General features: G+C 54.4%; 47 protein-coding genes, 1 tRNA gene, 1 rRNA gene and 1 riboswitch (1 of these 50 cut by a window edge). Of the genes, 17 read left to right on the top strand and 32 right to left on the bottom strand.

The annotated features are described in order from the left end of the window. Positions 1-666: the 5' portion of an NCS2 family permease gene (locus tag BMI79_RS08655; protein WP_076941749.1), read on the bottom strand. 696 nt of this gene lie to the left of the window's left edge; 666 of the gene's 1,362 nt are visible here — the first part of the coding sequence; the start codon lies at positions 664-666; its stop codon lies beyond the left edge, outside the window. A gap of 328 nt (positions 667-994) precedes the next feature. Then, positions 995-1,663, bottom strand: coding sequence for a glutathione S-transferase family protein (locus BMI79_RS08650; RefSeq protein WP_076941748.1), 669 nt, complete (start codon positions 1,661-1,663; stop codon positions 995-997). A 206-nt stretch (positions 1,664-1,869) separates the two neighbouring features. On the opposite strand from BMI79_RS08650, the gene bhsA reads away from it, so the two are divergent. Further along, positions 1,870-2,130: a multiple stress resistance protein BhsA gene (gene bhsA / locus BMI79_RS08645; RefSeq protein WP_076941747.1), complete on the top strand. Its 261-nt coding sequence runs from the start codon at positions 1,870-1,872 to the stop codon at positions 2,128-2,130. 75 nt (positions 2,131-2,205) lie between these two features. Here the strand turns inward: bhsA and ssb1 are convergent, their stop codons facing one another. Beyond that, positions 2,206-2,748, bottom strand: coding sequence for a single-stranded DNA-binding protein SSB1 (gene ssb1, locus BMI79_RS08640; RefSeq protein WP_076941746.1), 543 nt, complete (start codon positions 2,746-2,748; stop codon positions 2,206-2,208). Between the two features lie 346 nt (positions 2,749-3,094). Between ssb1 and uvrA the strand changes: the two genes are divergently transcribed. Further along, on the top strand, positions 3,095-5,926 hold the full coding sequence (gene uvrA / locus BMI79_RS08635) for an excinuclease ABC subunit UvrA (protein ID WP_076941745.1): 2,832 nt from the start codon (positions 3,095-3,097) through the stop codon (positions 5,924-5,926). 41 nt (positions 5,927-5,967) lie between these two features. Here uvrA and BMI79_RS08630 read toward each other — a convergent pair whose 3' ends face one another. The 3 genes from BMI79_RS08630 to BMI79_RS08620 all read right to left on the bottom strand — a co-directional run bounded on the left by BMI79_RS08630 (position 5,968) and on the right by BMI79_RS08620 (position 8,103). Further along, entirely contained in the window at positions 5,968-6,321 is a 354-nt protein-coding gene (locus BMI79_RS08630; protein WP_076941744.1) for an MmcQ/YjbR family DNA-binding protein, read from the bottom strand. Between the two features lie 33 nt (positions 6,322-6,354). Beyond that, the gene (locus BMI79_RS08625; RefSeq protein ID WP_076941743.1) at positions 6,355-7,548 is read right to left on the bottom strand and encodes an amino acid aminotransferase; all 1,194 of its coding nucleotides are present in this window, start codon (positions 7,546-7,548) and stop codon (positions 6,355-6,357) included. Between the two features lie 87 nt (positions 7,549-7,635). After that, positions 7,636-8,103, bottom strand: coding sequence for an Lrp/AsnC family transcriptional regulator (locus BMI79_RS08620; protein WP_076941742.1), 468 nt, complete (start codon positions 8,101-8,103; stop codon positions 7,636-7,638). Positions 8,104-8,311: 208 nt separating this feature from the next. Here BMI79_RS08620 and BMI79_RS08615 point away from each other — a divergent pair, with 208 nt between their 5' ends. After that, on the top strand, positions 8,312-9,079 hold the full coding sequence (locus BMI79_RS08615; protein WP_076941741.1) for a transporter substrate-binding domain-containing protein: 768 nt from the start codon (positions 8,312-8,314) through the stop codon (positions 9,077-9,079). Between the two features lie 266 nt (positions 9,080-9,345). Here the strand turns inward: BMI79_RS08615 and alr are convergent, their stop codons facing one another. Together alr and dnaB are read right to left on the bottom strand one after the other, a co-directional pair. After that, positions 9,346-10,425 (bottom strand): alanine racemase, encoded by a 1,080-nt coding sequence (gene alr / locus BMI79_RS08610; protein WP_076941740.1) that lies wholly within the window; start codon positions 10,423-10,425, stop codon positions 9,346-9,348. A 17-nt stretch (positions 10,426-10,442) separates the two neighbouring features. After that, positions 10,443-11,855 carry a replicative DNA helicase gene (gene dnaB / locus BMI79_RS08605; protein ID WP_076941739.1) on the bottom strand — a complete coding sequence of 471 codons (1,413 nt, stop codon included), beginning with the start codon at positions 11,853-11,855 and terminating at the stop codon, positions 10,443-10,445. A 178-nt stretch (positions 11,856-12,033) separates the two neighbouring features. Here dnaB and BMI79_RS08600 point away from each other — a divergent pair, with 178 nt between their 5' ends. Further along, the gene (locus tag BMI79_RS08600) at positions 12,034-13,023 is read left to right on the top strand and encodes a quinone oxidoreductase (protein ID WP_076941738.1); all 990 of its coding nucleotides are present in this window, start codon (positions 12,034-12,036) and stop codon (positions 13,021-13,023) included. Between the two features lie 293 nt (positions 13,024-13,316). On the opposite strand, the gene pspG is transcribed toward BMI79_RS08600, so the two are convergent. Both pspG and dusA read right to left on the bottom strand, forming a co-directional pair. Next, the gene (pspG, locus tag BMI79_RS08595) at positions 13,317-13,535 is read right to left on the bottom strand and encodes an envelope stress response protein PspG (RefSeq protein ID WP_037403994.1); all 219 of its coding nucleotides are present in this window, start codon (positions 13,533-13,535) and stop codon (positions 13,317-13,319) included. 283 nt (positions 13,536-13,818) lie between these two features. Beyond that, the gene (gene dusA, locus BMI79_RS08585; protein WP_076941736.1) at positions 13,819-14,829 is read right to left on the bottom strand and encodes a tRNA dihydrouridine(20/20a) synthase DusA; all 1,011 of its coding nucleotides are present in this window, start codon (positions 14,827-14,829) and stop codon (positions 13,819-13,821) included. 194 nt (positions 14,830-15,023) lie between these two features. Here dusA and BMI79_RS08580 point away from each other — a divergent pair, with 194 nt between their 5' ends. The 3 genes from BMI79_RS08580 to BMI79_RS08570 are packed head-to-tail and all read left to right on the top strand — an operon-like array spanning position 15,024 to position 16,840. Then, entirely contained in the window at positions 15,024-15,551 is a 528-nt protein-coding gene (locus BMI79_RS08580) for a tetratricopeptide repeat protein (protein WP_076941735.1), read from the top strand. Between the two features lie 36 nt (positions 15,552-15,587). Further along, complete coding sequence (locus BMI79_RS08575; protein ID WP_279626663.1) at positions 15,588-16,088, top strand: RNA polymerase sigma factor; 501 nt, start codon at positions 15,588-15,590, stop codon at positions 16,086-16,088. Then, a complete protein-coding gene (locus BMI79_RS08570; protein WP_076941733.1) occupies positions 16,085-16,840 on the top strand; it encodes an anti-sigma factor family protein in 756 nt (251 codons plus the stop codon). Before BMI79_RS08575 ends, BMI79_RS08570 begins: the two co-directional genes overlap by 4 nt. Positions 16,841-16,845: 5 nt before the next feature. On the opposite strand, the gene BMI79_RS08565 is transcribed toward BMI79_RS08570, so the two are convergent. Continuing rightward, complete coding sequence (locus tag BMI79_RS08565; protein WP_076941732.1) at positions 16,846-17,418, bottom strand: sugar O-acetyltransferase; 573 nt, start codon at positions 17,416-17,418, stop codon at positions 16,846-16,848. 243 nt (positions 17,419-17,661) lie between these two features. On the opposite strand from BMI79_RS08565, the gene zur reads away from it, so the two are divergent. Next, the gene (gene zur, locus BMI79_RS08560) at positions 17,662-18,171 is read left to right on the top strand and encodes a zinc uptake transcriptional repressor Zur (RefSeq protein ID WP_076942054.1); all 510 of its coding nucleotides are present in this window, start codon (positions 17,662-17,664) and stop codon (positions 18,169-18,171) included. A gap of 43 nt (positions 18,172-18,214) precedes the next feature. On the opposite strand, the gene dinF is transcribed toward zur, so the two are convergent. The 3 genes from dinF to BMI79_RS08540 all read right to left on the bottom strand — a co-directional run bounded on the left by dinF (position 18,215) and on the right by BMI79_RS08540 (position 20,887). Beyond that, positions 18,215-19,561, bottom strand: coding sequence for an MATE family efflux transporter DinF (dinF, locus tag BMI79_RS08555; protein WP_076941731.1), 1,347 nt, complete (start codon positions 19,559-19,561; stop codon positions 18,215-18,217). Between the two features lie 227 nt (positions 19,562-19,788). Then, positions 19,789-20,397: a transcriptional repressor LexA gene (gene lexA / locus BMI79_RS08545; protein WP_076941730.1), complete on the bottom strand. Its 609-nt coding sequence runs from the start codon at positions 20,395-20,397 to the stop codon at positions 19,789-19,791. A 121-nt stretch (positions 20,398-20,518) separates the two neighbouring features. Then, positions 20,519-20,887, bottom strand: a complete 369-nt coding sequence (locus BMI79_RS08540; RefSeq protein WP_076942053.1) for a diacylglycerol kinase — start codon at positions 20,885-20,887, stop codon at positions 20,519-20,521. Positions 20,888-21,086: 199 nt separating this feature from the next. On the opposite strand from BMI79_RS08540, the gene plsB reads away from it, so the two are divergent. Continuing rightward, entirely contained in the window at positions 21,087-23,552 is a 2,466-nt protein-coding gene (plsB, locus tag BMI79_RS08535) for a glycerol-3-phosphate 1-O-acyltransferase PlsB (RefSeq protein ID WP_076941729.1), read from the top strand. Between the two features lie 64 nt (positions 23,553-23,616). On the opposite strand, the gene ubiA is transcribed toward plsB, so the two are convergent. The 6 genes from ubiA to BMI79_RS08505 all read right to left on the bottom strand — a co-directional run bounded on the left by ubiA (position 23,617) and on the right by BMI79_RS08505 (position 29,889). Next, positions 23,617-24,483 (bottom strand): 4-hydroxybenzoate octaprenyltransferase, encoded by an 867-nt coding sequence (gene ubiA, locus BMI79_RS08530; RefSeq protein WP_076941728.1) that lies wholly within the window; start codon positions 24,481-24,483, stop codon positions 23,617-23,619. 15 nt (positions 24,484-24,498) lie between these two features. Further along, on the bottom strand, positions 24,499-25,020 hold the full coding sequence (ubiC, locus tag BMI79_RS08525) for a chorismate lyase (protein ID WP_076941727.1): 522 nt from the start codon (positions 25,018-25,020) through the stop codon (positions 24,499-24,501). A gap of 319 nt (positions 25,021-25,339) precedes the next feature. Then, positions 25,340-26,260 (bottom strand): maltose operon protein MalM, encoded by a 921-nt coding sequence (gene malM, locus BMI79_RS08520; protein ID WP_076941726.1) that lies wholly within the window; start codon positions 26,258-26,260, stop codon positions 25,340-25,342. A gap of 126 nt (positions 26,261-26,386) precedes the next feature. Continuing rightward, a complete protein-coding gene (locus BMI79_RS08515; protein WP_076941725.1) occupies positions 26,387-27,640 on the bottom strand; it encodes a maltoporin in 1,254 nt (417 codons plus the stop codon). 166 nt (positions 27,641-27,806) lie between these two features. Then, on the bottom strand, positions 27,807-28,922 hold the full coding sequence (malK, locus tag BMI79_RS08510) for a maltose/maltodextrin ABC transporter ATP-binding protein MalK (RefSeq protein WP_076941724.1): 1,116 nt from the start codon (positions 28,920-28,922) through the stop codon (positions 27,807-27,809). Further along, entirely contained in the window at positions 28,915-29,889 is a 975-nt protein-coding gene (locus BMI79_RS08505; RefSeq protein ID WP_076941723.1) for an alpha-amylase family glycosyl hydrolase, read from the bottom strand. The genes malK and BMI79_RS08505 overlap by 8 nt, the downstream gene beginning before the upstream one ends. 352 nt (positions 29,890-30,241) lie before the next feature. Here BMI79_RS08505 and malE point away from each other — a divergent pair, with 352 nt between their 5' ends. From malE to malG, 3 genes are all read left to right on the top strand, one after another. Then, the gene (malE, locus tag BMI79_RS08500) at positions 30,242-31,438 is read left to right on the top strand and encodes a maltose/maltodextrin ABC transporter substrate-binding protein MalE (protein WP_076941722.1); all 1,197 of its coding nucleotides are present in this window, start codon (positions 30,242-30,244) and stop codon (positions 31,436-31,438) included. 95 nt (positions 31,439-31,533) lie between these two features. Beyond that, complete coding sequence (gene malF, locus BMI79_RS08495) at positions 31,534-33,111, top strand: maltose ABC transporter permease MalF (protein WP_076941721.1); 1,578 nt, start codon at positions 31,534-31,536, stop codon at positions 33,109-33,111. A 12-nt stretch (positions 33,112-33,123) separates the two neighbouring features. Continuing rightward, a complete protein-coding gene (gene malG, locus BMI79_RS08490) occupies positions 33,124-34,014 on the top strand; it encodes a maltose ABC transporter permease MalG (RefSeq protein WP_076941720.1) in 891 nt (296 codons plus the stop codon). 261 nt (positions 34,015-34,275) lie between these two features. On the opposite strand, the gene BMI79_RS08485 is transcribed toward malG, so the two are convergent. The 5 genes from BMI79_RS08485 to pgi form a co-directional block, all read right to left on the bottom strand. Further along, a complete protein-coding gene (locus tag BMI79_RS08485) occupies positions 34,276-36,366 on the bottom strand; it encodes a YjbH domain-containing protein (RefSeq protein ID WP_076941719.1) in 2,091 nt (696 codons plus the stop codon). After that, positions 36,366-37,121 carry a capsule biosynthesis GfcC D2 domain-containing protein gene (locus tag BMI79_RS08480; protein ID WP_076941718.1) on the bottom strand — a complete coding sequence of 252 codons (756 nt, stop codon included), beginning with the start codon at positions 37,119-37,121 and terminating at the stop codon, positions 36,366-36,368. The genes BMI79_RS08485 and BMI79_RS08480 overlap by 1 nt, the downstream gene beginning before the upstream one ends. Continuing rightward, entirely contained in the window at positions 37,108-37,854 is a 747-nt protein-coding gene (locus BMI79_RS08475; RefSeq protein WP_125828759.1) for a YjbF family lipoprotein, read from the bottom strand. Before BMI79_RS08475 ends, BMI79_RS08480 begins: the two co-directional genes overlap by 14 nt. A gap of 73 nt (positions 37,855-37,927) precedes the next feature. Next, positions 37,928-38,143, bottom strand: a complete 216-nt coding sequence (locus BMI79_RS08470; RefSeq protein WP_076941717.1) for a hypothetical protein — start codon at positions 38,141-38,143, stop codon at positions 37,928-37,930. A 499-nt stretch (positions 38,144-38,642) separates the two neighbouring features. Further along, positions 38,643-40,289: a glucose-6-phosphate isomerase gene (pgi, locus tag BMI79_RS08465; RefSeq protein ID WP_076941716.1), complete on the bottom strand. Its 1,647-nt coding sequence runs from the start codon at positions 40,287-40,289 to the stop codon at positions 38,643-38,645. Between the two features lie 326 nt (positions 40,290-40,615). Next, a riboswitch (Lysine riboswitch) is annotated at positions 40,616-40,809 on the top strand. A gap of 109 nt (positions 40,810-40,918) precedes the next feature. On the opposite strand from pgi, the gene lysC reads away from it, so the two are divergent. Beyond that, on the top strand, positions 40,919-42,286 hold the full coding sequence (lysC, locus tag BMI79_RS08460; protein WP_076941715.1) for a lysine-sensitive aspartokinase 3: 1,368 nt from the start codon (positions 40,919-40,921) through the stop codon (positions 42,284-42,286). Positions 42,287-42,530: 244 nt separating this feature from the next. Beyond that, positions 42,531-43,448, top strand: a complete 918-nt coding sequence (gene panS / locus BMI79_RS08450) for a ketopantoate/pantoate/pantothenate transporter PanS (protein WP_076941713.1) — start codon at positions 42,531-42,533, stop codon at positions 43,446-43,448. 111 nt (positions 43,449-43,559) lie between these two features. Here the strand turns inward: panS and metH are convergent, their stop codons facing one another. Beyond that, positions 43,560-47,240 carry a methionine synthase gene (gene metH, locus BMI79_RS08445; RefSeq protein ID WP_076941712.1) on the bottom strand — a complete coding sequence of 1,227 codons (3,681 nt, stop codon included), beginning with the start codon at positions 47,238-47,240 and terminating at the stop codon, positions 43,560-43,562. A gap of 373 nt (positions 47,241-47,613) precedes the next feature. On the opposite strand from metH, the gene iclR reads away from it, so the two are divergent. The 3 genes from iclR (at position 47,614) to edd (ending at position 51,115) form a co-directional block, all read left to right on the top strand. Beyond that, entirely contained in the window at positions 47,614-48,444 is an 831-nt protein-coding gene (iclR, locus tag BMI79_RS08440) for a glyoxylate bypass operon transcriptional repressor IclR (protein ID WP_076941711.1), read from the top strand. Positions 48,445-48,740: 296 nt separating this feature from the next. Continuing rightward, complete coding sequence (gene gntK / locus BMI79_RS08435; protein ID WP_076941710.1) at positions 48,741-49,304, top strand: gluconokinase; 564 nt, start codon at positions 48,741-48,743, stop codon at positions 49,302-49,304. Then, complete coding sequence (gene edd, locus BMI79_RS08430; RefSeq protein ID WP_076941709.1) at positions 49,301-51,115, top strand: phosphogluconate dehydratase; 1,815 nt, start codon at positions 49,301-49,303, stop codon at positions 51,113-51,115. Before gntK ends, edd begins: the two co-directional genes overlap by 4 nt. A 14-nt stretch (positions 51,116-51,129) precedes the next feature. On the opposite strand, the gene aceK is transcribed toward edd, so the two are convergent. From aceK to BMI79_RS08400, 6 genes are all read right to left on the bottom strand, one after another. Further along, positions 51,130-52,881, bottom strand: a complete 1,752-nt coding sequence (gene aceK / locus BMI79_RS08425) for a bifunctional isocitrate dehydrogenase kinase/phosphatase (protein WP_076941708.1) — start codon at positions 52,879-52,881, stop codon at positions 51,130-51,132. A gap of 72 nt (positions 52,882-52,953) precedes the next feature. Next, on the bottom strand, positions 52,954-54,261 hold the full coding sequence (aceA, locus tag BMI79_RS08420; protein ID WP_037403953.1) for an isocitrate lyase: 1,308 nt from the start codon (positions 54,259-54,261) through the stop codon (positions 52,954-52,956). A 49-nt stretch (positions 54,262-54,310) separates the two neighbouring features. Then, the gene (gene aceB, locus BMI79_RS08415; protein WP_076941707.1) at positions 54,311-55,909 is read right to left on the bottom strand and encodes a malate synthase A; all 1,599 of its coding nucleotides are present in this window, start codon (positions 55,907-55,909) and stop codon (positions 54,311-54,313) included. Positions 55,910-56,295: 386 nt separating this feature from the next. Beyond that, positions 56,296-57,225, bottom strand: coding sequence for a homoserine O-acetyltransferase MetA (metA, locus tag BMI79_RS08410; RefSeq protein WP_076941706.1), 930 nt, complete (start codon positions 57,223-57,225; stop codon positions 56,296-56,298). 198 nt (positions 57,226-57,423) lie between these two features. Then, a 5S ribosomal RNA gene (rrf, locus tag BMI79_RS08405) occupies positions 57,424-57,539 on the bottom strand. Between the two features lie 50 nt (positions 57,540-57,589). Then, a tRNA-Thr gene (locus BMI79_RS08400) sits at positions 57,590-57,665 on the bottom strand. Between the last annotated feature and the right edge of the window lie 6 nt (positions 57,666-57,671).

Genomic DNA, 57,671 nt, shown 5'->3' with positions numbered 1-57,671 from the left:
CAGGCCGATCACGGAAATAGCGATAATCACCAGCAGGATGCCACCCGGCACACGCAGTTTTTCCAGGCCGAAAATCACCGCCAACCCCAGCAACGTCATCACCACCGGGAAAGAGGTGAATGCCCCCAGCGCCACCGGCAGGCCATCCAGCGGGTTTTTCACCACCAGGCCGACACCGTTAGCCGCGATCAGCAGCAGGAACAGACCAATACCAATGCCGGTGCCATGCGCAACGCCCATCGGCAGATTACGCAGGATCCAGGAACGAATGCCGGTCACGGAGATAATAGTGAACAGCACCCCCATCAGGAATACCGCGCCTAACGCGACAGGAATGCTGATGTGCTGGCCCAGTACCAGGCTAAAGGCGGTAAACGCCGTCAGGGAGATCGCACAACCAATCGCCATCGGCAGGTTGGCCCACAGCCCCATCAGCAGAGAACCCAACCCCGCCACCAAGCAAGTGGCCACAAACACGGCGGTTGGCGGAAAGCCCGCTTTGCCCAACATGCTGGGCACCACAATCACCGAATAGACCATCGCCAGAAAAGTGGTTAACCCCGCTACCACTTCCTGACGCACGTTGGTACCCCGTGCAGAAAGTTTAAAATACGCATCAAACCCGCCTTTAGGTTTCGTGGCGTGGTTCGCTTGAAAATTCGACATGTTGCTATCCCCTGTGTTTCATTGCCATCTGATATAAATATGGCTTGTTATTCCACTCATGCATGGTCATTACGAAATCGTTTCCGTCACGTTCGCTGTCATACCCTTGTTGAACGCCACAAAAGCGCCGTGTAAAAAAGCAAACGTTTAACTCTTCTTGCATAAAGTGGGTGATTGATGATGCTTTTTGCCTAACCGATCCCAAGCAAAGCCAACGGGGCTAAGGCTTGAAATGTGCAGGCACGATTTGAGGCAAACGATTATCTAGTCTTCTACGCTGTCTGATCAACTAAAGATCGCGACAATCGGCACGAAAAGGCATCGGGGTTCACCCAAGTATCTTCAACGGCCCACCCTGTTGCAGCGCCTGCTGATAGGCTGGCCGAACGTGAATGCGCTGCAGATAGCCCTGCAAGTTTGGGCAACCCTCCAGCCCACCGCGTGCCGCCATGGCCTCCAGCGGGAAACTCATCTGAATATCTGCAGCGCTGAAACGATCGCCAGCAAACCAGAGATTGTGGTTTAGATGCTGCTCCAGATAAACGCGGTGGGTGGCAATCTGTTTATCCAGATATTCCTTTTGCACCCCTTTGCCGATCGCTCCCGCCACCGGGCGAATCAGCCACGGGATCGGCGGGTGCCCCAAGCGGCTGAACACTAACTTCATCACCAGCAGCGGCATCAGCGAACCTTCGGCATAATGCAGCCAGTAACGATACTCCTGGCGGGCATGAAAATCGCTGGGCTTGAAGTGCCCCTGCACATCATAGACTTCCTGCAAATATTCAATAATTGCACCAGATTCCGCCAGCGCTAGATCGCCGTCGACAAGCACCGGTGATTTCCCCAGTGGGTGGATCTTTTTCAGTTCCGGCGGTGCCAGCATGGTAGTTTTATCACGCGCGTAGCGCTGTACCCGATAGGGGACACCTAGCTCTTCAAGGAACCACAGAATGCGCTGCGAGCGCGAACTTTCCAGGTGATGGACAACGATCATACGCTTTCTCCGCTAAATAGTTCCGTTAAAGGTAGCGGTAATCTCAACACCCCGCCAATCAGCTCCACGCACACCCCAATTAAATTCAGTTAATTTGATTAAAATAATCAAAACCCTCCGATTTTCCATCTCAGAAAGATCGCATATTATTCAACCCATCGAGAGGAACCCTCCTCTTCCCTAATAGAAAATCTGAGGACCACACCATGAAAAACATCAAAAATTTTGCTCTTATTCCGCTATTAATTGCGACTTCTTTCGCTAGCGTTGCCGCTGATCAAGTCTCCAGCCAATCGGCAGCCGATGCACAAAAAATCGGTGTCGTTTCCGCCAGTGGTGCAAGCAGTCTGAGCGCTCTGGAAGCTGAACTGGCGAGCAAAGCTGAAGCAACTGGTGCCAACTCTTATCGCATCATTTCCGCCGGTGGCCAGAACAAACTGTACGGCACCGCAGAAATCTTCAACTGATCGTCAGGCAGATAACAGACAGAAAAAAAGCCTCTCGCGAGGCTTTCTATTGGTTTGAATTGAATCGGACAAATATCAGAACGGAATATCGTCATCAAAATCCATTGGGGGTTCATTGCTGCTGGCTGGCGCACTGCTCTGTGCAGGGCGAGCCGGAGCCTGCTGGCCACCGCTGAACTGATTGCTACCCTGTGGCTGCTGAGGCTGCCCCCAACCGCCCTGCTGGCCGCCTGCTGGCTGGCCACCACCTGCCGGAGCACCGCCGCCCTGACGGCCACCCAGCATCTGCATGGTGCCACCCACGTTAACCACGATTTCGGTGGTGTATTTTTCTACGCCAGCCTGATCGGTCCATTTACGGGTCTGCAAGGAACCTTCGATATACACCTGAGAACCTTTACGCAGGTATTCACCCGCCACTTCCGCCAGCTTGCCGAACAACACCACGCGGTGCCATTCCGTTTTTTCTTTCTGCTCGCCAGTAGCCTTGTCACGCCAGCTCTCGGAGGTCGCCAGGGTAATGTTGGCAACCGCGCCACCGTTAGGCATGTAACGGACCTCTGGGTCTTGGCCCAGATTCCCGACCAGAATTACTTTGTTTACGCCTCTGCTGGCCATGTTAGATCTCCTGATGAATCATTAGGTGGATATCCCCTTATCACTTGAAGCCGCAGCCAACAACGCCGCAACTCCAACTACATCGGGTCTACAAACCACAATTTTGCATAGTCTAAACCACAAATTGTAGCATGCCACCTGCTTAGATTATACCTGCGAAGCGCCTTGCAGAATTGTCTCCGCACTCGACCTTGTTGCATACATATACTGGATATTCATTCAGGTTATTTTGTGTCATAATTATGCGTTTCGACCTGGCTGTGCCGGTTTTTTGCGCGTTACGTCACAAAATTTCCTGCAAAAGAACCCAGACAAGCACGGTGTATCATCCTGACGGGAAGTGTAAATGGACAATATTGAAGTTCGCGGTGCTCGAACCCATAATCTCAAAAACATTAACCTGATTATCCCGCGCGACAAGCTGATTGTCGTCACCGGTCTGTCGGGTTCCGGCAAGTCTTCACTGGCCTTTGATACGCTGTATGCCGAAGGGCAACGGCGTTATGTCGAATCGCTCTCTGCCTACGCACGCCAGTTTCTTTCGCTGATGGAAAAACCGGACGTCGACCATATCGAAGGCCTGTCACCGGCGATCTCGATTGAGCAGAAATCTACCTCACATAACCCGCGTTCCACCGTCGGGACCATTACTGAGATCCACGATTACCTGCGCCTGCTGTTTGCCCGCGTCGGCGAACCGCGCTGCCCGGATCATCACGTTCCGCTAGCGGCGCAGACGGTCAGCCAGATGGTGGATAACGTGCTCAACCAGCCCGAAGGTAAGCGCCTGATGCTGCTGGCACCGGTGGTGAAAGATCGTAAGGGCGAGCACACCAAGACGCTGGAAAACCTGGCGACTCAAGGTTACATCCGCGCGCGTATCGACGGCGAAGTGTGCGATCTCTCCGATCCACCGAAGCTGGAACTGCAAAAAAAGCACACCATTGAAGTGGTGGTGGATCGCTTCAAGGTGCGTGACGATCTGGCGCAGCGCCTGGCGGAGTCATTTGAAACCGCGCTGGAGCTTTCTGGTGGTACGGCAGTGGTGGCCGATATGGACGACGAACAGGCCGAAGAGCTGCTGTTCTCCGCCAACTTCGCCTGCCCGATCTGCGGTTACAGCATGCGCGAGTTGGAACCGCGCCTGTTCTCGTTCAACAACCCGGCGGGGGCCTGCCCCACCTGTGACGGGCTGGGCGTACAACAGTTCTTCGATCAGGAACGCGTGGTACAAAACCCCGAGCTTTCGCTGGCGGGTGGCGCGATCCGTGGCTGGGATCGGCGCAACTTCTATTACTTCCAGATGCTGCGCTCGCTGGCGGAGCACTATGACTTTGATGTGGAAGCACCGTTCAACAGCCTGTCTGCCAGCGTGCAAAAAGCGGTGCTCAATGGTTCTGGCAAAGAAACCATTGAATTCAAATACATTAACGATCGCGGTGACACCACCGTGCGCCGCCATCCGTTTGAAGGCGTGCTGCACAATATGGAACGCCGCTATAAAGAAACCGAATCCAGCGCGGTGCGCGAAGAGCTGGCGAAGTTTATCAGCAACCGCCCTTGTGCTTCGTGCAGCGGCACCCGCCTGCGCGAAGAAGCGCGTAACGTATTTGTGGAAGACACCACCCTGCCGCAGATCTCCGATCTCAGCATCGGCCATGCCATGACGTTCTTCCAGAATATGAAGCTGAGCGGCCAGCGTGCCAAGATCGCCGAGAAAATCTTGAAAGAGATTGGCGATCGCCTGAAGTTCCTGGTTAACGTCGGGCTGAACTACCTGTCACTTTCCCGCTCGGCAGAAACGCTGTCCGGCGGCGAAGCGCAGCGTATCCGCCTGGCCAGCCAGATCGGCGCGGGCTTGGTGGGTGTAATGTACGTGCTGGATGAGCCTTCCATCGGCCTGCATCAGCGCGATAACGAACGCCTGCTGGAAACCCTGATCCACCTGCGCAACCTGGGTAACACGGTGATTGTGGTTGAGCACGACGAAGATGCGATCCGCGCCGCCGATCACGTGATCGATATCGGCCCAGGTGCCGGTGTGCACGGCGGCCATGTGGTGGCAGAAGGCACCGTTGACGACATCATGGCCCAGCCAGAATCCCTGACCGGCCAGTTCCTCAGCGGCAAGCGCGAGATTGCGATCCCGGCGGCACGCGTACCGGCGGATCCGACCAAGGTGCTGAAGCTGAGCGGTGCGCGCGGCAACAACCTGAAAGACGTGACGCTAACGCTGCCTGTTGGGCTGTTTACCTGCATCACCGGGGTTTCCGGCTCTGGTAAATCCACGCTGATCAACGATACCCTGTTCCCGATCGCCCAGCGCCAGCTGAATGGTGCCACCATTGCCGAACCGGCCCCTTACCGCGAAGTCACCGGGCTGGAGCATTTCGACAAGGTGATCGACATCGATCAGAGCCCGATTGGCCGCACGCCGCGTTCCAACCCTGCCACCTATACCGGCATCTTTACACCGGTGCGTGAGCTGTTTGCAGGCGTGCCGGAATCGCGCACCCGTGGCTATACGCCAGGCCGCTTCAGCTTTAACGTCAAAGGCGGCCGCTGCGAAGCCTGCCAGGGCGATGGCGTGATCAAAGTTGAAATGCACTTCCTGCCGGATATCTACGTGCCTTGCGATCAATGCAGAGGCAAGCGCTACAACCGCGAAACGCTGGAAGTAAAGTACAAAGGCAAAAGCATTCACGAAGTGCTGGAAATGACCATTGAAGAAGCCCGTGATTTCTTCGATGCGGTGCCAGCGCTGGCGCGCAAGCTGCAAACGTTGATGGATGTGGGGCTGTCTTACATTCGTCTCGGCCAGTCGGCCACCACCCTTTCCGGTGGGGAAGCGCAGCGCGTGAAGCTGGCGCGTGAACTGTCGAAACGTGGCACCGGCCAGACGCTGTATATCCTCGATGAGCCCACCACCGGCCTGCACTTTGCCGACATCCAGCAGTTGCTGGCGGTGCTGCATCAGTTACGCGATCAGGGCAACACCATCGTGGTGATTGAACACAACCTGGACGTGATTAAAACGGCGGATTGGATTGTCGATCTGGGGCCGGAAGGCGGCAGCGGCGGCGGTGAGATCCTGGTTTCCGGCACACCAGAAACCGTGGCGAACTGCAAAGAATCGCACACCGCCCGCTTCCTTAAGCCCATGCTGAGTAAAAAGTGATATGAAACCGCTCCTGCATCAAGCAGGAGCGGTTTTTACTCTCAGATACCCAGCTCCTGGCGTTTCTTCTTCGATAATCCGGCCACCACCAGTTGATAGGAAATGTCGATCAACTGATAAAACTGTGAGTCCGGTAAAGCGCCGTCCAAATAAACACTGTTCCAATGCGCTTTATTCAGATAGTAACCGGGGATAATTTCCGCATGCTGCTCGCGCAACTGTTCCGCCAGCTCTATGCCACACTTTAATGAAATCACGGGCCGACCATAGGCTTCACCGATGAGCGCAAACATCTTGTCAGCAACTTTGACCCGATCGGCCTGCCAGTCACTCTGATAATCCTGTTCACTGCCCGGTTTAGTCAGGCAGTAATCCAGCAGTTGCTGTTGGTTCACGGTGATCTCCTCTGATAAAGCCCCAGTTCGCCTTCACTGCACGGCGGCAAATGCCTCAGCCACTTGGCGAACGTTATGGTGATTCAGCCCGGCTACGCACATGCGGCCGCTGTGGATCAGATAAACGCCGAACTCTTCACGCAGGCGATCGACCTGTTCCGCGCTGAAACCGGTATAGCTGAACATACCACGTTGCTCCAGCAGATAGTCAAAGTTACGCTGCGGCAACGCACTCTTCAGGGTTTCCACCAAAGCTTGACGCATCTCGAGAATACGGGTACGCATGGTTTCCACTTCCGCCAGCCACTGCGCTTTCAACTGCGCATCGTTCAGCACCTTGGCCACCACTTGCGCACCAAAGTTCGGCGGGCTGGAATAGTTGCGGCGCACGGTGGCTTTCAGTTGGCCCAGCACGCGCTCGGCGGCTTCGCTGCTTTCACACACCACCGAAAGCCCGCCGACGCGCTCACCATACAGCGAGAAGATCTTCGAGAACGAGTTGCTCACCAGGCATGGCAAGCCCGCCGACGCGATGGCGCGAATGGCGTAAGCATCCTGATCGATACCCCCACCGAACCCCTGATAGGCGATATCCAGGAACGGGATCAAATCGCGTTCGGCGATCGCTTTCACGACGTCATCCCACTGCGCAGGTGTGAGATCGGAACCGGTCGGGTTATGGCAACAAGGGTGCAGCAGCACGATGCTCTTGGCGGGCAGCTTTTTCAATGCACTCAGCATGGCATCAAATTTCACGCCGAGGCTCTCGCCGTCAAAATAGGGGTAGGTATTCACGGTGAAACCGGCACCGCTAAAGATGGCGACGTGGTTTTCCCAGGTCGGATCGCTGACCCATACCTGCGAATCGGGGAAATAGCGCTTCAGGAAATCGGCACCCACTTTCAGCGCACCGGAACCGCCCACGGTCTGAATGGTAGCAATGCGCCCTTGCTGCAGCATCGGGTGTTCAGCACCGAACAGCAGGTGCTGGATCGCGCTGCGGTAGGGTTGTAGGCCTTCCATCGGCAAATAGACCGATGCACCCTGCTCAACGCTGTTCAACTGCGCCTCTGCGGCGGCCACAGCCTGCATCTGTGGTATGATGCCCTGCTCGTTATAATAAAGGCCGATACTCAGGTTCACCTTGTGCGCACGGGGGTCTTTCTTGAATTTTTCCATCAGCGACAGGATCGGGTCACCGGCATAGGCATCAACATTCTGGAACACGGGTTGGTTCTCCTGGTTTTAGGGGGCGAGTTACAATATATACTCTTCGTCTTGCAAACTGCAGTGCAGCGCTCAGAAGCCAGCGCTTTATTTCGCCAACGGCAGTAAGCCGTTCTCTTTGATGCGATTGAGCACCACCGCCGTTTTAATCCGCGCCACGCTTTTATGCCGCGACAGCGTCTGGCTGATGAAGTCACTGAGTGCTGGCAAATCTGCCACCGCCACTTTTAATAAATAATCGGCGTCACCGGTGGTTTTATACGCGTCTAGAATCGCGTCAACGTCTTCCAGCATCTGGTGAAAGCTGTCGATCTGCTCCTGAGTGTGGGTTAGCAGGCTCACCTCAATTAGGCCCACCAGCCCAAGCCCGACCGCCTCCGGGGCCAGCCGCGCGTGATACCCTCTGATCAGCTGTTCCTGCTCCAGGCTGATACGGCGGCGCGAACATTGGGAGGCCGAAAGCCCGACCAACTCGCTCAGTTCCTGATTGGTCAAACGGCCATTGGCCTGTAACAGCGTCAGGATTTTCATATCAAAATCGTCAATGTTGTACATAACCACCTGTAAACTGTGTTAAGAAATGTTGACGTTACAGCCTATCAGTTTTTTTGGCGTTGAAACCATCGCCCCTGTCGGGTTGTGAGATACGCAGCAGCAAAGCTGACATCTTCGCTCATCAGTGGCATAAAGAACGGGTAAATTACGCAAATCAACCACAACTAACGGCTAAATAGCGCATAAAACCATTAATATAAGGATGTTTATGAAGAGAATTTTCCCCTTCGCTTTGCTGGTTGCCACCGGCTGCGCCAGCGCTCAATCGCACCTGGACAAAGTACTACAGCAAAAAACGCTCGACGTTTGCACTACCGGTGACTACAAGCCTTATACCTTCCTGAAAGAAGATGGCAGCTACGAAGGTATCGATATCGCCATGGCGGAGTCGCTGGCCAAAAGCCTGGACGCCAAAGTGAAGTGGGTGAAAACCAGTTGGAAAACCCTGATGCCTGACTTTGTTGCGGGAAAATGTGACATCGCCATGGGCGGTATCTCGGTGACGTTACCGCGCCAAAGACAGGTGTTTTTTGCCGAACGCCTGGATACCGACGGCAAAATCCCCTTGGTACGCTGTACCGACGTGAAGAAATATCGCACCCTAGAGCAGATCAACAAGGCGTCAGTACGGGTGATCGAACCCGCTGGCGGCACCAACGAAGCTTTCGTTCGTGCCTATCTGCCGAAAGCCAACCTGACGCTGTCACACGATAATATGGGGATTTTCCAGCAGTTGGTGGACCGCAAAGCCGACGTGATGATAACCGATGCCTCTGAAGCGCTGTATCAGCAGAAACACTACCCGAAACTCTGTGCCGTAAACCCGGACAAACCGATGCAGTACGGCGAGAAAGCTTACATGCTGCCGCGTGATGATATGAGCTGGAAACTGTATGTGGATCAGTGGCTGCACTTGAGCAAAGCCACCGGCGAATATCAGAAGATTATCGATCAGTGGCTGGCGGTGAAGAAGTAAGCTGACGAATGCCCCCTCACCCTAATCCTCTCCCACAGGGAGAGGGAACCGATCGATCGCGCTATCAGTCAGGAAACTTACCTGATCACGGCATTCAATCAGCCTTATTTGCAAAGGGATACAGATCGAGTCGGACTGAAAATCTAGGGATTCATCCTGAGCACCGACTATCTCATCTTAGGTTGCCAAGATTATCTGATTACTACCAAAAGAGCAGAGGCTATCAGCTCCCTCTCCCTGTGGGAGAGGGCTGGGGTGAGGGGACCTTACTCGCCGATATATTCCATCTCGACACGCTGGGTCAGTTTGGTGATCAGCTCATAGGCACTGATCCCGCTATAGGCGGCGACCCGTTCAACCGGCAGCGGGTTGCCCCACAACACCACATCGTCACCCACTTTATCTGTTGCATCCGGCCCCAGATCCACTGAGATCATATCCATTGATACGCGGCCAACGATCGGCACTTCGCGGCCATTCAGCCACACCGGTGTGCCAGAAGGAGCACTGCGCGGATAGCCGTCGCCGTATCCTATGGCGACCACGCCCAACCGGGTATCGCGTTCGCTCACCCAGACACCGCCGTACCCCACCGGTTCACCGGCTTTATGCTCGCGCACCGCAATCAGGCTGGATTTCAGCGTCATCACCGACTGAAATCCAAAGTCAGCGGCACGCGAGTTATCCATCGGCGAAGCACCGTACAGAATGATACCCGGCCGCACCCAGTCACGGTGGGCTTGAGGCCACAGCAGGATGCCACCAGACGCCGCGATCGACTTTTGCCCCGGCTTATCGTTGGCAAAGTGCTCGAAACAACGGATTTGCTTCGGTGTCGCATCCGCCTGCGGCTCATCCGCACGGCTGAAGTGGCTCATGATATTCACCGGCTGCACCACATTACGGCAGGCACACAAACGCTGATAAAACGCTTCGGCCTGCTCAGGGCGCACGCCCAAGCGATGCATGCCGGTATCCAGCTTCATCCACACCGGCACCGGGCGCGCCAATTCGGCCTGCTCCAAGGCTTCAAGTTGCTCAATGCAGTGCACGGCGGTTTCGATGTTATTCGCCACCAGCACCGGTAAATCTTCGGCACAGAAGAAGCCTTCCAGCAGCAGGATCGGTTTAACGATGCCGCCGGAACGCAGCATCAGGGCTTCACCGATGCGCGCAACGCCGTAGCAGTCGGCATCTTGCAGGGTGTGTGCTGTTTCCAGCAGGCCATGTCCATAAGCATTGGCTTTCACCACGGCAATCAGGCGGCTTTGCGGTGCCAGGCGGCGCACCTGTTGCAGATTATGGCGCAGAGCGCGGCGATCAATGACCGCAGTTGCCGCTTTCATTGCAATTCCTTAGCTGGTTATTCGTCATCGTATTGCGGCCCTGCGTAGTTATCAAAACGCGACCACTGACCGTTAAAAGTAAGGCGCACGGTGCCAATCGGGCCGTTACGCTGCTTACCCAGAATAATTTCAGCAACCCCTTTCAGATCGCTGTTCTCGTGATAAACCTCATCACGGTAGATAAACATAATCAGGTCGGCATCCTGTTCGATAGAGCCGGATTCACGCAGATCCGAGTTAACCGGGCGTTTATCGGCACGCTGCTCCAGGCTACGGTTCAACTGCGACAGCGCCACCACCGGCACCTGCAGCTCTTTCGCCAGCGCTTTCAGCGAACGGGAGATTTCGGCAATTTCCAGCGTACGGTTATCAGACAATGCCGGTACGCGCATCAGCTGCAGGTAGTCGATCATGATCAGGCTTAGCCCATCATGCTCACGGAAGACACGGCGCGCGCGGGAGCGCACTTCGGTAGGCGTCAGGCCGGAGGAGTCATCGATATACATGTTGCGCTTCTCCAGCAAAATCCCCATGGTGCTGGAAATTCGCGCCCAGTCTTCGTCGTCGAGCTGGCCGGTACGGATGCGGGTCTGATCCACACGCGACAGCGAAGCCAGCATACGCATCATGATCTGGTTACCGGGCATTTCAAGGCTGAAGATCAGCACCGGCTTGTCCTGCATCATCGCGGCGTTTTCACACAGGTTCATCGCAAAAGTGGTTTTCCCCATCGACGGACGGGCTGCGACGATGATCAGATCCGACTTCTGCAGGCCAGCGGTTTTCTTGTCCAGATCGCCATAACCGGTGGACACCCCGGTGACACCATCATGTGGCCGCTGATAGAGTTGCTCGATACGGGCGACGGTATCTTCCAGAATGCGTTCAATGCCTTTCGGGCCTTCGTCTTTGCTGGCGCGGTTTTCCGCGATCTGGAAGACGCGGGACTCAGCCAGATCGAGCAGCTCCTCGCTGCTGCGCCCTTGTGGATCGTAGCCCGCGTCGGCGATCTCGTTAGCCACCGAGATCATCTCACGCACCACGGCACGTTCGCGCACGATGTCAGCATAAGCGCCGATGTTGGCGGCACTTGGCGTGTTTTTTGATAATTCAGCCAGATACGCGAAGCCGCCGACCGACTCCAGTTCCCCCTTCTGTTCCAGCGATTCAGACAGGGTGATCAGGTCGATAGGCCGGCTCATTTCCAGCAGGCGCTGCATCTCGGTGAAAATCAGGCGGTGCGGACGGCTGAAGAAATCGTTTGCAACCACGCGTTCCGCCACGTTGTCCCAGCGTTCGTTATCCAGCATCAAACCGCCCAACACGGACTGTTCTGCCTCCAGCGAATGCGGTGGCATCTTCAGCCCTTCCATCTGGCGATCTCTGGGTTCGTTCGCGAATGTTTTGTTGGTTGGTTTTTTTCCTGCCATGAAGCGTATTCTTTATCCGGTGGCGAATGGAAGATCCTGACGCGAGAGTATACGTGATTTTTATCCATGATTCTTGCGCCATCACCATGGCAAAAAAGGATTAATCAGCATCGTACAGGCTAGATAGCCGAGACAAGAAAGCGTAGGGTGGAATCAGACATCTAGACGAGGTAATAACATGGCCAAACGCATCCAATTCTCCGCCACCGGCGGCCCGGAAGTGCTGCAATATGTTGATTTTACGCCTGTCGATCCGGCAGCCGGCGAAGTCCAGATTGAGAACAAAGCTATCGGTATCAATTTTATTGATACTTACGTGCGCAGCGGTTTGTATCCAACGGCGAGCTTGCCGAGCGGCCTGGGCACTGAAGCGGCCGGGGTGGTGATTAAAGTCGGGGCTGGCGTCACCGCGCTGAAGCCGGGCGATCGCGTAGTGTATGCGCAGTCTCCGCTCGGGGCCTACAGCGAAATCCACAACGTTCCGCTGGAAAAGCTGGCGATCCTGCCGGATAACCTGAGCTTTGAGCTAGGTGCCGCCGCCTTCCTGAAAGGCCTGACCGTACATTATCTGCTGCGCCAGACCTATGAGATCAAGCCCGGTGAAGTGTTCCTGTTCCATGCCGCCGCCGGTGGCGTTGGGCTGATCGCCTGCCAGTGGGCCAAAGCTTTAGGAGCCAAGCTGATCGGCAGCGTGGGATCGGATGAAAAAGCCGAGCTGGCCAAGCGCGCCGGTGCCTGGGCAACCATCAACTATCGGCGGGAAAACATCGCCCAGCGGGTAGCGGAACTGACCAATGGTGAGAAAGTCGCCGTGGTATACGATTCGGTGGGTAAAAGCACCTGGCAGGATTCGCTGAACAGCCTGAAACGCCGTGGGCTGATGGTCAGCTTCGGTAACGCTTCCGGCCCGGTTACCGGTGTCGATCTGGGGCTGTTGAACCAGAAAGGTTCACTGTATGTCACCCGCCCCTCGCTTTACGGCTACATCACCAACCGCCAGGAATTGCAGTTTGCCAGTAACGAACTGTTCTCGCTGATCGGCAGTGGTGCGATCAAGGTCGAGGTGAAGCAAGAGCAGAAATTCGCGCTGGCGGATGCGCAAACGGCACACCAAGTGCTGGAAAGCGGTAAAACCAGCGGTTCCAGCCTGTTGATTCCTGGGCTTTAAACCAAAAGAAAAGGGTTCCTTGCGGAACCCTTTCTCATTACTGCGTTTTGTAGGGGTAGAGCAGAGCCCACAAGAAACATGGGGGTTGCTTAAGCAACGCTATTATTGTTTCTCGCGGTGATGAAATCATCGGCATCACTACTGCGGAAGGCATCCTAACAGCCCCTAAAAGTAAAAAACATGCTTAACGTGCCACATTCGTTTTTAAAACATCAAGGTGTGATCTCTGCCGCATTAGGCAAGCAAACTGTTGCCTGATTTTCAATGTGACTGACTGATAAATCAGCAAAAAATTAATAACGGCGTATCTGTGGTTTCTGCATTGAACGGTATATCCATACGCCGATCACCGCCAAAATCAGCCACGGCAGCAGTTTAATCACCATGGCGAACAATCCCCCCAGCAGCATAAAGGCCGCAGCTACGAACAGCGCAGCGATCACCCCCAACAGGGAAATACCGGTCACCAGCAGCATGACCACAAAACCGATAATGAAGAAAAGTTCTAACATGGGTTGCTCCTTGGCAAAACAATGTGTCTATCCCCGTCATACTTCAAGTTGCAGGTGCGTTGGCTTTCCTCGCTCACCCCAGTCACTTACTGGTGTAAGCTCCTGGGGCTTCTCTGCGTCGCCGTCTTCCTGCAACTCGAATTATTTAGGGTATACGTTGTTATTTACAAAAAGCATGCCAACTTGGCGGGAAACTTAACTGATTGAAATACAGTGAAATGAGCGCCACGGCTTATGACGCTCTTGGTCAAAAAAACCAATTTTTGGTCAGATTGTTTAATTATTATGCCACTTCGGTACGTGGTGCACGCACCAGTTGCAACGCCTGCTCGACTACCCGTGCATCAGCACCCGGCTTGTGGGCGTTTTCACTCAGATGACGACGCCACTGGCGCGCGCCCGGTACGCCCTGGAACAGGCCCAGAATATGGCGGGTGATATGGCCAAGATAAGTCCCGTTGGCCAGCTCACGTTCGATGTACGGATACAGCGATTCGATAATCTCCACGCTGCTGAGCACCTTCGCCGCAGAGCCGAAGATTTCGCTGTCGACACGCGTCAGAATACCAGGGTTCTGGTATGCCTCGCGGCCCATCATCACGCCATCCAGATGCTGCAAATGCTGTTGCGCTTCTTCCAGCGTTTTCACCCCACCGTTGATCGCGATGGTCAACTGCGGGAAATCGCGTTTTAACTGATAGACACGCGGATAATCCAGCGGCGGCACTTCGCGGTTCTCTTTCGGGCTCAGCCCGGAAAGCCAGGCTTTACGCGCATGAATGGTGAACATATCGCATTCACCGCGCCCGGCAACCGTGCCGATAAAGTCGCACAGAAAGGCATAGCTGTCCTGATCGTCGATGCCGATACGGGTTTTCACCGTCACCGGAATGGATACCGCATCACGCATCGCCTTAATGCAATCAGCCACCAGCGTCGCCTGCCCCATCAGACACGCGCCAAACATCCCGTTCTGCACCCGATCCGACGGGCAACCAACGTTGAGGTTGATCTCATCATAACCGCGCTGCTCCGCCAGCCTGGCACAGTGTGCCAGTGCCGCCGGATCGCTGCCGCCCAGTTGTAACGCCACCGGATGCTCTTCTTCGCTGTAGGCCAGATAGTCGCCTTTACCATGGATGATCGCACCGGTGGTCACCATTTCGGTGTACAGCAGCGTTTCCTTGCTCAACAGGCGATGAAAGTAACGGCAATGACGATCGGTCCAGTCGAGCATTGGCGCGATGGAGAAGCGATTGGCGGCGTATTGAGAGGCGTGATTATCTGTCGTCATGCTGAATTACTGGCTACCTGAAATGTCTGGAGTTCAACAACCGGCAGTCTGTGCCAGTGTCGCAAACGGCTATTATAACGGCAATCGGCGGTCTTGGGAAAACTGCCTAAAAAGAAATGAATAAATCGGCGTTCACAAGTGTTCTCTACTCAATGGCGTAACACAGAACGCCTTATCCCACCGAGGAACACACCATGAACCGTTTCATCAAAAACCTGTTGCTACCTGCCATCGCCAGCACCCTGTTGTTTTCTGGTTTTACCCATGCCATGGGGGACAATAGCCAGAGCACGCCAACCTGCCCGAAAGGCCAAATATACGACAGTAAAACCAAAACCTGCACGGTAGAAAAGAGCAGCAAGCTCAGCGACAGCGACCGGGCTAACTACGCTTATGCGCTGGCAAAAAGTGGCCGCTATCAGGAAGCATTGGACGTTCTCAACACGCTACAAGATCCCAACACCGCCGTAGCGCTGAATTATCGCGGCTATGCCACCCGTAAACTCGGCCGCACCGATGAAGGCATCAGCTATTATTTAAAATCAGTGGCACTGGATCCGAACTACCCGAAAGTCCGCGAATATCTGGGTGAAGCCTACATGATCAAAGGCCGTCCGGACCTGGCCAAACAGCAGTTGACGGTAATCAAATCACTGTGCGGAACCGGATGTGAAGAGTATCGCGATCTGGCCGCGGCTATCGACCATCATCCTGAGTCATGAGGTTGCACCTCGGAGGCAGCTATCAGCAACGACGCGATTCGCAACGAGATCGGGCAATATCTTTCCCGCCTGTGGCGCTATGGCCTGGTGCTTTGCCACAGGCGGGATATTGCCGACGATTTGGTTCAGGCCACCTGTGTGCGGGCGCTCGAGCGTGCCGCACAGTTTAGCGCGGGTACGCGTATGGATCGCTGGCTGTTCTCTATTCTGCACTCTATCTGGCTCAATGAAGTTCGGGCGCAGCATATTCGTCAGGGGCAAGGCTTTGTCGACGCAGAGGAACTTGCTGACTCAGCGAGCAACGACGATCCTATCTGGACCAATCAGGTGATGCAGCGCGTGAACCGGCTACCGGAAGCGCAGCGTAATGCGGTCTTTCTGGTGTACGTGGAAGATCTGCCCTACCGGGAAGCGGCCGAGGTGCTTGGTGTGCCGCTCGGCACCATCATGAGCCGCCTGGCTACCGCCCGCCTGAGGCTGGCGAACGACAGTGCCTTGCAGGACATACCGGCGCGGTCGACAGGAGAAAAATCTTGAGCGCTCATCACGATGTTGACGAACTGCTGGTCGCTTATCTGGATGATCAACTGGAGCGCTCACAGCGACATGATCTGGAGCAACGCCTCACCAGAGATCCAGAACTGGCGGCTCGCCTGGCCTTTCTGGCTGGCAGCAACCTGCCGTTCAAAACCGCTTTCCAGCCACTGCTCGACGAAGCGCCGGTGCAACGGCTACAGGCGGGCCTGCAAACGCTCTTACGGCCTGCTCCACCCAGGATCACCCGCCGCAGGCTGATGGCAGCAGCCATTGGCTTTCTGGCGTTAGGGGTAGCAGGCGATCGCCTCTTCCTGCAGCTCAACCAGCCGGAAGAGAACTGGCGCAGCCTGGTGGCACAGTATATGGCGCTGTATACGCCAGAAACGCTGGCTGGTAATCCCCCTTCCCCGCAAGAACTGGCCGCTCAACTGCAATATGCTGGCGAGCAGCTCAGTATCACTTTGCTGCCGCAGCAGTTGGTATTAACGGGAGCAACGCTGAAGAATGCGCGAATACTGGCTTACGACGGCAAGCGCATCGCGCAGCTAACCTATATTGATGGGCAATATGGGCCGCTGGCCTTGTGCATCATTCAGCAACCTGGCGAAGCATCAGCAGAAAGTGAACGGCGTATGGGGATGAATCTGGTGTACTGGTCTGATAACAGCCATAGCTTTATGCTGATTGGCCATAATCCTCCCCAACAGATGAACGCGCTTGCCACCCAATTGCGGCAAGCGTTGGCAAGCTGAAGCCGCTATTCCAGTGCGCGGATCACCCGGCACGGTTGCCCCAGCGCCAATACGTTGGCCGGAATATCTCCGGTGACCACGCTACCTGCGCCAATGGTGGTGCCATCACCAATGGTCACACCCGGCAGGATCACCACGTTCCCGCCGATCCAGACGTTGCAGCCGATCGTCACCGGCTTGGCCGAGGTTTTAAACGGAAAAGCAGGATTACCGCTAAAGCGCTCGCTGGCCTTGAGCGGATGGCTTGGCGTGTAGATTTGCACATTCGGGCCGATCAGCGTGTTATCACCAATGGTAATGGTGTTGCAGTCGAGAAATACCGCATTAACGTTGATAAAGCAGTTTTTACCGATGCTGATATGCTGGCCATAGTCACACCAGAACGGCAATTCGATCCAGCTTTCATCCCCCCAGGCAGCAAACAGTTCACGCAACAGGTTTTTCTTCTCTGCAGCCTGATGGGAGTCCAGGGCCGCCAGCCGTTTGGTCAGGCCGCGCGCCCGGTGATACAGGGCAATCAACTCTTCATCACGGCTGTTATAGATCTCGCCACGCAGCAATTTTTCTCTTTCTGTCATGTTAAAGCTCCCGATAAAAGCGTTCCTGCTGCGCGTTATACCGCTACCTCATGCCAAAACCTACCCCAGAATTCACTCGTTCGAACAGAACGGCAAGAAATCGTGAGCGGTTTCTCATTTTAAATATTCGCTTCAACCCTAGGCTGCCGATTAACACCGCATTATGTGGATAAATGGCACAACCCTCGGCGATTCTGCTGAAACATGTTAAAATCAGCTTCTTTGCGTACCGGGATATTTGCCATGAACTCAACCAACCAGCAAAAGCTGCTCGCGCAGGCTGAACAAATCTGTCAGCAACGCAACGTGCGACTCACCCCGCAACGGCTGGAAGTGTTACGCCTGATGGCAGAGCAACCCGGTGCAATCAGCGCTTACGATCTGCTCGATCTGCTGCGCGTCGCCGAACCTCAGGCTAAGCCGCCCACGGTATACCGAGCGTTGGATTTTTTGCTGGAACAAGGTTTTATCCACCGTGTCGAATCGGCCAACAGCTATGTGCTGTGCCATCACTTTGAACAGCCCATGCACACCTCTGCGCTGTTTATTTGCGATCGCTGTGGGCAAGTGACCGAGCGCACAACGGAAGGTGTGGAAGAAACGCTGCAGAAACTGGCAACAGAATCAGGATTTGCGCTGCGCCATAGCGTGGTTGAAGCACACGGCCTGTGTTCGGCCTGCGTTGAGGTAGAAGCCTGTGAAAATAAGCACGATTGCGATCATGACCACAGTATCGCAATCAAGAAGAAATAAGTGCGGTAACCATGCAGCCCCCTAGCGCCACGTTCCCCCGCTCTCAAACGTTATGGCTTGATGGAAACCAGGTCCCCCGCAGGCGGTGGCTGTGCCAGATCCACCCTAATGCCGCTCCACGCAAGGCCAGAAACACCATCAGAGCCAACCATAAGCCGTGATTACCCAGCATCGGCAAGGTGAATAACGTCAGCCCATAACCGGCGGCGGCCACCGCCATACTATTACGCATTTCTGCCCCACGAGTCGCACCAATAAACATGCCGTCCAGCAGATAACACCACACGCCCACCAACGGCAGCACCACTTGCCAGGGCAGGTATTGGTTTGCCAGCGCACGCAGCTCCGGTAGCGAGGTTAAGGCCGCCACAATCAGCTGCCCGCTCACCCCATAAACCACGGCAAAAGCGAGCGCCACCAGGCAAGCTTGCCTGCAAGCCGCACGCCATACGTTATGCAGTTGGCGATCGTCCCGTGCGCCATAAGCATGGCCAGAATGCGCCTCGACGGCATAGGCAAAACCATCAAGCGCGTAAGCGGTGAAGGTCAGCAGATTCATCAGCACCGCGTTAACCGCCACCACTTCACTGCCCATACGCGCACCAAGAATGGTTAACGAGGCAAAACACAGCTGCAGTAATAACGAACGCAGCATAATGTCGCGATTAAGCGCCAGCAAACGGCGCAGATTACCGCGCCAGGCCCGACGCAACATCGCCAGCGAAATCCCGCGTATTCTCAGCACCCGCCACGATAGCCACAGGCCCAGCACCAGCGTGACATACTCGGCAACCGCCGTGGCTGCCGCCGCGCCCTGCACATTCCAGCCCAATCCCATCACCAGCCAGATATCCAGCACAATATTCAGCAGGTTACCGACGATCAGCAAAATCACTGGGGCCCGCACATACTGCACGCCCAATAACCAGCCAAGCAGCACCATGTTAGCCAGTGCCGCCGGTGCACTCAGCCAGCGGATCTCCAAAAACAACCGCGCCTGCGCCAAGACGGCCTTGTCGCCCCCGACAATCTGCAACGCCAATATGATCAATGGCTCACGCAGCAGCACAATCACCAATCCGGCCACCAGCGCCAGCAACAGAGGTTGCATCAAGGCCTTGGCCAGCCGTTGCGGATCCTGAGCGCCCAGCGCCTGCGCTGCCAGCCCGGTGGTGCTCATACGCAGGAACAGCAACATCATGAACAGGAAACTGGTCGCCATGGAGCCCACGGCAACCCCGCCGAGATAGGTCGGGCTATCAAGATGGCCGATAACGGCAGTATCCACCAGGCCAAGCAAGGGAACGGTGATATTGGAGAAGATCATCGGCAACGCCAGGCGCCACAAGGCTTTATCGGTATCGCTGGTAAAAGCAGAGATCAGGCGCATAGTGAAATGTTCCCGTAGCCGTGCGGTGATGGGCGTTTAGAAAAGATATCGCCCCAGAGCTGGAGCGATGTAGATATACCCTTCATACTTCAAGTTGCTTGGGTGTTGACTGCCTTCACTCACCCCAGTCACTTACTTGAGTAAGCTCCTGGGGATTCATTCAGTTGCCGCCTACAAGCAACTTGAATTATTTTGGGTATATAGAGTATCAATCAGAACAATAACGTTTAGATCCAGTCACCGTTGCGGATTACGCCCACGGCTAAACCTTCAATGGTGAAATTCTGTTGGCGCAGATCGACCACGATCGGCTGGAAATCGCTGTTTTCCGGCAGCAGCTCAACCACGTTACCGTGTTTTTTCAGGCGCTTGACCGTGACTTCATCTTCGATACGTGCCACCACGACCTGGCCATTACGCACGTCCTGGGTTTTATGCACCGCCAGCAGATCGCCGTCAAGAATACCGATATCACGCATCGACATGCCGTTAACACGCAGCAGAAAATCAGCGTTAGGCTTGAACAAGGAGGGATCGACCTTGTAATGCCCTTCAATATGTTGCTCGGCCAGCAAAGGTTCACCGGCGGCCACGCGGCCGATCAGAGGTAACCCTTCTTCATCTTCCATCAGCAAGCGGATACCGCGCGAAGCACCGGAGACAATCTCGATCACCCCTTTGCGGGCCAGCGCTTTCAAATGCTCTTCCGCAGCATTAGGCGAACGAAATCCCAGACGCATGGCGATCTCGGCACGTGTTGGTGGCATGCCCGTTTGCGCAATATGATCGCGAATCAGGTCGTAGACCTCTTGCTGCCTGGTAGTTAGTGCTTTCATTCCGCCCCCTGTTTGTTTATACAGTCTTGCTGTGAGTATATACAGGTAAGCCGGGATTGGGAACCGAAGAATAAATAAAAATCAGGGATTAGCGAAGCAGTTCGCAACATTACGCCCCTTTTCAACTGAAATGCTGCCACAGCACCGAGCCCCAGACGAGCAGCGCCAGCACAATCGTCAGTGAGACCGCCGCCGACCCCATGTCTTTTGCCCGGCCCGAGAGTTCATGGTAATCCGTTCCCACCCGATCGACGACGGCCTCAATGGCGCTGTTGAGGAGTTCGATAATCATCACCAGCAGGACCGAACCGATCAATAAAATGCGTGCTATCGCACCCACATCCAGCCAAATCGCCAGTATGATGGCCACCACGGCCGCAACCGATTCCTGGCGGAATGCGGCTTCGTTCTGCCAGGCCGCGGTTAAGCCTTTGTATGAATAGCCTGCCGCTTTGATAATGCGTGCCAGGCCGGTTGCTTTATTTGCCATATTAAAGACACCTTTCTCAAAGGTAATATACCCATAGTCTTTCAAGCCGCAGCCTAGCGGCAACTTGCAATCCATAGGGTATAATTTAACTATATGTTTCCAGAGGTCCCCGCGCCTCGGGAAATCCCGACGCCACAGATCTGCTACCCGGTTTCTGGTATGCTTGCGGCGCATTGCTAACAAGAGGCTTTATGTTGTTATGTTAGGTTGGCGTAAAATATATTATAAATTATTGAATTTACCACTGAAAATGTTGGTAAGAAGCAAGGTTATCCCTTCAGATCCGGTCACGGAGTTAGGGTTGGATCCCTCACGACCAATTTTGTATGTTCTACCTTATAATTCCAAGGCAGATTTGCTCACCTTGCGCACCCAGTGTCTGGCGCAGGATCTGCCCGATCCGCTTAACTCGCTGGAGATCGACGGCGCCGTTCTGCCGAGCCACGTGTTTGTTCATGAGGGCCCGCGCGTCTTCCGCTATTACACGCCAAAAGAAGAATCGGTAAAACTGTTCCACGACTATCTGGATCTGCACCGCAGCAATCCGGATCTCGACATTCAGATGCTCCCGGTATCGGTGATGTTTGGCCGCTCACCCGGGCGTGAAGGGCATGGAACACCGCATCTTCGCCTGCTGAACGGCGTACAGAAATTCTTCGCCATCCTGTGGTTAGGGCGTGACAGCTTTGTCCGCTTCTCCAATACCGTTTCCCTGCGGCGAATGGCCACCGAGCACGGTACCGATAAAACCATCGCGCAAAAGCTGGCGCGCGTGGCGCGGATGCACTTCTCGCGTCAGCGTTTGGCCGCCGTGGGGCCAAGCCTGCCAGCCCGGCAGGATCTGTTCAACAAATTGCTGGCCTCCAAGGCGATTGAGAAAGCGGTCGAAGACGAAGCACGCAGTAAAAAGATCTCTCACGAGAAAGCCCAGCAAAATGCGATCGCCCTGATGGAAGAGATTGCAGCCGATTTCTCCTATGAGGCCGTGCGCCTTTCCGATCGCGTGCTGAGCTGGACCTGGAACCGGCTATATCAAGGCATCAACGTCACGAAAGCCGAGCGAGTGCGCCAACTGGCACAGGACGGCCACGAGATCGTCTACGTACCCTGCCACCGTAGCCACATGGACTATCTGTTGCTGTCTTATGTGCTCTACCATCAGGGGCTGGTGCCGCCGCATATCGCTGCAGGCATCAACCTCAACTTCTGGCCGGCTGGGCCGATCTTCCGCCGTCTGGGTGCGTTCTTTATCCGCCGTACGTTTAAGGGTAACAAGCTCTACTCCACTGTGTTCCGTGAATATCTCGGCGAACTCTTCACCCGTGGCTATTCGGTGGAATACTTTGTGGAAGGCGGCCGCTCGCGCACCGGGCGCTTGCTGGAACCCAAAACCGGCACCCTGTCGATGACCATCCAGGCTATGCTGCGTGGGGGTGCTCGCCCGATCACGCTGGTGCCAGTGTACATCGGTTATGAGCATGTCATGGAGGTCGGGACCTACGCCAAAGAGCTGCGTGGGGCGACCAAAGAGAAAGAGAGCCTGTTGCAGATGCTGCGCGGCCTGCGCAAACTGCGCAACCTCGGCCAGGGCTACGTCAATTTTGGCGAACCGCTGTCATTGACCTCTTACCTTAATCATCATGTGCCGCAGTGGCGCGAATCTATCGACCCGATCGAAGCCCAGCGCCCAAGCTGGCTGACGCCAGCCGTCAACGATCTCGCATCCCGGATCATGGTGCGTATCAACAATGCGGCGGCGGCCAATGCCATGAACCTGTGTGTTACCGCGTTGTTGGCCTCGCGCCAGCGTTCGCTGACCCGGGAACAGTTGATTGAGCAGTTGGATTGCTACCTGCAGTTGATGCGCAACGTGCCCTACTCGCCAGATGCTACCGTGCCGATGCAAACGCCGGAGCAATTGCTGGATCACGCGTTGAACATGAACAAGTTCGAGGTGGAGAAGGACAGCATCGGTGACATCATCATCCTGCCGCGTGAGCAGGCGGTGTTGATGACCTATTACCGCAACAACATCCATCACATGCTGGTCTTGCCTTCGCTGATTGCCACCATCGTGATGCATCACCGTCGCGTGTCACGCAGCGAATTGCTGCGCCAGGTCAGCCTGATTTACCCCATGCTGAAAGCCGAACTGTTCCTGCGCTATGAAAAAGAACAGCTACCGGACGTTCTGCAACCGCTGATTGACGAACTGACGCGCCAGCAGTTGATTAACAGCAAAGGTGAAGAACTGGTGCTGAACCCGGCGCGTATCCGCCCGCTGCAACTGCTGGCAGCTGGTGTCCGTGAAACCCTGCAGCGCTATGCCATTACCATGTCGATCCTCAGTGCCAACCCGAGCATTAACCGCGGGGCACTGGAGAAAGAGAGCCGCATCATGGCTCAGCGCCTGTCGGTGCTACACGGTATCAACGCACCGGAATTCTTCGACAAGGCGGTGTTCTCTACCCTGGTGGCAACGCTGCGGGAAGAAGGCTATATCAACGATATTGGCGACGCGATCCGCGAGCACACCATGGAGGTTTACACCATGTTGAGCGATCTGATCACGCCAGAAATCAAGCTGACGATAGAAAGCGTCAGCACGCCGGAAGAGACTGACGACGTGCCGGAAACGGCGGACGTGGAAAAAGAAGGCGAGTAACCACGGACTTCAACCCACTAAGGCACCCAAATCGGGTGCCTTTTTCATATTGGCCGTAAGGCCATCAGAGATAACTCAGTGCAATACCGATAAACAACACCAAGCCAACGTAGTTGTTGTTCAGGAAAGCACGGAAGCAGGCATCGCGCTCGCGGCTGGCAATCTGCTTCTGCTGATGGATAAACAGCGCACCAGCCAGCAGCAGCGACCAATAATAGGCACCGCCAAGCTGCATCAGATAACCGACCCACAGCATCAGCAACAGCGTAGTGAACTGCAGTATCCCGACAATCAGCTTGTCATGGCGGCCAAACAGCACGGCGGTGGACTTAATGCCGATCTTCACATCATCATCACGATCCACCATGGCATACAGCGTATCGTAAGCCACCGTCCAGCAGATATTCGCCAGGAACAGTAACCAGCAACTCAGCGGCAACGACTCACTGACGGCGGCATAAGCCATCGGAATCGACCAGCCGAATGCAGCCCCTAACACCACCTGCGGCAGGTTGGTGACGCGCTTCATAAACGGATAGACCCAAGCCAGAGCCAGTGCCGCCAGCGACAGCCAGATCGTCATGGCATTCAAGGTCAGCACCAGGGCAAAGGAGATCAGCACCAGCGCGACAAACAGAATTTTGGCTTCTCTTTCACTGACCCGGCCACTGGGCAACGGGCGGCCAGCGGTGCGTTTCACGTGCCCGTCAAAGGCGCGATCGGCATAGTCATTGACCACACAGCCTGCTGCACGCATCAGGAATACGCCAAGAACGAACACCAGCAATATAGGCAAAGCCGGTATCCCTTGCCCGGCCAGCCACAATGCCCACAGCGTCGGCCATAGCAACAGCAGCGTGCCAATCGGCTTATCGATGCGCATCAGGTGGCTATAGGCCTGCCATTTGCTTTGAGTCACGCTTCCTTCCAAGATCCTCTTCTCCCCTTATTCTGCTGAAACACCCTTCACCAGATACAATGGCGAGGCAGGTAAAAATAACTCCGTCAGCAGCAGCGGTTTATCCGCCAGGCGCAAACGGGAACGCCGAGCCCACAATTCCCCCTGCTGGCCAACCTTAATATAATCGCGGGTTAACGTATTACTGCTGAACAGATAGCGGCCCAGCGGCACGGTGCCTAGATCGACCAGCGCCTGATCCGGGCCGGTCAGCGTTTCCTGCGGGATCACCGTCCGCCCCAGGAGCCAGGGCTGACCATCTCCCAGCAGCCGGATCTCACGCAGCCAATAGCGTTCGCTGTAGGGTAAATGTTCGGCTTCTTCGCCCAGTTGATCGCGGGTCACAAAGCATTCGCGCTGGGGCTCCACCTGCACCAGGCTGCAATAGCGCTCAAAACGACGGGTCATGGAGCCCAGCTCCATCAGCCAATCGCTAATGGTAGCAGGTATCGGGGAATTTTCAGGCAACCACGCAATGGGCGGCAGGATGGAGTCCCTATTGCCAGACATTGTTCTACTCCATATAGAAACCACGCCAAACCGGCGGTTCCTGACCATACAAATCGTTAACAGAAGGCCATTGTAGCGCAGAAATCCGAAAGCGGCAGGTTGATTCGCAGTGAAATCAGTAGAGTTTTTAACGGGTGGAAAGTGGATTTGCTCAAAATAATTCGAGTTGCTTGCAGATGGCAAAAGCAACAAGTCGGTCATAAACCGACTTGAACAGCAAAGGGGATAAAACTGAAGAGCAGCTATGATGCAGACCCTGATGAAAAAGGGTGCGCTGGAGGCGCACCAATCATCAAGCCAGCATCGGCAGCATGGGGGATTACCCCTTGCCTTTCACACTGCCAATAAACGTTTTTCTTGCTGTGGTAGAACCCAGTTTCTCGGCCTCATTCATCAGTTTTAAGGCCTTATCGATATCACCCGCCTTCACCGCCTGTTTGATAGCGTTGTTGAAGTAGGCTTCGGTGTCATTGAGCATCGGCTCTGCTGGAGCGGCAGGTGCCGGGGCGGCAACAGGCGCAGCCGGTGCTGGAGCCGTTGAACCTACCACCACTGGTGCCGGTGCCGAAGAGTTTGTCAGCGGCAAGCCAATCATTACGCTGCCCATATTTTGCTCTGAACGCACTTTCAGGTGCAGTTCACCCGTTGAGCTGTGCCGGGCGATCGGGTCTGGAATATCGGGAACCGCATTCCCCACCCCCATGGCGTAGGCTTTGGCCGGATCCAAGAGCTGAGTGGTGGTCGCTAAATCCTGGCGGGTGGTGTACACCAGCACATAGATCTGCTTCTGACCCAGAGCGGGCGTCAGCTTCATCGTGCCTTCCAAACGATCGCCAGACATCACGCCAGCGCGCTCATAAGGGAAATAGCTGCTGGGATAAAAAGCAGCAGGCCGCATTTGCTCATCCAGAACCAGCACGCTCGGTGCAAACACACTGCGATCGTTTACTAGGCTGCTGAGGGTGATTTCCAATGAACCGCGATCTGCAGGCAACGTAAATGCCGCTACCTGACCCTGAACATCACCTTGGCTAACCTGCGGGCTGGCTTCGGTGATCTTGAAACTTTCACTGGCTGGCGGTACGACCGGTTTCCAAGGCAACTTTTGCAGCGTTTCATGGGAAATCGCCGGGGCAACCGAGATATCCGCCTGCGCGTTAAACGCCGTGGCGTGCGCCATCAACGGGAGTGCGGAAGCGCAAGCCAGTGATAGATAAAAAGCGAGTAGATTTTTTTTCATTGTGATAGCCCTTTCGACAAGAGGCGAAGAAACTGACGCGCAACTGGCAAGAAGAGCGCGTCAGCCAAACAGATTAACGCAGAGTTAATGCAGCCGAACTCACGTTCGGCTACGGGGTTTGTTTGCTTACCACCAGGCTTCGAATTGCGCCCCGAAGGTCACTTCATCGTTGTCACCACGTCCAGCGCCATTGACCGCAACGCCCTTGTCATAGCCCCACTTCTCATGCCAGTTGGCATAGGTGGCGAAAACGCGCAGCGCCGGGCGTGACCAGATGCTGTCGCCAGCCTGCCACTGTTGGGCCAGGGTCAGTTTATATTGTCTGTTACGATCGTCAGTTCTTTGCGACTTAACGTTGTCATAACCGGCTTCAAACAGGGTGCTCATGATTGGAGTCCACTTATACATCGGGCGGATACCCACGGTGTACCAGGTGGTGCCGTTGTTGTTGTCCAGATTGATGTTCTGGTACATACCGACGTACATCATTTCCCAATCGTCAGCCAGCTTCACCGCACCATGGTCCAGAATGCGCAGCATATGGCCGTCGTTATTGACGCTGGCACCCTGGCTGTGGCCCGTATTCCATGAGGTCATAGAGTCGGTCGCATACTGTACGACAAACTTGTTAAAACCACCGAGCATGCTCTGCGTATGTTCCGCAGTGGCCATTACGCCGTCTTTCGAAGCACCATCGGCCAAGTAAAAATCGTCTGCCGTATTGGCTCTACCATAGTCGAAACCGAGTTCCAACGTACCACCTGGGTTAGTTTCCAAACCAGCCAAGCGTACATCGTATACATCATTAGAAGTCTTAGATTCATCTGAAAGCTGGTTGTTAATCCAGCGATATGAACCTCCTTCCTCTGTACTACGAGTGACGGCAAACGACAGCTTACCAAAGCCCAGATCGACGTTTTCCAAACCTGCACCTGGGCCAGAGATATCCCAGTAGTAGAAGTCGATCATGTGAACGTCATGACGTTGATAAAAACGCTTACCTGCCCACATATTAGCGCCAGGTAACGCAGCAATCAGGTTTTTACCCTGTACGTTGATCTCACGGAGAGCAGGATTGGTGGGTTCCCAATCATTTTCCTGATCGATACCGTAAGCCAAGTTGGAATCCAGATAAAAGCTCTTATCACCGTCTTTCCAAAGCTCCTGGCCCAACTTCAATTCCGCATAGGTGTCGCATTCGTTGCCAAGGCGGTATTTGCTTTGAGCACCAGTCGCGGTAAAGCACTGTTGTTTACCACCGCTGCCGGTCCAACCGATACCAGAACGTGCGTAACCATGAAAATCCACTGCCATTGCTTGCGTAGATAAAACTCCCGCGGCGACAGCCAGTGCCAAAGGAAGTTTGCGCAGAGTAGTCATCATTATTCTCCTGTTATAGTTGCCTGTCGGCATGCATGCATTTCCCCTTCTTACTTGAATTTGCAGGGGTGTTGGCCGCCTTCACTCACCCGAATCACTTACTGAAGTAAGCTCATCGGGCTTCGCTCAGTTGCAGCCTCCCCCGCAATTCCAAGTACTTTGGGGATCAAACGCCCGGTTCCTGATGCAGCCTGCGACACGCCGTACCGTCCTCACGGAACAGATGGCAGCGATGAGGCGGCAATCCGATAGCGAATGTTGCACCTTCTTCTACCAGCACTACGTCATTCTGGCGGTACACCAGGTTCTGACGAATTTCTGGAATTTGAATATGAATCTGGGTTTCGTTGCCCAGTTGCTCCACCACCTGCACTTCGCCCATCAGCGTTACCGGCGATTCGGAGCTCGGTAACAGATGCTCAGGGCGGATGCCCAGAGACAGGTTGGCCCCGACCTCAACCCCCTGAGATTCAACCGGTAACCACACCAGTTGGCGATTAGGCATCGGTAGCTCAACCTGCACGTTATTGTGTTCAACGGCGGTGACCTTAACCGGCAGGAAGTTCATCTTCGGCGAGCCGATAAAACCGGCAACAAAGCGGTTGGCCGGGTAGTGATACAGCTCCAGCGGCTTACCGATCTGAGCGACTCGTCCGGCATCCAGCACCACGATTTTGTCGGCCAGCGTCATCGCTTCGACCTGATCGTGGGTAACGTAAATCATGGTGCGCTGCAGGCGCTTGTGCAGGCGTGAGATCTCGATACGCATCTGCACACGCAGCGCGGCATCCAGGTTAGACAGCGGCTCGTCGAGCAGAAATACATCCGGCTCAGCCACCAGAGTACGGCCGATCGCCACCCGCTGACGCTGGCCACCGGACAGGGCCTTCGGGCGCCGATCCAGCAAGTGTGCCAGTTGCAGCACCTCAGAAACCTGATTGACCCGCTGGGTAATCTCCGCTTTTTTCGCCCCGGCCAGCTTCAGGCCGAACGACATGTTGTCGGCCACCGACAGGTGCGGATACAGCGCATACGACTGGAACACCATACCGATGCCGCGTTCGGCAGGCGGTACGTCGTTCATGCGTTTTTCACCAATGAAAAGATCGCCGGAGGTAATATCCTCAAGCCCGGCAATCATGCGCAGTAGCGTCGATTTACCGCAGCCGGATGGCCCGACAAACACCACAAATTCACCGTCATCGATAGTTAGATTGACGTCCCTGGAAATCACGGCCTCACCGAAGGCCTTATAAACGCTGCGCAGTGTGACGCTAGCCATGCGTTACTCCCCTGCTTTCGCAGTTAACATTTCGTGTAAAAATGGCAGATGCAAAACCCGCCAAAACCCATTGATGACCCTCTTGCTGCGCACCGTGCTGCCAGGCCAAAGGAACCGTTGCCTCAGACGGCACGGCCGGCTGAGTATAGGGCTGCAGGTTAATTAACGCTTCAAGGCATTGATCCTGATGGGTAATGAGTAAACGAATTACGCCATCCCGCTGGCTGACCGAACTCAGCTCGCCGTGCTGAATCACCGGCAACCGGCGTAACGCCAACAGAGATTGGCAATAACGTAACGTTGAGTTGTTGTCGTGCTGCTGGCGGCTGATCGCCAACGCACGGTGTTCGATAGCCACCTGCTGATACCAGTGGATCTCACCGGCAGTCACCTGCTCTGGGGCTTCGTGCCAAGGCATTGGCGTTTGCGCCCCCAGTGGTTCTTGCAAATCGGCAGCGTGCGGTAACCCAAGCTCTTCCCCCTGATACAGGCAGATCGGCGCGGGCAGTAGCGCCAGCAGCGTCAGAAACGCCTGGGCAGAACGCAAATCCCCTTGCCCCCAGTGGCTGACCACCCGCGGCTGATCGGCCTCACCAGTACTCCAGACGCTTTCCGCCAACCGATGGCGGTGACTATTGAGCACCGCCACCAGTTTTTCAACGCTGAATGGCATCACCTCCAACGCCAACACCCCGCGAGCATAATGCTGCTCGGGTGCCGCACTGCGGCAGATACGGTTGGGCCCTTCACTATGCCAAAGCGCCAACCCATGGCCAGCCACTTGCGCACCGGTCTCAGGCGGTAGCGCCTGCGGTAACAGTAAGCCATCCACGGCCAGCATCTTCAGGTAAGGCAATGCCGCCATCATGCCAAGTACGTCGCCAACGCCATCGCCGTTTCCATCACGGAAACTGACCGGATGGATCCGGTACAACGTTGGGTGAGAGACAGTACGCATTGACGGCATAAATCCAGGTTCCTGCTGTACATGGGGATCAAAAGAATGTTGCTGATAGTGAGGTAACGACAAGAAGGGGTAATCATCCGTAACAGGATTTTTCATGGGGGAGGAGATGGGAGGATGAGAGAACTACGCTTCCGGGGTAGAGTTCCCGGCACAAGACAAATCTGTGATCTACTTAGCAAAAATAGCCCCCCCTTTTTGTGCCTGACACCACAGAATAGGGCGCAACGTTAGCTGGATCACACTACTCAGGCATGGGGCGTAGACGGGGGGAGGATGAGAAAGTGTCCGGTTGTGACCCACTATGAGCGCGAAATCGCTCTCCTTATCGCAGTGCCCACAGAAGGATGGAATTATGAATCTCAGAATGAAAAAAAGCGCACGCATTCTGGCGCTTTCGGCCTTGACCACGCTGGTGCTGTCTTCTTCTGCCTTTGCCAAAATCGAAGAAGGCAAACTGGTTATCTGGATCAACGGTGATAAAGGCTACAACGGCCTGGCCGAAGTCGGCAAAAAGTTTGAGAAAGACACTGGCATTAAAGTAACCATTGAGCATCCAGATAAACTAGAAGAAAAATTCCCGCAGGTTGCTGCGACCGGCGACGGCCCGGACATCATCTTCTGGGCCCACGACCGTTTTGGCGGTTACGCGCAGTCTGGCCTGCTGGCAGAAATCCATCCTTCCAAAGCCTTCCAGGAAAAAATCTATCCCTTCACCTGGGATGCGGTTCGCTTTGACGGCAAGCTGATTGGTTATCCGATCGCGGTTGAAGCCCTGTCGCTGATTTATAACAAAGACCTCATCAAAGACGCACCTAAAACCTGGGAAGAGATCCCTGCGCTGGATAAAGAGCTGCGCGCCAAAGGCAAAAGCGCCATTATGTGGAACCTGCAGGAACCCTACTTCACGTGGCCAATCATCTCTGCCAACGGCGGCTATGCCTTTAAATTTGAAAACGGCAAGTACAACGTTAAGGACGTAGGCGTAGCCAATGCGGGTTCGCAGGCTGGCTTGCAGTTCATCGTTGATCTGGTGAAGAACAAACATATCAACGCCGATACCGATTACTCGATTGCTGAAGGCGCATTCAATAAAGGCCAGACCGCCATGACCATCAACGGCCCATGGGCTTGGTCAAATATCGATCAAAGTAAAATCAATTATGGCGTAACTCTGCTGCCAACCTTCCAAGGCAAACCGTCTAAACCGTTCGTCGGTGTTCTGACCGCCGGCATCAACGCCGCCAGCCCGAACAAAGAACTGGCCACCGAATTCCTGGAAAACTACCTGATCACCGATCAGGGCCTGGCTGACGTCAACAAAGACAAACCACTGGGTGCCGTGGCGCTGAAATCGTTCCAGGAGCATCTGGCGAAAGACCCAAGAATTGCGGCCACCATGGAGAATGCGCAAAACGGCGAAATCATGCCAAACATCCCACAGATGAGCACCTTCTGGTATGCAATGCGCAGTGCCGTGATCAACGCCATCACCGGGCGCCAGACGGTGAAAGCCGCACTGGAAGATGCACACGCCCGTATCATCAAGTAATACCTGGCAGCAGGTGGGCCCTAAAGCCCACCTTGGCCTAAGCTGTGCGGGATGCAGTCAGTATCCCGCTGTAATACCCCTGAAAGGAATGCCCTATGCAATTAGCTCACGCCGGTTTGCCCGCGCGAAAAAAATCGAAGTGGTGGCAAAGTGACATTCTGAAATGGCTGCTCGTTGGCTTTTTCAGCTTGGTGACTTGCTATCTGATTGTGTTGATGTATGCACAGGGAGAATACCTGTTCGCGATTCTGACGTTAGTGCTGGTCAGTGCCGGGCTTTATGTGTTCGCCAACCGCCGTGCCTATGCCTGGCGCTACGTGTACCCAGGGATCGCCGGAATGGGATTGTTCGTCCTGTTCCCGCTGATTTGTACCATCGCGATCGCCTTTACCAACTACAGCAGTACTAACCAGTTAACCTTTGAGCGTGCTCAGTCGGTACTGATGCAACGCCAGTTCCAGACCGGTAAAACCTTTACCTTTGATCTCTACCCAACGGCAAACCAGCAGTGGCTGATGCAGTTAACGCACCCAGATAATGGTCAGTTACTGATTTCTGAGCCGTTCAGTTTGACCAGCAGTGAACCGCGGACGCTCAAACTGAGCGCTGAAAGTGCCGCCCCTGACGGTGAGCGAGCTACATTGCGGGTAATTACCCAAAACCGCCAGGCGCTAAGCCTGATTGTCGCCAAACTCCCCGACGGTGGTGAGCTGCGCATGAGTTCCCTGCGTCAGTTCTCTGGCACCAGTCCCTTGTATACGCTGGATAAAGACGGCAAAACGCTGACCGATAATCAAACCCAGATCCAATATCGCCCTAACCCGGAGATCGGTTTCTACCAGGCAATCAATGCCGATGGCAGTTGGGCAAAAGATACCCTCAGCCCAGGCTATACCGTCACTACTGGCTGGAAAAACTTCCTGCGCGTTCTGAACGATGAAGGTATTCAGAAACCTTTCGTCTCGATCTTCGTCTGGACCGTTATTTTCTCAGTACTGACCGTGATTTTTACCGTAGCGGTCGGCATGGTACTAGCCTGTGTGGTGCAGTGGGAAGCGCTGAAAGGCAAAGCTGTCTATCGCGTGTTGCTGATTCTCCCCTATGCGGTACCGTCGTTTATTTCAATCCTGATCTTTAAAGGGTTGTTTAACCAGAGCTTCGGGGAGATCAACCTGATGCTCAGCGCACTGTTTGGCATCAAACCCGCCTGGTTCACCGATCCGCTCACCGCCAAGAGCATGATTCTGATCGTCAATACCTGGCTGGGCTATCCGTACATGATGATCCTGTGCATGGGGTTGCTGAAGGCTATTCCTGACGATTTGTACGAAGCTTCGGCGATGGACGGTGCCAGCCCGATGCAGAACTTTTTCCGCATCACTTTCCCGCTGCTGATCAAGCCGCTCACGCCGCTGATGATCGCCAGCTTTGCCTTTAACTTTAACAACTTTGTGCTGATTCAACTGCTGACACGTGGCGGCCCGGACATGATCGGCACCACCACGCCAGCCGGCTATACCGATCTGTTGGTGAGCTACACCTACCGTATTGCCTTTGAAGGCGGTGGCGGGCAGGACTTTGGCTTGGCTGCGGCCATTGCTACGTTGATCTTCCTGTTGGTAGGCGCACTGGCGATCCTGAACCTGAAAGCCAGCAAAATGAATTTTGATTAAGGGAGAACGAGAATGGCTATGGTCCAACCTAAATCCCAGCGCGTACGCCTGTGGATCACCCATATTCTGATGCTGAGCTTTATCGCCCTGATCATGTTCCCATTGCTAATGGTGATAGCGATCTCGCTGCGTTCCGGTAACTTCGCTACCGGCAGCCTGATTCCGGATCAAATCTCTTGGGATCACTGGCGCTTAGCGCTCGGCATGAGCGTAACCAATGCGGATGGCAGCGTCACTCCACCGCCCTTCCCGGTGCTGTTGTGGCTGTGGAACTCGGTCAAAGTGGCGGCGATCACCGCCGTAGGCATCGTGACGCTCTCTACCACCTGTGCCTACGCCTTTGCCCGTATGCGCTTTCGCGGCAAGAGCACTCTGCTAAAAAGCATGCTGATTTTCCAGATGTTCCCTGCCGTCTTGTCTCTGGTGGCGTTGTATGCCTTGTTCGATCGCTTAGGCCAGTACATTCCGTTTATCGGCCTGAATACCCATGGCGGCGTGATTTTTGCCTATATGGGCGGCATAGCGCTGCACGTCTGGACGATTAAGGGCTACTTCGAAACCATCGATAACTCGCTGGAAGAAGCGGCGGCGCTGGATGGAGCAACCCCGTGGCAGGCATTCCGCCTGGTGCTGTTGCCACTTTCAGTGCCGATCTTGGCGGTGGTGTTTATTCTGTCATTTATTGCGGCAATCACCGAGGTTCCGGTCGCTTCCTTGCTGCTGCGCGATGTGAACAGCTATACGCTGGCCGTCGGTATGCAGCAGTATCTGAATCCGCAGAACTACCTGTGGGGTGACTTTGCCGCTGCTGCGGTGCTGTCGGCTATTCCGATCACCGCCGTGTTCCTGTTAGCACAACGCTGGCTGGTCGGGGGGCTAACCGCTGGTGGGGTGAAAGGGTAATGTTTACTGGATCCAGCCTTGCTGGGTCTGGTGAGCGCTGAGTCCTGTGTTATGTCTACTGTAATACGTTTGATGTACTTTGCTTTAATCTGATCAATACCTGTGTCTTAGGCGGCCTGCGCTGGGCCGCCATTTTTATGCCCGCATTTCCGACTGAAACCAGGAGATAGTTAAGTTTTTCGACAGAAGCAAGGGGATCGTTCAGTCAAGCAGAGAGGTGTTGGGGGATTAGTCATCCCCCTGATTGAGAAGTGCAAAAAATTAACGGAAGCGAACGTCCCGATCTGACGTCAACCCATACAGTTGATATTTGCGGCTCAGCATCTGCCCACCATCACGGGTAAGCGGAGTCCAACCAATTCGGGTACGACTACGGGATGGGGATGTGGTCATCAACTCCAGTGGAATGGAAATGTAGAAGCCCTTGGTGAATGATCCCTCACCATATTCTTCGCGCGTCACATCGGTAAACGTAGCGTAAACGCCCGCCACAACGCCGCTGTCAAAACGTTTAGACAGATCGATCGTTGCACCTTTGTCTTTGGCCAGATACTGACCCACGCTCAAAGCCATCAACACATCGTCAGCAAAAGGCGGTTTCCAGTAACCGGTGATATGCCCAGTAACGGCATCATAATCAGCGAAACGCATCATATCGTCCCAGTCACGCTGTTTCACCCAGTTAGCATTAACGCCTACCGCCCAATCGGTATCTAACGGACGATACAGCATTTCTGCACCAACGCCACCGAACATGCTTTCCAGATATCCGCCATACACCTGACCATAAATACCATCACCAAAAGATTGGAAATAGTTGGCTTGGAGATCGTTGAGATACACATCATTACCGACATATTCACGAATATGTGTACGAACACGTGGTAATTGGGAGTCAGGAGGTGGTGCCGTATAGTTGAATCTACCGTAGTTGTTAGCCAGGTTAACAAAAACACCGCCGCTGGTTAGCAGATGGTCGGTTACCCATAAATTAGCGCTGCCCAGCAGGCCAATCTGATACATGTAAAATGACTCAGCACCACCAACAGACTGAGTTAACGTCGGCGATAGGCTAAAACTCAGCCTGTCATCTTCAATGTAATAACCTTGATCCGTATTTTCTGGTAACAGCGGTTCAAGACGCTTTTGCTGTAGCGTTTGTTCATGCCCCAGTGGATAACCTTCTAACTGTGAACGCAAACTGCTTACATCCGTCTTGGTCGTCACCTGCGGTAAATTATAACGAGTCTCGGTCACAGCTAGCGTATCAACACCTTCTGGAAGATGATTCATCAGGATAATGTTGGCCCGCACAACGCCATCTTCGCTATAACGATACTTAGACTGGGTTCCCGTCATATACAACGTATTATCTTTCACCTGAATCTTAGGTGCAGTGAACCCCGCTTTATCTTCAAGCTCAGAAAGTTGGTTAGCCACCACATCTTGTTGCAACTCGCGGCCCTGAGGCTCAGGCTGATAAACCGGCATTGACTGTTCGGCATAATAAGGCTTTAACTCATTGAAGTTAGTGCGTAAGGTAAAGCCTGCCATAAAGGTATTACCGCGCTCGTAACTCATATTAACGTCGGCCCAGTTTGTTACACGATAGACCGCACCAAAATTGAATTTACTGTCTTGCTTAAGCTTACCGGCAAAATCACCCTGGTAATCGTTCCCTTCATATTCCAGCTTCAGCCGCAGTGGTTGCCAAGGGGTTTGATATTCAACACCGCCGAAGATCGCCGCTGGCCCGCGGAAAGAATCGCCAAGATCGACGGTGCCTCCCGTCGCCGCATGTTCGTTGTTACGTGTGCAGAAGCGATCGCTGGCATCACAGAATGGGTTTCTAACATCACCACTATTACCTAAATAGCCCCATCCCATACCCAAGGTAAAATCGAATGGGCCCCAGGCTTTAGTGGCCACCAAGTATTCTCCATCAAACAACCCGGTACCACCAATGTCACGCATCCCCACAGACATCTCTGGCAGCCAATACCCTTCTTCCCAAAGACGTAATTTCACATCAAAAGATTTATCTTTATAGGTTTGGTCACCGCTGAAGGAAGGATCATTACTGTATTTACGCGTGCGCACGTCGGTATAACGAACAGTGGTTTCCAACCAAGGCATCGGTTGCACAGAAATCGAATAGAAGCGGTATTGATCATTATCACGGTAGTTGAAACTGAACTCCCCCTCTTTTGCCATACGTGCAGTAGGAGTTTGCAGCAAACCAGCGCCGCCGAAGTCAGTCTGAGATGGCCCCAACGGGGTAGGATATGAAGCTGCCTGACATGCGTTCGCAACAGACAGCGCAACCAAGCTAAATAAGTAACGTTTTTTCATCAGTCTGGGATCCGGTGCGTCAATAACGAAATAATTTGCTCGTTGATGTCTTTGAAATCATCAGGCAATGCGGAATCAGCAAACCCCAGGAATAAAAGACTCCCTGGCGTCATTTCATTATGCCGCCGGTTCCAGTAAGCGATGGGAACAGTCTGCACCCCACCTTGAGGTGTGATGATCCAGGCTTTGTCATGTTCAGCTCCCTCAAGAGGCTGGAGCCCGGTAAAATAGTCACTGACATCTTTTCCTGGCAAGAAATCGCGTTTACCATGCGGTGCCAATGCGCCCAGAAGCCTGACGCTTTTCGGCTCTGGCGCGACATAGACCTGATATTCCCCCAGCAACCGACGATCAAGCACGGGATCTAAGCGGATCATGTCTGGATCAAGTGGAACAAACAGACGCCCAATGACTTTCAGTTCAGCAAGCTGCGCATACACACTGTCCACCGTTGCCGCCAAAGAGGTATCGCCATCCTGCCGCAAAAGCGCACTTAGCGCCTGCAAGCGCGCTAAAAGTTGCTGCTGCTTCTGCTGCTGAAGCCGGGTAGTACTCTGTTCCGCAATCGCTGCCCCAGGCCACCAGATGTTGCCTTGCAGGGCAGGGTTATCCACCACCAGGCTCTCTATGGTGGGCACATTTTTAAGCGTGACAGACGCCTTGTCTGGATAAAATACGGTTACCCGACTTTCTGCGTTGGCAGAATTCAGCGAAAAGCACAGGAGTGTGCTCAAAAGCAGATTAATTTTTTTCATTATGCCTCTGCTTCAACAATGTAATTTCAATCGGGAAATAGTCCGCGCCCATGGATTGCACTGATTTAACTACAGTGCCCGTTTGCCGATCTACCCAGAAGCGGTTCACCCAGCTTTTACCCATGCCATCGACATTAACCGTCTCTTCAATGACATGATAAGTCTGGCTCTTACCGCCAGTAATGAGGGGTTTATCTTCTAATCGATGAAATACAGACTCAGCGTAACCAGAGCGCACCTGATTGTCCTCAGTCCAGGAGATCATGTATGACCAGCGTGCTCCGTCGGCCAATCGCAGTGGGTCTGCCAAAGGATCTTGCTCAAGATTAGACACACTGAGCAAATTGTCCTTCCAACCCAGTGTTTTGACCACTCGTCCGTTTCTTAACGCCATCAGAGTACGGTCCTGGCTCACCCATTTCTCTTCGCCGTTTTCAAACGCCCCGAGCACCATCACGATCTGTAGCTGATCGTCAATACGGACATACGCACTAGGCTTAGAGAGGTTCTGTACTTCTTGATCAGTCAGCTCAACGTCAGACGACTCAAACATCAAATGATAAATCGCATCATTGACGTTTTTCTGGGCTGAGGTGCAGGCCTGGAGGGATAAGCATATGATTAACAGAGGTAGATAGCGCAATTGAGCAATCCCGGCACGTAGATAAAAAAAAGAATAACCGCGTTTATATCCTTGGTCCATGAAGTTGCGGCAGAGGAAGCCTTGGCTCAACTAAGCCCGTCAGGCTTTGCCCACTACCCGCAACACCAAGCACTGTAGCTATATGCGGTTACTCTTTTACTGTTTATTTGGTTCTGGTGGTGGTGGTGGTAGATGTAGTCTCATCGTCATCGCCACGATTTTCTGCAACCAATGCGGCCGCCGCAGCAACAGCAACAGCGCTGGTCCCCGTTGCGATCGCTTTACCTTTTGCCCCTAAGGTAACAAAAGGAGCACCCCAAGAATTGGAAGCTCCGAACAAAGCAAGCGCGACTAATACTGGACACAGTACCTTTTTCATAAAAAACCCTCTTTTTATTGGTAAATCAAGTGCCTAGAGACACTTTCTTAAACTTTTATTACACCCTTTTAACTTGCAGCAGTAACGATCTGAGCAAAACAAATCTTACCGATAGATCGAATACAGCTCATACCCTACAGCTTAAAAGGAAAAGGGTATAGATAATAAACTTAATTTTTATAGCACAATAAATAATAAAAACAAATCTGACAGGAAATTTAGGAAAAAGCTCAGCGTGCTAATAAACTCAATATACCTAGGAAATAGTCCTAGGAATTATTAAATATATAAATCAACCGTAGCCAGAGTATTTCGTATCGTGACTAGATAACACCTGAAAGATTCTACTATAGTCGCCATACTTGGAATTCGCCAGAAATAAACCGGCCACTTTATCAAGTCACCGGAGGTTGGAAGAATGAGCCCCAGTAATAGAGCCCATCCTTAGGCTAACGCCAACGCTTGCAAATCGGCTTGTAGCTGGCTTAAAGCCCCATGCTTAACGCCACGCTTTAAAACGATTGATCAGACCATTAGTTGAGCTGTCGTGGCTCACTACGGCCTCTTTACCCGCCAGTTCTGGCAAAATGCGGTTAGCCAACTGTTTGCCAAGTTCAACGCCCCACTGATCAAAGGTGAAGATATTCAGGATCACACCTTGGGTAAAGATCTTGTGCTCATACAGGGCAATAAGGCTACCCAGGCTGAACGGCGTGATCTCGCGCAGCAGGATAGAGTTGGTCGGGCGGTTGCCTTCAAACACTTTGAATGGCGCAACGTGCTTGACCTCTTCCGGTTTTTTACCCTGCGCAGCGAACTCTTCCTCAACCACTTCCAGTGATTTACCAAACGCCAGTGCTTCAGTTTGCGCAAAGAAGTTCGACAGCAGTTTGGCGTGGTGATCGCTTAACGGATTATGGCTGATGGCCGGGGCGATAAAATCACATGGAACCAGCTTGGTGCCTTGGTGAATCAGCTGATAGAACGCGTGCTGCCCATTGGTGCCCGGTTCACCCCAGATGATTGGGCCAGTCTGGTAATCCACCGGATTACCGTTGCGATCGACATATTTGCCGTTGGATTCCATATTGCCCTGTTGGAAATAAGCGGCAAAACGGTGCATGTATTGATCGTACGGCAGAATCGCTTCGGTTTCTGCGCCGAAGAAGTTGTTATACCAGATGCCGATCAAGGCCAGTAATACCGGCAGATTGCTCTCGGCAGGCTGCTGCGCAAAGTGCTTATCCATCTCGTGCGCACCACTCAGCAGTTGCTCGAAGTGCTCGAAGCCCAGCGACAACGCAATAGACAGCCCAATAGCGGACCACAAAGAGTAACGGCCACCGACCCAGTCCCAGAACTCGAACATATTGTCAGTATCAATACCAAACTCGGCCACCGCCTTACCATTGGTGGACAGCGCGGCAAAGTGCTTCGCCACATGTTTCTGATCGCCGGCAGTGTTCAGGAACCAGTCGCGTGCGCTATGGGCGTTGGTCATGGTTTCTTGGGTGGTAAAGGTTTTAGAAGCCACCAGGAACAGCGTAGTGGCAGGATCCAGCGGCTTCAGCGTTTCGGCAATGTGGGTGCCATCCACGTTGGAAACAAAGTGCATATTGAGATGGTTTTTATACGGGCGCAGCGCTTCCGTGGCCATATAAGGACCGAGATCAGAACCACCGATACCAATATTCACCACGTCGGTAATCGGCTTGCCAGTGTAACCTTTCCAATCACCGCCAATCACTCGGTCACAGAACTGTTTCATTTTTGCCAGCACCGCATTCACTTCTGGCATCACATCTTTGCCGTCAACGATGATTGGCGTGTTGCTGCGGTTGCGCAGTGCAACATGCAGTACGGCGCGATCTTCGGTACGGTTGATCTTCTCACCGGCGAACATCGACTTAATTGCACTCTGCAGGTCGGTTTCTTTCGCCAGCGCCTGCAGTTTTTCCAGAGTTTCTGCGGTAATGCGGTTTTTGGAATAATCCACCAGCATCTGGTCGTTGAAAGTGGCGGAGAACTTGGAAAAACGCTCGCTATCCTGGGCAAACAGATCGCGGATCTGGACGTCTTTCATTTGTTCAAAATGTTGCTGCAGGGCTTGCCAAGCAGCGGTTTGACTAGGATTGATATTTTTCATAGCGACGCTCTTATGCTTGAGAATGAATAGGAATGATTGAGCGATTGTAGCCTGTTCGCCTGTGATTATGATCTCTTTTCTTGCGATAGGAATTAACTGTCAAACGGCAACGCTCTCATTTTACCTTTCCACAACAAACGCCCCGTCTTTCAGGCAACAACCTGTTATCACCGTGGTAAAACAATGCCATCCCCCCCACGATTTTGCCCTCGCTCAGCGCGCAAAAGGCATGCCACTTTGACAAGATGAACATCCTTCAACGTTTGCCCGTTGACAGCAGCACCTAAACCCGTTATTCCTAACATCCTACTTGCGCACCCGGTGCGCAAGCCAGAAGAGGCGCGTCGCCCAGGTAGAATGTCAGAGGAGCCGTTATCCAATGACGGCATTTGAGGGGGAGCGACGCCGAGGCGCGATGAATGCGGCAATCATCACGTCGGCTACAGGGGCTGAATCCCCTGAGTTGTCACCATGGGTCGCCCTGCAAGGGTGGTCAGCAAGGTGGGGCGCTTCTGGGTGTATCGTAGTCTTAACCTCTACGCCTGCTCCCTGTTTACCGCTCTTCCCTTGTGCCAAGGCTATGGAAATAAATTGCCATCTGAAATGGCATCCCTGACACGAGGTTTTACATGAATCAAGCAGCATCCCAGAACCCTACCGTAGTCGCAAAATTCGGCGGTACCAGCGTGGCCGACTTCGACGCAATGAACCGCAGTGCCGATATCGTTCTGTCTAACCCTAACGTTCGTCTGGTGGTCCTTTCCGCTTCTGCCGGTATTACTAACCTGCTGGTGGCCTTGGCTGAAGGCTGTGATATTGAGAAACGCACCTATCAGCTTGATGAAATCCGCCGTATTCAATACACCATTCTCGATCGCCTTGATAATCCAGCGGTGATCCGTGAAGAGATCGACCGCATGCTGGAAAATATCGCCATGCTGTCGGAAGCTGCGGCGCTGGCCACTTCTCCGGCCCTGACCGATGAGTTGGTCAGCCATGGCGAACTGATGTCCACCCTGCTGTTTGTTGAGATTCTGCGTCAGCGCCACGTGCAGGCAGAGTGGTTCGACGTGCGCAAAGTGATGCGCACCGACGATCATTTTGGCCGTGCCGTTCCAGACCATGCGGCCTTGACCGAACTGGCTCAGACACAGTTGAAACCGCGTCTGCAAGACGCCTTGGTCATAACCCAAGGATTTATCGGCAGCGAACCGAAAGGCCGCACCACCACACTGGGCCGCGGCGGCAGCGATTATACCGCCGCTCTGCTGGGGGAAGCGCTGAACGTCAGCCGCGTGGATATCTGGACCGACGTTCCGGGTATTTACACCACCGATCCGCGCGTGGTGCCAGCGGCCAAGCGCATCGATAAAATCGCCTTTGAAGAAGCGGCAGAAATGGCTACCTTTGGTGCGAAAGTGCTGCACCCGGCCACGCTGCTACCCGCCGTGCGCAGCGACATCCCGGTGTTTGTCGGCTCAAGCAAAGATCCCGCCGCTGGGGGGACACTGGTGTGCAACACCACCGAAAATCCACCGCTGTTCCGCGCGCTGGCGCTGCGCCGCAAACAAACCCTGCTGACATTGCACAGCCTGAACATGCTGCACGCTCGTGGTTTCTTGGCGGAAGTGTTTAACATTCTGGCGCGCCACAATATTTCCGTCGATCTGATCACTACGTCTGAAGTCAGCGTAGCCCTGACCATGGATACCACCGGTTCTACCTCTACCGGCGGCAGCCTGCTGACCACTTCTTTGCTCACCGAACTGTCTTCGCTGTGCCGGGTTGAGGTGGAAGAGAATCTGGCACTGGTGGCGCTGATTGGCAACAAGCTGTCCCAAGCCTGCGGCGTAGGCAAAGAAGTGTTTGGCGTGCTAGATCCGTTCAATATCCGCATGATCTGCTACGGGGCCAGCAGCTATAATCTGTGCTTCTTGGTACCGGGTGATGATGCAGAACAAGTGGTACGCACGCTGCACCGTAACCTGTTTGAATAACACTGTACCCTGAATAGTTCGAGTTGCAGGAAGGCAGCGACGCGGAGACAAATCGGTCAACGATCGGTTTGAACAGCGCTGGCCAGCAGGGTGAGCGGCAAATTTGCCAGGGGCAGGTTTGAACGTTGCTTGCAGCGGCCCCGAAGAGGCGAAGCCCACGGACGGGCCGAGTAACAAAACCAACGCACCTGCAATTTGAAGTATGACGTGTGTAATAGATGCTTTGTGAAGGGAAACACTATCAATGCTGGCAAAAATAACTCGTCTGTTCCCGCTGTGGGCCGTGCTGCTTTCCGTCGCGGCTTACTACACTCCAGCCACCTTCACCGGCATCAGCCCCTATATCAGCCCGTTGCTGATGCTGATCATGTTTGCCATGGGTGTAACGCTGCGTCTGGATGATTTCAAACGCGTGCTGTCGCGCCCCGGCCCGGTTGCTGCCGGGATCTTCCTGCATTACCTTATTATGCCGCTGGCGGCGTGGATCCTGGCGCTGCTGTTCCGCATGCCGCCGGATCTCTCTGCCGGTATGGTGCTGGTGGGTAGCGTCGCCAGCGGCACGGCCTCCAACGTAATCATCTATCTGGCGAAAGGCGATGTGGCATTGTCGGTGACCATTTCTGCCGTTTCCACGCTGGTTGGCGTCTTTGCCACTCCGCTGCTGACGCGCCTGTACGTCGATGCCAAAATCAGCGTCGATATTATGGGGATGTTATTGAGTATCCTGCAGATCGTGGTGCTCCCAATCGGCCTTGGCCTGATCATCCATCATACTTTTACTAAAACGGTGAAGCGCATCGAACCCTTCCTGCCTGCGCTGTCGATGGTTTGTATCGTGGCCATCATCAGTGCGGTGGTGGCGGGCAGCCAGAGTCATATCGCTTCGGTCGGGCTGGTAGTGATTGTCGCAGTGATCCTGCACAACGGCATCGGGTTACTCAGTGGTTATTGGGGAGGTAAACTGTTCGGCTTCGATGAGTCTACCTGCCGCACGCTGGCGATTGAAGTGGGCATGCAGAACTCCGGGCTAGCAGCCACGCTGGGCAAGATTTATTTCTCACCGCTGGCAGCGTTGCCTGGCGCGCTATTCTCGGTGTGGCATAACCTTTCCGGCTCCCTTCTGGCTGGCTACTGGTCTGGCCGACCTACCAAGAAAGAGTAATTCCCCCTTGGCCACCATCGGCTTCTCTTTACAACGTGCTGAACGCTTTTCATTTTCTGCTCCAGCACGTTGTTCAAAATACCGCTATCGCGCTACGGTGAACTCACTCAGCTAATCCGCGTCATATCCCAGATTCGGGGCCAACCAGCGCTCAACGTCGCTGATTTTCATACCTTTACGCGCCGCATAGTCTTCCACCTGATCGCGCTGGATTTGCGCCACGGCAAAATACTTGCTCTCTGGGTGGCTGAAATACCAACCGGAAACCGCCGCCCCAGGCCACATGGCGAAGGACTCGGTCAACTTCATGCCGGTATGGCGGTTAACGTCCAGCAACTGCCAGATCTCAGCTTTCTCGGTATGCTCCGGGCAAGCCGGGTAGCCGGGTGCCGGGCGGATGCCTTGATAATTCTCCCGGATCAGCTCTTCGTTACTCAGATTTTCCTCAGCCGCGAAGCCCCAATGCAGCTTACGCACCTGCTCATGCAGGTATTCGGCAAAGGCTTCCGCCAAACGATCCGACAACGCCTTCACCATGATCTTGTTGTAATCATCGTGTTTAGCGTCGTAGGCCGCCGCCAGCGCATCTTCTTCCAGCCCGCCGGTAACCGCGAACGCGCCAAAGTAATCGGCCTTGCCGCTGCTTTTCGGCGCAACGAAATCCGCCAGGCAGTAGTTCGGGAAGTCGGTTTTTTCGGTCTGCTGACGCAGGTGACGGCTCACCACCAGCACCTCGTCGCGGTTTTCATCGCGGTAAACCTCCACGTCATCGCCCACACTGTTGGCCGGGAACAGGCCGAAGACGCCGCGCGGATTGAGGCTGCCGCTTTCCGCCAGTTGATCCAGCATCTGGTTAGCATCTTGGAACAGGCGTTTGGCCTCTTCACCCACCACTTCATCTTCCAGAATGCGTGGGTATTTGCCCGCCAGCGACCAGGTCATAAAGAACGGCGTCCAGTCGATATAGCGGCGCAGGGTATCGATACTCGCCTCTACCGGGAAGACCCCCAGTTGATTCGGCACCGGCGGTTGATAGTTTTCCCAGTCCAGCACCATGGCGTTATCCCGCGCCTGCTGCAGGCTGACCGGCGGCGTACGCGGCTTCTTGCGCCCGTGTTGGATACGCACGGTTTCATACTCTTTGCGCGTGCGGGCCACAAACTCATCACGTTGGCTATCCGACAGCAACGCCGACACCACGCCAACGGTACGTGAAGCGTTTTGCACATAGGTGGTCGGCCCGCTGTAGTTCTGCTCGATCTTCACCGCAGTGTGGGCCTTGGACGTGGTGGCACCGCCAATCAGCAGCGGCAAGGTAAAGCCCTGGCGCTCCATCTCTTTCGCCACGTTCACCATCTCATCCAGCGACGGGGTGATCAGGCCCGACAGGCCGATAATATCCACCTTCTCTTCACGCGCGGTCTTGAGGATCTTGTCCGTTGGCACCATCACGCCCAGATCGATAATTTCGTAGTTATTACATTGCAGCACCACGCCGACGATGTTTTTGCCGATGTCATGCACGTCGCCCTTCACCGTCGCCAGCAGGATTTTGCCTGCGGTGGTGCCTTTTTGCTTGCTGGCCTCGATATAAGGCTCGAGGTAAGCCACCGCCTGCTTCATCACACGGGCAGATTTCACCACCTGCGGCAGGAACATTTTTCCTTCGCCGAACAGATCGCCCACCACGTTCATCCCGGCCATCAACGGCCCCTCGATCACTTCGATCGGCCGTTCTGCCTGTTGGCGAGCTTCTTCGGTGTCGAGTTCGATAAACTCGGTGATGCCCTTAACCAGGGAATATTCCAAGCGTTTGGCCACCGGCCAGCCGCGCCATTCTGCCTGCTGCACCGCCACTTCGCTGTCTTTGTTACCGCGGTATTTTTCCGCCAGATCCAACAAGCGCTCGGTGCCGTCCGGGCGGCGGTTGAGGATCACATCTTCCACCGCATCTCGCAGTTCAGCACTCAGATCGTCGTAGATCGCCAGTTGCCCGGCGTTGACGATCCCCATATCCATACCGTTACGGATAGCGTGATACAGGAACACCGCGTGGATCGCTTCGCGCACCGGATCGTTACCACGGAACGAGAACGATACGTTGGAGACACCCCCGGAAATCATCACGTGCGGCAGATGGGTTTTGATGTCGCCACAGGCTTCGATAAAGTCGACGGCATAGTTGTTATGCTCTTCGATCCCGGTAGCGACGGCAAAAATGTTCGGGTCAAAAATGATGTCTTCCGGCGGGAAGCCAACGCGTTCGGTGAGGATCTTATAGGCTCGGCGGCAGATCTCGAACTTGCGCTCGCGGGTATCGGCCTGGCCGACTTCGTCAAACGCCATCACTACCACTGCCGCACCGTAACGGCGCACCAGTTTGGCATGGTGGATAAAGGCCTCTTCGCCCTCTTTCATTGAGATCGAGTTAACAATACCTTTGCCCTGAATGCACTTCAGGCCTTTTTCAATCACGCTCCATTTGGAGGAGTCGATCATGATTGGCACGCGGGCAATATCCGGCTCACCGGCGATCAGGCTAAGGAAGCGCACCATCGCCGCTTCGGCGTCGAGCATACCCTCATCCATATTGATGTCGATGATTTGCGCACCGCTTTCCACCTGCTGGCGCGCCACGGCCAGCGCTTCGCTGTATTTCTCTTCTTTGATCAAGCGTTTGAAACGCGCCGAACCGGTGACGTTGGTGCGTTCACCCACGTTTACGAACAGCGATTTGGCATCAATATTCAGCGGCTCCAGGCCGGATAAACGGCAGGCGACCGGCAGCTCTGGCAATTGGCGTGGCGGCACACCCTCTACCGCTTTCGCCATCGCGGCGATATGAGCAGGTGTGGTGCCGCAGCAACCACCGATGATATTCAGGAAACCGGCCTGCGCCCATTCGCCCACCTGTTTCGCCATTTCTTCGGCATCCAGATCGTATTCCCCAAAGGCATTCGGCAAACCGGCGTTAGGGTGCGCGGTAACGTAGCTTTCGGAAATGCGCGCCAGCTCCGCCACGTATTGGCGCAGTTCGTCTGGGCCAAGCGCACAGTTAAGGCCGAAGGTCAGCGGCTTAACGTGGCGCAGCGAGTTGTAAAAGGCCTCGGTGGTCTGGCCGGACAGGGTGCGGCCGGAAGCGTCGGTAATGGTGCCGGAAATCATGATCGGCAGCGTCACCCCCAAGGCTTCAAATTCGGTTTCCACCGCAAAAGCGGCGGCTTTGGCATTCAAGGTATCGAAGATGGTTTCGATCATGATCAGATCGACGCCCCCCGCCACCAGCGCGCGGGTCGATTCGCGGTAGGCTTCTACCAGTTGATCGAAAGAGACATTGCGGAATGCCGGATCGTTCACGTCGGGCGAGATGGACGCGGTACGGTTAGTCGGGCCGAGCACCCCGGCAACGTAACGCGGTTTTTCCGGGGTACGCGCGGTCCATTCATCGGCACAGGCGCGCGCCAGCAACGCAGCCTGATAGTTAATCTCGGCAGACAGCGACTCCATATGGTAGTCGGCCATGGCAATGGTGGTGGAGTTGAAGGTGTTGGTTTCCAGGATGTCGGCACCAGCCTGCAGATAACCGTGGTGGATCGCCGTGATCACCTCTGGCTTGGTCAGCACCAGCAGATCGTTGTTGCCCTTCAGATCGCTTTGCCAGTCCGCAAAACGTTCACCACGATAATCCTGCTCTTCCAGCCGATAGCTCTGGATCATGGTGCCCATACCGCCGTCCAACACTAAAATACGCTGCGCTAACTGCTGACGCAGTTGTTCTACTCGATTTGTCACTGTCACCCCTCATACCCGCCGACGTTTAATTGCTGTCAAACCTACCGGATATCGATAATCGCCATCGCCCAAATGCCATAAAAACAAACGAGTCATCCTAGCACAGGTTATGTCGGCAAAGGTGTGGGCACTCATTGAGAGTTTTTCATGCTCGTCGTAATTCAAGTTGCATGTGCGTTGGCTGCGCTTACTCGCCCCAGTCACATAGTTATCTATGCTCCTGGGGACTCACAAGCTTGCCGCCTTCCTGCAACTCGAATTATTTAGAGCACAGGTTGATTAGCCAACAGATCCGATGAGCAAAGATGCGTATTGCAATTCATACTCAAAAAACGAAAATGAATTCCACCATACGGAAAATAGAAGGTGAATCATGGCCACACCCGTACCCGCCAAGCGAGGCAAGAAGCCGCGCGCCGCCGCACCCACCGCCAGTGCTGCCACCGGTCAGGTCCAGTCACTGACCCGCGGCCTGAAATTATTGGAATATATTGCCGAAGCGCACGGTAACGTGGCGCTGACCGATCTGGCCCAGCAGGCCGGATTGCCTAATTCCACCACTCATCGCCTGCTCACCACCATGCAACAACAAGGGTTTGTGCGCCAGGTGGGCGATCTTGGCCTGTGGACCATGGGCGCTCATGCGTTTGTCGTCGGCAGCAGTTTCCTGCAGAGCCGCAATCTGCTGGCTATGGTACACCCGACGCTGCGCCGCCTGATGGAAGAGTCGGGTGAAACGGTCAATCTGGCGGTGCTGGATACCAGCGAGTATCAGGCGGTGATTATCGATCAGGTACAGTGCACCGCGCTGATGCGCATGTCGGCCCCGATCGGCGGCAAACTGCCGATGCACGCTTCTGGCGCGGGTAAAGCGTTTCTTGCCACGCTTTCAGACGATCAGGTAACCAAGTTGCTGCATAAAAAAGGCATGCACACCTATACCACGCATACCCTGACGCCCCATAACCTGAAAGAAGGGCTGGCGCTGATCCGCAAGCAGGGCTTTTCGTTTGATGATGAGGAGCATGCCCTCGGCCTGCGCTGCGTGGCGGCCTGTATCTTCGATGAGCACCGCGAAGCTTTTGCGGCGATCTCCATCTCTGGCCCGGTTTCGCGCATCACCGACGATCGCGTCACCGAACTCGGGGCGCTGGTAATACACGCCGCCAAAGAGATCAGCCTCGAATACGGTGGAGTGCGTTAACGCTGTTACCAGGCTGTGTCCCTCAATTGGCCACCAGCGGCACGCATGGGCCATTGAGGGGCACAGCCTAACGCCCACCCTGGCCAGATGGGCGGCCCCTCTGTTGTATTTCTGTAACGCTCTGTAGAGATCTTGTTTCCCTGCCAACTGAAATCATGATGCCGATCACAGTTAGCGATCCTGCCTGTTAAAGCCGATTGCAACCAGAAATATTTCCCCCGACAATGTTACCGATAACATGTTACCGGTAACAATCATTACCCGCATAATGCCACCGACAGATTGGGAGCCAAGCCATGATCCACAACCAGAATCGAGTTTACGTCGTTATGGGCGTTTCCGGCAGTGGCAAATCTGCCGTTGCCAGCGCCGTTGCCTCACAGTTGTCCGCCAATTTCCTTGATGGCGACTTTCTGCACCCACGCTGCAACATCCTGAAAATGGCCGCAGGCGAACCGCTGAACGATGACGATCGCGCTCCTTGGCTGGCAGCATTAAACGATGCGGCTTTTGCCATGCAGCGGACCAACCCGGTCTCCCTCATCGTCTGCTCAGCCTTGAAAAAGCGCTACCGCGATCGGCTGCGGGCCGGTAACAACAATTTGTCGTTCATCTATCTGCACGGCGACTTCCCGGTGATCGAAGCCCGGATGGCAGCGCGCAAAGGGCACTTCTTCAAACCGCAGATGCTGGTGACACAGTTTGCCACGCTGGAGCAACCGGGCCTGGATGAAAACGATGTTATCGCCATCGACATCAACCAGCCACTAAACGCGGTGATCGCCGATACCCTGCACCACATCCAGCGTTTTTTGCCCCAGGATGCCTGCGCCTTTCATAACACGGTGAGGAAGATATGATTAACCACACGCTGTCCCGCATCACACAACGCATCATCGAGCGTTCGACACCGAGCCGCACGGCCTATCTGGCGCGCATCGCCGCAGCCCGTTCCCAGACCGTGCACCGCTCACAGTTAGCCTGCGGTAACCTGGCGCACGGCTTTGCCGCCTGCCAGCCCAGCGATAAGGCCGCGCTGAAAAATATGGTGCGTAGCGACATCGCCATCATCACCGCCTATAACGACATGCTTTCGGCCCATCAGCCCTACGAAAATTACCCGCAGCGGCTGAAACAGACGCTGCACAGCGTGGGCGCAGTCGGTCAGGTGGCCGGTGGCGTGCCCGCCATGTGCGATGGCGTGACTCAGGGGCAGGATGGCATGGAGCTTTCGCTGATGAGCCGCGATGTCATTGCCATGTCCGCTGCTATCGGGTTGGCGCACAACATGTTCGACGGCGCGCTGTTCCTTGGCATCTGCGACAAGATTGTGCCGGGGTTGGTGATGTCAGCGCTGTCTTTCGGCCATCTGCCTGCGGTGTTTGTGCCTGCCGGGCCAATGAGCAGCGGCCTGCCCAATAAAGAGAAAGTGCGGGTACGTCAACTCTATGCCGAAGGCAAGGCAGATCGTCACGCACTGCTGGAAGCCGAGGCTGCGTCTTATCACGGCATCGGCACCTGCACCTTCTACGGCACCGCCAACACCAACCAGATGGTGATGGAAGTGATGGGCCTGCATCTGCCGGGCGCCTCCTTTGTTCACCCGGATACGCCGCTGCGCGATGCACTGACCGATGCCGCCGCACGCCAAGTAACACGATTGACCGAAACCAGCGGCCATTATTTACCGATCGGCCAGTTGGTCGATGAAAAAGTGGTGGTTAACGGCATGGTTGCGCTGTTAGCCACCGGCGGTTCGACCAACTTGACGATGCATATGGTCGCCATGGCGCGGGCGGCGGGCATCATCATCAACTGGGATGATTTTTCTGAGCTTTCCGATGCCGTACCGCTGTTATGCCGCATCTACCCCAACGGCCCGGCTGATATCAATCAGTTCCAGGCCGCCGGAGGCGTGCAGTTGGTCGTGCGTGAACTGCTGAAACACGGCCTGCTGCATCAGGATGTTCACACCGTCGCCGGTTTCGGCCTGGAGCGTTACATTCAGGAACCCTGGCTGGATAACGGCCAGTTGGCCTGGCGCGATGGGGCGCAGAGCTCGCTGGATAACAACGTGATCGCCAGCGTTGGCGCACCCTTCGAGCCCCACGGCGGCACCAAAGTGTTGTCCGGCAATCTCGGGCGAGCTGTGATGAAAACCTCGGCGGTGCCCGCTGATAACCAGATTATCGAAGCACCGGCGCTGGTGTTTGAAAGCCAGCACGATATCGTGCCCGCTTTTGAAGCCGGTAAGCTGAACCAGGATTGTGTGGTAGTGGTGCGTTTCCAAGGCCCGCAAGCCAACGGTATGCCTGAGTTGCATAAGCTGATGCCACCGCTTGGCGTACTGATGGATCGCGGCTTCAAGGTGGCGCTGGTGACCGATGGCCGCCTGTCAGGTGCTTCCGGCAAAGTGCCTGCGGCGATCCACGTCACGCCAGAAGCCAGCACCGGCGGGATGCTGGCAAAAATACAAAACGGCGATCTGATCCGCGTTAATGGCCGCACCGGTGAATTGCAACTGCTGGTCGATGCCGCCGAACTGGCCCAACGCACCGCTTACCAACCGGAACTTGGCGCTGGGCACCTTGGGTGTGGCCGCGAACTGTTCAGCGCGTTACGCAGCCAGCTTTCCGGTGCGGAACAAGGGGCCTGCTGCATCGGCTTTTAATCAAGCGCTCTGGTTCAGCCATGCTGAGCCAGAGCTTGCTCGGCTGGCAAACGTTGGCTGAAGCGCCGCTTTTTGCGGTAGGCAAACACATCTTCAACGTGCCCATCTTTAATCCGCTGTTGCAAACCCCGCCAGTAATCCGCTTCGAACAGATCGCTGTGCATCTCTTCAAATACCCTTCGGATACGCTGGTCGCCACACAGGAAATGGCGAAACTCTTCTGGGAAGACATCGTTCGGTGAGATGCTGTACCAGGGTTCACTGGCCATTTCATCTTCCGGATAGCGCGGTGGCGGGATATCGCGAAAGTTTACTTCGGTCATATAGCAAATTTCATCATAGTCGTAGAACACCACGCGCCCGTGGCGGGTGACGCCAAAGTTTTTAAACAGCATGTCACCTGGGAAGATATTCGCTGCCGCCAACTGCTTAATCGCGTTGCCGTATTCTTCTATCGCATCATGCAGTTGCTGTTCGTTAGCCTGTTCCAGATACAGGTTCAGCGGCGTCATCTTCCGTTCCATATACAGATGCTTAATCACGACCCGATCGCCGAGATCTTCCAGTTTTTCCGGCACTTCCAGCTGTAGCTCCGCCCACAGTTCCGGGCTGAGGCGCGCCTTATCCACCACAAAATTCTCATACTCCTGCGTATCCGCCATGCGGCCAACGCGATCGTGTTCCTTCACCAACTGGTAGCAGGCCATTACCTGGGCTTGCGTGACCTCTTTCTGCGGGGCGAATTCATCTTTGATCACCTTAAACACCCGGTCGAAAGACGGCAGGGTGAACACCAGCATCACCATGCCTTTTACGCCCGGAGCGATAATGAACTGTTCCTGAGACTGCGCCATAAAGGTCAGATATTCGCGGTAGCATTCGGTTTTGCCGTGCTTCTGGCAGCCGATCGCCATATACAGTTCGGCGGTGGTTTTGCCCGGCAGGATCTCACGCAGCCATTCCACCATCGCCGCCGGTAATGGCGCATAAACCATAAAGTAGGAACGGGCAAAGCCAAACACGATGCTGGCCTCGGCCTTACTGGTCAGGCAGGTATCGATAAACAGAGCGCCGCAATCGCTGCGATGGATCGGCAGCAGGAAGGGGTAAACGCCGTCGGCCAGGCGCAGTTTGCCCACCAACCAGGCGGCTTTGTTACGGTAGAACAGCTCATTGGCGACCTGGAGCGTCGCGCCAGCCAGTTGCTCGGGGTTAAAGTCCCGCTGCAGTGCCTGCGTGATGTAATCGATATCGCGCGGCAGATCTTCCCACGGCAGTCGCAACGGGAGATCGGTCAGGAGGCTGTGCAGCATCGCCGCCATATCGCCATTAGGCATAAAATTGCGTGACAGCGGCCGTGGGATATCGCGGAAACGCCGTTCAGGCTGCGAACTGAAGACAAACAGCTTATCCGGGGTTAAATCGCGGTGTTTAAACAGGCGACAGTAAACCGAATTAAAGAAACTCTCGGCAATCTCAAAACGTGGATAATCCGGCAGTAATTCGGTGTATACCGCCTTCACCCGGCTGGGGAAATCCGCATCGTAATAGCGCTGCCCAGTGATGCATTTCAGTTGCTCCACCACCAGGCCCACGTGGTGATCGTAAAGATGGATGCGTTTTTTCATCGCCTGCTGTACGGCAAACCAATCAGCCTGCTCAAAACGCTGCTGCGCCCCGGCCGTGACCTCCAGAAAGCGGCCATATTGAGCATCAAATCCCTGCAAGATCGTCTGTGCGATCAACAACTCCCGTTTTGCCACCATCTTTCCCCTCCTGCCTACGAGGCAGAGCCTGCAAATGCAGGCTCTGAATGACACATTGCTACTGCGGTGAAATTAGAACTGCTGTTCTTCAGTCGACCCGGTCAGTGCAGTAACAGAAGAGGCCCCGCCCTGAATGACGGTGGTGACTTTATCGAAGTAACCCGTTCCCACTTCCTGCTGGTGCGAGGCAAAGGTGTACCCGCGTTCGACGGCGGCGAATTCAGGCTGCTGCACTTTTTCGACATAGTGCTTCATACCTTCACCGCGCGCGTAGGCATGCGCCAGGTCGAACATGTTGAACCACATGCTGTGAATACCGGCCAGAGTGATGAACTGGTATTTGTAACCCATGGCAGACAGTTCGTCCTGGAAGCGGGCGATGGTCTGATCGTCCAGGTTTTTCTGCCAGTTGAAGGATGGTGAGCAGTTATAGGCCAACAGCTTGCCCGGGAATTTGGCATGAATCGCATCGGCAAAGCGCTTCGCGGCCGCCAAGTCTGGGGTTGAGGTTTCGCACCACACCAGGTCGGCATAAGGGGCGTAAGCCAAGCCACGGCTGATTGCCTGCTCAATACCGGCATGGGTGCGGAAGAAGCCCTCAACGGTGCGCTCCCCGGTCACAAAGGCGCTGTCATACGGATCGCAATCGGAGGTCAGCAAGTCTGCCGCATCGGCATCGGTACGCGCGATCAGCAGAGTCGGCACGCCAAGCACGTCGGCCGCCAGACGCGCAGCCACCAGTTTCTGGATCGCTTCCTGGGTCGGCACCAGTACTTTGCCCCCCATATGGCCGCATTTTTTCACTGCCGCCAGTTGATCTTCAAAGTGCACCCCGGCTGCACCGGCTTCGATCATCGCCTTCATCAGTTCGAATGCGTTCAGTACGCCACCGAAACCGGCTTCCGCATCGGCTACGATCGGCAGGAAATAGTCGGTATAGCCTTTGCTGCCTGGCTCAATCTGGTTCGCCCATTGGATCTGATCGGCACGGCGGAAGGTATTATTGATGCGCTCAACCACCGCCGGAACAGAGTCTACCGGGTACAGTGACTGATCCGGATACATGGCAGAGGCGGTATTCGCATCCGCAGCCACCTGCCAGCCCGACAGATAAATTGCCTCTACGCCCGCTTTCGCCTGCTGCAACGCCTGGCCGCCGGTCAGCGCGCCTAAGCTGTTGACGTACCCTTTGCGGGATTTACCGTGCAGCAGTTCCCACAGCTTGGCCGCACCGTTTTGCGCCAGCGTGCATACCGGGTTGACCGAGCCACGCAGGTTGATCACGTCTGCAGCGCTGTAGGGGCGGGTGATGCCTTCCCAACGTGCTGATTTCCATTCCTGTTCCAGCTGTTGGATCTGTTGGGTGCGAGAGGTTGTCATATTTTTATCCTTTGCAATTAATGTAGGGTTAATAGTCAGGAACGGTATATCAGGCCAATAATTCGTAGCCGGGTAGAGTCAGGAAATCGATCAGTTCATCTTGCGTGGTGATACGCTCCATCAGGCGCGTCGCCTCTGCGAAACGGCCAGCGTTGTAACGCGCCTCACCCAATTCTTCACGCACCACCAACATTTCTTCTTTCAGCATTTGGCGGAACAGCGCCTTGGTCACCAGTTGGCCGTTACTGAGGCTCTTTTCATGGTGGATCCACTGCCAAATTGAGGTGCGAGAGATCTCAGCGGTGGCCGCGTCTTCCATCAGGCCATAAATCGGCACGCAACCATTGCCCGAGATCCAGGCTTCGATGTATTGCACTGCCACACGGATATTGGCGCGCATCCCCGCTTCCGTACGCTCACCGTCGCAGGGCTCCAGCAACTGAGCGGCAGTGATCGGTGCGTCCTGCTCACGCAGCACTTCTAACTGATTGCGGCGATCGCCCAGAATGCGGTCAAACACTTCCATTACCGTATCAGCTAACCCCGGATGCGCCACCCAGGTACCGTCGTGGCCGTTAGTGGCCTCCAGCTCTTTATCTGCGCGCACTTTATCTAACACGACGGCATTCTGCTCTGCATCTTTGCTGGGGATAAATGCCGCCATGCCGCCCATCGCAAAAGCACCGCGCTTGTGGCAGGTTTTGATCAACAAGCGCGAATAGGCACTGAGGAAAGGTTGGGTCATGGTGACGGATTGACGATCCGGCAGCACGCGCTCGCCGTGGTTTTTCAACGTTTTGATATAACTGAAGATGTAATCCCAACGGCCACAGTTCAACCCAACGATATGATCGCGCAGGTGATAGAGGATTTCGTCCATCTGGAATACTGCGGGCAAGGTCTCGATCAGCACGGTCGCTTTGATCGTACCGCGCGGCAGTTCGAAGCGATCTTCAGTGAAGCTGAACACCTCACTCCACCAAGCCGCTTCCTGCCAGGATTGGGTCTTCGGCAGGTAGAAATATGGGCCGCTGCCTTTTGCCAGCAACTGGCGATAGTTATGGAAGAAGTACAGCGCAAAATCGAACAATCCACCGGGAATGGCCTCGCCTTGCCACTGCACGTGTTTCTCTGGCAGGTGCAGACCACGCACGCGAGCGATCAATACCGCCGGATTCGGCTTAAGCTGATAAATCTTGCCTGCTTCATTGGTATAAGAAATAGTGCCGTTCACCGCGTCGTGCAGATTGATTTGCCCTTCGATCACTTTGTCCCAGCTTGGGGCCAGCGAATCTTCGAAGTCGGCCATAAACACTTTAACGTTGGCGTTCAACGCATTGATCACCATCTTGCGTTCGACCGGGCCAGTAATCTCGACCCGCCGGTCACGTAAATCATCAGGAATACCGCGAATTTTCCAGTCACCATTGCGAATGGAAGCGGTTTCCGAAATAAAATCCGGCAAACCACCGCGATCGATATGTTCTTGCCAGCAGACGCGCGCAGCCAATAGCTTGTTGCGTTGCGGAGTAAACTTCGCCACCAGTTCCGCCAGGAATTCGACCGCGTCATCCGTTAATACCTGCCGCTCGGCCGCGTTGAAACCCCGCGTAAACGTTAACTCCGTGCCTGCTATCTGTTGCATCATTGTCTTGCTCCTTCCCCATCATCCCGCACCGCCATTGCTGGCTGAACGAAGCATTATTGTCAGAAACCACCGCCATTCAGGGTGAACATACAACCTCTTATTGGTTAGATATCAGCCCTTTTGACTCTAGAATAACCAACAAAAAATAAAAATCAAAAACGATTTCCATTTTTTTATAAAATATTTTATTAACCATTTATTATCAATAAATTAGATTAATTATAACAAGTAACAAACAAGGAAAGTGGTTCCATTACTTGGCAAGTAACGGTTTATTTAATTGTTTTTAAAGGAATTATTGATTGGTAACAGTGCTGGGTAGGCGAGGAAAAGCATAGAATTAGGCCATGGCGGCCTCGATTCAGCCGCCATGTTAGGAAAGAGTATTACTCGAGGGTAGGGTTCATATGACGCAGATCGAACGGAGTGATCTGATAGACGTAGTAATTCAGCCAGTTGGAAAACAACAGATGACCATGGCTACGCCATGAAGCCTTGGGAGTGAGCTCAGGGTTATCGTTTGGGAAATAATTCAGCGGGATACTTGGGTTAAGGCCAGCATCGTTATCACGGCAATACTCGCCAGCCAGCGTCAAGGTATCGTACTCAGGGTGCCCGGTAACAAATGCCAGGCGTTTATCACGACTGGCAAACAGATAGGCACCGGCCTGCTCCGATTCGGCCAGAATATCCAAATCCGTATACTGGCGGATAACATCGGCAGGGAAATCGGCATAGCGCGAATGTGGAGCCAGGAAGGTTTCATCAAAGCCACGGGTCAGCAACGCATGCGGCTGCAACGTCTGGTGCTGATAAACCCCGGAGAGCTTCACCTCGCGTGTCATCTTCGGAATGCCATACAAGATGTTCAACGCCGCCTGTACTGCCCAACAGACAAACAGCGTAGAAGTGACGTGGTTCTTTGCCCAGTCGATTAGACGCTCGATCTGTGGCCAATAAGCCACATCACAGAAATCAACCAGGCCTAAAGGCGCTCCGGTGACAATCAGGCCATCGAAATTCTCATCTTGAATATCTTCAAAGTTGCAGTAGAAATTGTTCAGATGTTCAGCTGGCGTGTTCTTCGATTCGCGGCTGTCGATACGCAGCAATTGGATGTCGATCTGCAACGGGGAGTTGGAAAGCAAGCGCAGGAACTGATTTTCAGTCTCGATCTTTTTTGGCATCAGGTTAAGGATAAGCACTTTTAGCGGCCTGATTTCCTGTGTTTTTGCTCGTGAGGATGTCATCACAAAGACATTCTCATTGCGCAAGAAATTTACCGCAGGTAACTCATCAGGAACACGAATCGGCATCGCCTAACCCTCACATATCCATTTATACGTTTAGACTTCTAGATGCCTGAAGATAGCGTTTTTTTAGCACCATGTCGAGTTTTCAACAGGAAGGTGAAAATGTTTCATTGCCAAGGGGGATTAGGTTCAGCAACGTGAGTTGGCAAACCAGAAAAGCAAAAAGGCCATCCTTGCGGATGGCCTCTCGGCTTAATTTATGCTTGGCAGTGTCCTACTCTCGCATGGGGAGACCCCACACTACCATCGGCGCTACGGCGTTTCACTTCTGAGTTCGGCATGGGGTCAGGTGGGACCACCGCGCTATTGCCGCCAAGCAAATTCTTTAATTCTTTTTTTGCCGAACTTCTAAACCACTTTAATAAAGTGGTGCTGATACCCAGAGTCGAACTGGGGACCTCACCCTTACCAAGGGTGCGCTCTACCAACTGAGCCATATCAGCACACAA

Origin of the sequence: Serratia oryzae, from assembly GCF_001976145.1 — a bacterium.
In the GTDB taxonomy this organism is placed as follows: Bacteria; Pseudomonadota; Gammaproteobacteria; order Enterobacterales; family Enterobacteriaceae; genus Chania; species Chania oryzae.
This window is presented reverse-complemented; position numbering and strand designations above follow the sequence as displayed.

Bases quoted from the DNA above. Each gene is read 5' to 3' on its own strand.
- BMI79_RS08650 (WP_076941748.1), bottom strand. From the start codon at position 1,663: ATGATCGTTGTCCATCACCTGGAAAGTTCGCGCTCGCAGCGCATTCTG.
- bhsA (WP_076941747.1), top strand. From the start codon at position 1,870: ATGAAAAACATCAAAAATTTTGCTCTTATTCCGCTATTAATTGCGACT.
- ssb1 (WP_076941746.1), bottom strand. From the start codon at position 2,748: ATGGCCAGCAGAGGCGTAAACAAAGTAATTCTGGTCGGGAATCTGGGC.
- uvrA (WP_076941745.1), top strand. From the start codon at position 3,095: ATGGACAATATTGAAGTTCGCGGTGCTCGAACCCATAATCTCAAAAAC.
- BMI79_RS08620 (WP_076941742.1), bottom strand. From the start codon at position 8,103: ATGTACAACATTGACGATTTTGATATGAAAATCCTGACGCTGTTACAG.
- BMI79_RS08615 (WP_076941741.1), top strand. From the start codon at position 8,312: ATGAAGAGAATTTTCCCCTTCGCTTTGCTGGTTGCCACCGGCTGCGCC.
- alr (WP_076941740.1), bottom strand. From the start codon at position 10,425: ATGAAAGCGGCAACTGCGGTCATTGATCGCCGCGCTCTGCGCCATAAT.
- dnaB (WP_076941739.1), bottom strand. From the start codon at position 11,855: ATGGCAGGAAAAAAACCAACCAACAAAACATTCGCGAACGAACCCAGA.
- BMI79_RS08600 (WP_076941738.1), top strand. From the start codon at position 12,034: ATGGCCAAACGCATCCAATTCTCCGCCACCGGCGGCCCGGAAGTGCTG.
- pspG (WP_037403994.1), bottom strand. From the start codon at position 13,535: ATGTTAGAACTTTTCTTCATTATCGGTTTTGTGGTCATGCTGCTGGTG.
- dusA (WP_076941736.1), bottom strand. From the start codon at position 14,829: ATGACGACAGATAATCACGCCTCTCAATACGCCGCCAATCGCTTCTCC.
- BMI79_RS08580 (WP_076941735.1), top strand. From the start codon at position 15,024: ATGAACCGTTTCATCAAAAACCTGTTGCTACCTGCCATCGCCAGCACC.
- BMI79_RS08565 (WP_076941732.1), bottom strand. From the start codon at position 17,418: ATGACAGAAAGAGAAAAATTGCTGCGTGGCGAGATCTATAACAGCCGT.
- zur (WP_076942054.1), top strand. From the start codon at position 17,662: ATGAACTCAACCAACCAGCAAAAGCTGCTCGCGCAGGCTGAACAAATC.
- dinF (WP_076941731.1), bottom strand. From the start codon at position 19,561: ATGCGCCTGATCTCTGCTTTTACCAGCGATACCGATAAAGCCTTGTGG.
- lexA (WP_076941730.1), bottom strand. From the start codon at position 20,397: ATGAAAGCACTAACTACCAGGCAGCAAGAGGTCTACGACCTGATTCGC.
- BMI79_RS08540 (WP_076942053.1), bottom strand. From the start codon at position 20,887: ATGGCAAATAAAGCAACCGGCCTGGCACGCATTATCAAAGCGGCAGGC.
- plsB (WP_076941729.1), top strand. From the start codon at position 21,087: ATGTTAGGTTGGCGTAAAATATATTATAAATTATTGAATTTACCACTG.
- ubiC (WP_076941727.1), bottom strand. From the start codon at position 25,020: ATGTCTGGCAATAGGGACTCCATCCTGCCGCCCATTGCGTGGTTGCCT.
- malM (WP_076941726.1), bottom strand. From the start codon at position 26,260: ATGAAAAAAAATCTACTCGCTTTTTATCTATCACTGGCTTGCGCTTCC.
- BMI79_RS08515 (WP_076941725.1), bottom strand. From the start codon at position 27,640: ATGACTACTCTGCGCAAACTTCCTTTGGCACTGGCTGTCGCCGCGGGA.
- malK (WP_076941724.1), bottom strand. From the start codon at position 28,922: ATGGCTAGCGTCACACTGCGCAGCGTTTATAAGGCCTTCGGTGAGGCC.
- BMI79_RS08505 (WP_076941723.1), bottom strand. From the start codon at position 29,889: ATGCCGTCAATGCGTACTGTCTCTCACCCAACGTTGTACCGGATCCAT.
- malE (WP_076941722.1), top strand. From the start codon at position 30,242: ATGAATCTCAGAATGAAAAAAAGCGCACGCATTCTGGCGCTTTCGGCC.
- malF (WP_076941721.1), top strand. From the start codon at position 31,534: ATGCAATTAGCTCACGCCGGTTTGCCCGCGCGAAAAAAATCGAAGTGG.
- malG (WP_076941720.1), top strand. From the start codon at position 33,124: ATGGCTATGGTCCAACCTAAATCCCAGCGCGTACGCCTGTGGATCACC.
- BMI79_RS08485 (WP_076941719.1), bottom strand. From the start codon at position 36,366: ATGAAAAAACGTTACTTATTTAGCTTGGTTGCGCTGTCTGTTGCGAAC.
- BMI79_RS08480 (WP_076941718.1), bottom strand. From the start codon at position 37,121: ATGAAAAAAATTAATCTGCTTTTGAGCACACTCCTGTGCTTTTCGCTG.
- BMI79_RS08470 (WP_076941717.1), bottom strand. From the start codon at position 38,143: ATGAAAAAGGTACTGTGTCCAGTATTAGTCGCGCTTGCTTTGTTCGGA.
- pgi (WP_076941716.1), bottom strand. From the start codon at position 40,289: ATGAAAAATATCAATCCTAGTCAAACCGCTGCTTGGCAAGCCCTGCAG.
- lysC (WP_076941715.1), top strand. From the start codon at position 40,919: ATGAATCAAGCAGCATCCCAGAACCCTACCGTAGTCGCAAAATTCGGC.
- panS (WP_076941713.1), top strand. From the start codon at position 42,531: ATGCTGGCAAAAATAACTCGTCTGTTCCCGCTGTGGGCCGTGCTGCTT.
- iclR (WP_076941711.1), top strand. From the start codon at position 47,614: ATGGCCACACCCGTACCCGCCAAGCGAGGCAAGAAGCCGCGCGCCGCC.
- gntK (WP_076941710.1), top strand. From the start codon at position 48,741: ATGATCCACAACCAGAATCGAGTTTACGTCGTTATGGGCGTTTCCGGC.
- edd (WP_076941709.1), top strand. From the start codon at position 49,301: ATGATTAACCACACGCTGTCCCGCATCACACAACGCATCATCGAGCGT.
- aceK (WP_076941708.1), bottom strand. From the start codon at position 52,881: ATGGTGGCAAAACGGGAGTTGTTGATCGCACAGACGATCTTGCAGGGA.
- aceA (WP_037403953.1), bottom strand. From the start codon at position 54,261: ATGACAACCTCTCGCACCCAACAGATCCAACAGCTGGAACAGGAATGG.
- aceB (WP_076941707.1), bottom strand. From the start codon at position 55,909: ATGATGCAACAGATAGCAGGCACGGAGTTAACGTTTACGCGGGGTTTC.
- metA (WP_076941706.1), bottom strand. From the start codon at position 57,225: ATGCCGATTCGTGTTCCTGATGAGTTACCTGCGGTAAATTTCTTGCGC.